This is a genomic window from Mangrovimicrobium sediminis (assembly GCF_004745945.1).
Classification (GTDB): Bacteria; Pseudomonadota; Gammaproteobacteria; order Pseudomonadales; family Halieaceae; genus Mangrovimicrobium; species Mangrovimicrobium sediminis.
In genome coordinates this window covers 459,220-513,577 of the sequence record NZ_SRLE01000006.1, presented here as the reverse complement: position 1 = coordinate 513,577, position 54,358 = coordinate 459,220, and the positions used below count along the sequence as shown (strand labels likewise).

Below are 54,358 nucleotides of genomic sequence, written 5' to 3'. Positions count from 1 at the left end.
GGGAAAGCTATGCCGCAGCGGGCGAGGAGCGCACCCCGGACAACATCCCGATGGCGCGCTGGATCACCATGCTCACCGCCGGCGGCCAGTTCGGCTTCGACCTGCGCAGCAGCCCGATCCTGGCCCGCGACATCCTGCAGGAAAACCTCTGGTCGCGGGCCGCCGGCGTGGTGGTCACCTCCGCGACGCTCACTGCGCTCAACTCCTTCGAGCGCTTCAAGCTGCACGCCGGCTCCCCGGAGGGCGGCAACTACAAGCAGGTGGCCAGCCCCTTCGATTACGCCAACGCGGTGTTCGCGGTGCCGAAGATGGACTGCGACCCGGGCGATGCCCGCGCCCACACCCAGGCCATCGTCGACCTGCTGCCGGGGCTGCTGGACCCGGCCGAGGGCAGCCTGGTGTTGTTCTCCTCGCGGCGGCAGATGCTTGAGGTGTTCGACGGCGTCGGCGACGCTTTCGCTGGCGGAGTGCTCATGCAGGGCGACTACAGCAAGCAGGAGATCCTGCGTCGCCACCGCGAGCGCATCGACGCCGGCGAGGGCAGCGTGATCTTCGGCCTGGCGAGTTTTGCCGAGGGCGTGGACCTGCCCGGCGACTACTGCCGCCACGTGGTCATCGCCAAGATTCCTTTCGCCGTGCCGGATAGCCCGCTGGAAGCCGCGCTCAGCGAGTGGGTGGAGGCCAGCGGGCGCAACCCGTTCATGGAGATCAGCGTGCCCGACGCGGCGCTGCGCCTGGTGCAGGCGGCCGGCCGCCTGTTGCGCAGCGAGGGCGATACCGGCCGCGTGACCTTGCTGGACCGGCGCATCCTCACGCGGCGCTACGGCCGCGCCATTCTCGATTCCCTGCCGCCGTTCCGCCGCGAACTGGGCTGAGGGGCAGCGCTACCCTTGCATTGTGCGGGAACGGCGTTTGGCCTCATCCCGCTCCGGACCTGCGGTGGTGATTAGCGTTTCGGTGTCCCGGACGCCTCGTGATGAACTTCCACCGTGGCGTGCACGATGTTCAGGCCCTGGGGAATCCTCGCCTTGTAGTCCGCCGGTGAGGCGGGATCGCGGCTGACGATGCTGAGTTCCGCCGCGTGGATGCCGTGGCCGATGCTCCAGCAGTGCAGGTCGGCGACCCGATCTTCCGAGTCCTTCTCGATAGCTGCGCGCAGTCGCTCCTCGATCTCCGGGCCGCGCTGGCGATCCAGCAGCACCGCGGAGCAGTCGCGGATCAGCGCGTAGGACCAGCGCGCGACCAGGACAGCGCCGACAATCCCCATCACCGGGTCCAGCCAGTTGGCACCCAGGTACTTGCCCGCCAGCAGGGCGGCGATGGCCAGCGCCGAGGTCAGTGCGTCGGCGAGGACGTGCAGGTAGGCGGCGCGTAGGTTGTGGTCGTGATGGTGGTGCTCACCGTGAGTGTGGTCGTGGTGTTCGTGAAGCTCCTCGTGCTCGTGCTCGTGCTCGTGATCGTGGTCTTGCTCGTGGTGAAGGTCGTGGCCATGTCCGTGGTGACCGTGACCGTGACCGTGACCGTGACCGTGACCGTGACCGTGACCGTGGTGGTCGTGCCCGTGCGGCGAGCCGACCAGGATCCAGGCACAGGCCGCGTTGACCACCAGTCCCAGCGCCGCCACCACCAGGGCATGGTCGAAGGCGATCTGCCGCGGGTGGAGCAGGCGCTCGATGCTTTCGCTCAGCATCAACAGGGAGAACCCCATCAACAGCACCGCACTGGTATAGCCCGCCAGGGAGTTGATCTTGCCCACGCCGAAGCTGAAGCGCCGGTCGCCGGCCAGGCGCCGGGAAAAGTAGTAAGCCAGCACGGCGATGCCGAGGGCGGCGGTGTGCGAGGCCATGTGCAGGCCGTCGGCGAGCAGGGCCATGGAACCGTAGGCGATACCAGTGACGATCTCCACCACCATCATGGCGGCGGTGATCACGACCACGATCAGCGTGCGCTGCTCGCCCTCGCGTTTCTGGTCCTGCTCGAAAATATGGCTGTGCTGCCATTGTTCGACACCGGCGTCGTGCATGTGTGGTTCCTGCCTGGATTGAAAAGGATAAATGATGCGGCAAGTCGCGCCCGAGTTACAGCGCGACGTCGCTATACCCACGTGCGCCGCAAACCTGTGTATGCTGTACCGCGCCGGACACTGGGTGCCGGCAAGTTCCGTGAGGGAGATACGTTTGATTTCACGCTTGCCCCGGTGGATCGAATACGGCGCATCGATACTCGCGCTGGTGGCCGGCTGCATCAATGCGATCGGCCTGCTCGGCTTCGAGCATCAGTCTGTCTCACACCTCTCCGGCACGGCGACCCTGCTGGGTGCGCACCTGGTGGGCCAGTCCCTGGGCAGTAGCTGGCACCTGGCGGGTATCCTCTTCGCCTTTTTCCTCGGCGCGGCGCTCTCCGGTTACCTGCTCCACGGCAGTACCCTGAAGCTTGGCCGGCACTACGATACCGCGCTGCTCGCGGAGGCCGTGCTGATTTTTGTCGCCTACACCACGCTGTCGCGGGGCGACTACGTCGGGCACTACGCCGCCTCGGCGGCCTGCGGTATCCAGAACGCGCTGGCTACTACCTACAGCGGGGCGATCATCCGTACCACCCACCTCACCGGAATCTTTACTGACCTCGGCATCATGCTCGGCGCGGTGCTGCGCCGCGACGCGTTCGACCGGCGCAAGGCCGTCCTCTACCTCCTCATCATCTCCGGGTTTATCGGCGGCGGTGCCCTCGGTGCCTGGCTGTTCAGCGAACTGCGCTTCGAGGCGCTGCTGTTTCCCGGTACGGTTTGCCTGTTGCTGGCCGGCGGCTACCGCATCTACCGCCGCCGAGCGGGTTAGGGACGGCTGGCTGGTTCGAGGAAGTGCTGCGCCTCCACCAGCGCGCGCAGGCAGAAGGCGGTGCTCACCGCCGCGCTCTGGTGAATCAGCGACTTTTCCACGCGGCGTGCGGGGCGGCCGATATCCATGCGAATCCAGGGCGAGGGATTGAAGCCGCCGTGCTGGGCCTGGAAATCCAGCAGGCGACGCACGGCGCGCTCGACGATGGACTTGTCCGCAAGCTGCAACAGGACCAGGGCCTGGATAGCCGCGGCGGTTTCCAGCGGGGTGCTCTGCCACAGGCCGAAGCCGCCGTCCTCGCGTACTGCCGCAGTGAGAAAGGCCAGTGCGCGCGAACGCGGCTGCCGGTGGGCGTCCAGTGTGCACAGCAGCTGTAGGCAGAGCAGGGTGCCGCAGATGTCGCCGAAGTACCAGGTCGCGGTGAAGGCGCCATCCGGCCGTTGCTGTCGCGCGACGAAGTCCGCGCCGCGGGTGATGGCGTCCGCGTAGTGGCCGGGGTCGGCCAGTTGCAGTCCGAGGTAGAAGCGCGCCACCACCTCGACATCGACACCGCGGCCGAAGTGCTTGCTGATGCCATAGCGCATGCGCTTGAGCGCGGAGCGCGCGTCGTCGGGGGCCAGCAGCCAGGTGCCGATCGCGCCCTCCGCGCTGGCGCTGTCCAGCGCCAGCCTGGCCGGTGCGTAGGTGAGTGGCAGGTAGTTCGGCGCCGCCAGCGAGAACAGGCACAGGGCGGCGGCCAGGCTGTCCAGGTCGGGCGGCAGTTCCGGCAGGGTCGGGAAGTAGCTCCAGCCGCCGCCGCGATCAGCGAGGCGGGCCCTGGCCACATGCTTTGCCTCGGCCGGCACCACGTTGCTGCGCAGGCGCTGTAGCGCCGGGATGTTCCTACCCGCCGGGGCATCCGCCGCGTGCAGGATTTCCAGTGCAATGACTGCGCGGGCTAAGACATCGCTGGCGTGTTCCTCGCCGTCGCCGCCGAAACCGAAGCGGCGCGGGAAGCGCATGCGGTGTTCAGTGGTGGGCCAACCCCTGCCGGCTTCGACCAGCAGCCAGTTGGCGGCGTCCTGTGCCGCCTGCCGCAGTTCCCCCGCGCTCACTGGAACCGCTGGTGGAGGCGGGGTGTCGGGCATTCCCGGTTCAGGCGGCGATGGTGAGGGCGTTGGTCAGCGCGTGCTGCCTGGCGCCGGTCTTGACGGTCCTGCAGGGGTTGCGAATTTCATCGAGCTTGGCCATCTGTTGCTTTTCTCCTTGACACTGAGGCGATCGGGACAAACTCGCGCGGGTAATCACTGGTCTGGACGCTTTGGCGTCCACTCGGCTTTGCATTTTTACCGATAGTCGGTAAACAGCAAGGAGTCCATGCTGCTCGTGTATTTTCTATTGGTGCCGTTTTATCGGTGCCTGGCGCTCACGGAGCCTGGAGTTCATGCGGTAGCCATGGCGGTTTTGTCGATATGTCTGCTTCCCCGGATGCAATGTGCCGCTCTGAGACTGTGTGAAAACGCCCGAGAGCGTCGAGGCTTTTCTGCATGAACGCATTAGAAGTTTTAGTCGCTGGACCGGCGAGTAGCAAGGCGAGGTCCGACAATATTTGCGGGCACAGGGCGCCGGCGGCAACGCGCAGATTTGTTCCCAGTTCCGTGGCTGCCACGTGGCGGTAGGACAGGGCGAGGGGCGGGAAGTCGACGCAGATGCCGGTCGTGCGTACGGCGCTGAAGCCTGGCTACAGGAAGCCGCTGATGCGTTTGCGTGCCGTTGCGCCGCAGCGAGCGATGAACATGCCTCACCAGTGTCGAGCGTAGACAAGTCTATCGGGCCCGGCGTTTGCGCAACACTGTAGCCGACATCTATGTGGCGCGGGTTGGAGGCTGCTCGTTGAAGGTGTGTATAGTGAGGCACTTGTTTTGCCGTTACAGCCGACCCGTTTATGCAAATTCTCACCGTCAGCGAAACCCCGGGGCTGATCCGAATCAACCCGGCGCTCGAGTCACGCCGTTTGAAACATGGTCCAGGGTTCGCTTCGCGACAGCTGGTCTCTGTTTTCGTGGGCAGGCACGTGGTCAGGCGGCTGGTGATTGTGTCGAGCGAGTCATGCTGAAAAAATGGTTTCTGTCAGTTTTCGTTATCCTGGCGATACTCGCGATTGGATTGTCAGCGCTCCTGGCATGGCCATTGCCCGAGGTGCCAAACCTCGCCAGGCAGGGCGATTTCCTGATCCGTAATGTTGCCGTGGTGGATGTCCAGTCAGGCGTGGTTCACAGGCGCCGGGATGTCATCGTTGTTGACGGGAAAATTATCTCGGATAATCCAGCCGGCACCTCTCGGGTCGATGCTTCGCTCGTCGTGATCGACGGCAGCGGCAAGTACCTGATCCCGGGCTTGTGGGATATGCACACCCACTCGCTGAAAGTTTCCCCGCAATACATGCACCCGCTGTTCATTGCCAACGGCGTGACCGGGGTGCGCGACATGTCAGGTTGTATGTCGGAGCCCGACAGCTTCTTTGCCTGCATCGACGACCGCGAATACTGGAACGAGTCGATCGGGAAAGAGCGGCGCGTCTCACCGCGCTACGTCCTGCAAAGTAGTTTCCAGATTAATGGGGGCAATGAGGTGCCCGCGGGATACCCGGCCTTCTTCAAGCTTGCCAGCGCAGAGGATGCCAGCCAACTCGCAGCGTTTTACCAGCGAATCGGTGCCGACTTCCTGAAAATCTACACAGAGCTTTCTCCGCAGGCATACCAGGCGCTGGCCGGCGCGGCACACGAGGCGGGTCTCGCCATGGCGGGCCACCGCCCGCTGCGCGTATCCTTGGAGGATGCGTTGTCCGCGGGGCAACGCAGTATCGAACACCCGCGGTTGTTCCTGCTGGAATGCTTTCGCGACGCGGACGCGTTTCGCGCCCTGGAGGACCCCCTGGCCGCGTACGACGCCGGTCTTCGCTGGCAACTGGTGGATGGGCAGGATCCGCAGCGTTGCCAGGCTTTGATGCAGGCCATGGCGGAGGCAGGTACGTGGTGGGTGCCCACCATGCAGGTACTGCGCATGGGTGCAATGGCCGGGAACCGGGAGTTCCGCGAGGACCAGCGCCTGAAGTACATTCCCGCCTTCTTCAGCAAGCTGGTGTGGGAGCCGGATGCCGAGCGCGCGGCGCGGCAGCCGGCGGATGCCGCAGGGCGTGAGTTGTACCCCGCGCTTTACCAGATGGCGCAGGAGCACGTCCGACAGGCGTACGAGTCGGGGGTGAAGGTGCTGGTCGGCACGGATTCCGGCGACACATACGTGTTCCCTGGGTTTGGCGTGCATGACGAGTTGGTCGAACTGGTCAGGGCAGGGATGCCGCCTGCCGCGGCATTGCGCGGCGCGACCCTCGATGCCGCCCTGTTTGCCGGCCTGGAGAACGAGTTCGGCTCGATCACCGTGGGCAAGGCCGGCGACATGCTGCTGCTAGACGCCAATCCGCTGGAGGACATCGCGCAGACACAGGCGATTTCAGGGGTGTTTTACAGCGGGCAGTATTTCGACCGGTCCGCACTGGATGAACTGCTGCGATTTGCCGAGGAACAGGCGGGCAGCTACCGGCTGGGGCTTCGGCTTGCCTGGGACGGACTGAACAGTCCGCTGTTGAGGGTGCAGCTCGCGGACTGATTTCGTGCCAGGCATCCCCGGGCACCATAGGAGACATGTTGGCGGGTTGTGGTGCTAGCGTCGAAACGGAGCGTTCCGTTATGACAATGGCGCGGGAAGCGGCGAGGCAGGATGCAGGAACCATGCAAAGTGTGGAGCGGGTGATGGGAATCGAACCCACGTTAGAAGCTTGGGAAGCTCCTGTTCTACCATTGAACTACACCCGCACGGTTGGCGAAGATTACTGGCAATCCCACAGGCGGTCAAAGGCGGCGCGGCGATTTTTTCAGTAAAATGGCGGTTTTTGCCAAGCGGGAACCCCATCCATGCGCAGCCAGGTCGCCGAATTGCTGTTCGACATCGAAGCCGCCCTGCGGCAACTCGAGATGTGGGACGAGACCCCGCCGCCGGCCGAGGCGCTGGCCTCCACCCAACCCTTTTGCCTCGATACCCTGAGCTTCGCCCAGTGGCTGCAGTTCGTATTCATACCGCGCATGAAGGAGTTGCTTGAAGCGGGGCTGCCACTGCCTACCAGCTGCGCCATCGCGCCCATGGCCGATGAGGCGTTTCGCGGTATGCAGTTGCCGCTGGGAGACCTGCTCGACGCGTTGGAGTCGATGGACCGAGTGCTGACCCAGGGCGGTGAGTAGCCTCACGGGGCCAGCGTCCAGACTCTGACCCCTTCTCCTCGCGAAGGCCCGGTCCGTTGAGACGTAGCGAACTGCACATATAAGGACGCAGCCCAGTCTTGCAACCCTCCCGGCCTGCGCTACGCTTATCCCGACCCTCCAAAAAGGATTTGGGATGATGCGCTTACATAATAAGTTGCTTGCTGCGGTCTCTCTTGGCTTCCTCGCCACCTCGACACTCCAGGCCACCGAGTTCCTGCCGGAAAAAGACAAGCTGGTGTTCAACCAGCAGGGCATTGTCGAGGGCATAGGCCAGAGCGATTTCTCCCCTTACGCCGGACGCGATTTCCCCACCCAGGTGTTCTGGGGTGACACCCACCTGCACACCGCAGTGTCGGTGGATGCCGGCACCATGAACACGGTGGGCCAGGAGGACGCCCTGCGCTTCGCGCGCGGCGAGGAGATCACCACCACCCACGGGCTGCGCGCGCGGCTCGGCCGGCCGCTGGATTTCGTGGTCGTCGCGGACCACGCCGAGATGTACGGGCTGATGCCGCAACTGCTATCCGGCGATCCGAAGATTCTCGCCACCGAGAAGGGCAAGCGCTGGTACGAGGCGCTGACCACCGGCGATGCGGACCAGAAGTTTGCCACCGCAATGGAGATTGTCGACAGCCTGTCGAAGAAGGACCCACCCATCGACAGCCCCGAGGCCACCCGCTCGGCATGGGATGCCTACACCCGGCTCGCGGACCAGTACAACGATCCCGGCCGCTTCACCGCGCTGATCGGCTACGAGTGGACGGCGATCGGCGGCTACAACCTGCACCGCAACGTGATCTTCCGCGGCGACGGCGCCGAGGCACGCAAGACCCTGCCTTTCTCCCAGTTCGACAGCCAGAACCCGGAGGACCTGTGGCGTGCACTGGATACGTTCTCCCGCGAAACCGGCGCGCAGGTACTCGCTATTCCGCACAACGGCAACCTGAGCAATGGTCGCCTGTTCAGCGTGCAGAACTTTGACGGCACGCCCTTGAGCAAGGACCTCGCGGCGATGCGGGCGCGCACGGAGCCACTGATGGAGGTCACCCAGATCAAGGGCGATGGAGAAGCCCACCCGTTCCTGTCGCCCGACGACGAGTTCGCGGATTTCGAGACCTGGGATGCCGCCAACCTCAACGGTACGGAGCTCAAGGAAAAGTCCATGCTGCAGTATGAGTACGCCCGGGAGGCCCTGAAGAACGGCCTGAAGCTGGAGCGCTCGCTGGGCGTGAATCCCTTCCGCTTCGGCATGATCGGCAGTACGGACTCGCACACCTCCATGGCCACGGCGGAGGAGGAGAACTTCTTCGGCAAACACTCCGGCGTCGAGCCCGAGCCAGGCCGCTGGAAGCATGTCGCGATCGAGGCGCAGCTGGACCCCAAGCTCAGCATCCTCGGCTGGCAGCAGGCCGCGGCGGGTTACGCTGGCGTGTGGGCCACGGAGAATACCCGCGAGGCGATCTTCGATGCCATGCGTCGCAAGGAAGTCTATGCCACCACCGGCTCGCGTATGACAGTGCGCTTCTTCGGCGGCTGGTCCTTCGAGGAGGGTGACTTCCACAACCGCACGCCGGCCTACACGGGTTACGCCAAGGGCGTGCCCATGGGGGGTGATCTGGGAGAGCCCGCCGCGAAGCAGCCCTCGTTCATGGTGGCCGCGATGAAAGACCCCTACAGCGGTAACCTCGATCGCATCCAGGTGGTCAAGGGCTGGCTGGACAAGGCTGGCAAAACCCACGAGAAAGTGTATGACGTTGCCTGGTCTGACGGCCGCAAGCCGGGCCGGGACGGCAAGCTGCCGGCGGTGGGCAACACCGTGGATGTCGCCAGCGCCACCTGGGAAAACAGCATCGGCGCCGCGGAGCTCATGGCGATCTGGAAGGACCCGGACTTCGACCGCACGGAGCCGGCCTTTTACTACGCCCGAGTCATCGAGATCCCGACGCCGCGCTGGACCGCCTACGAGGCCAAGCGCTTCGGCGTGAAAATGGACGCCGAGGTGCCGATGACCATCCAGGAGCGCGCGTACACCTCGCCCATCTGGTACAACCCCTGAGAGCGATCATCAGGCCCAGATGCTGTAGCTGTGCCTGGACGAGCTTGAGAGTGCAAACTGGCAGGTTGGCCCGGCTACCGACAGGACTGTCGCCCGAGTAGCTTGTGTCCCGAGCCAAAGGACACCCGGGGCCATCGGGCTCAATACGGCGGTGCACTTGTCTGCTGTACGTTCACCTCCATCGACACCAGCGGCACCGGGTCCCCGAACTGGGTAAAGATGGCCACATCGGCCGCATCACGCCCATAGGCGACGGCTACACGACCGCCATTCAAATTCTTCTGCGTTGGATCGAATGTGTACCAGCGCCCACCGACGAACGCCTCGAACCAGGCGTGCAGGTCCATCGGCGTGAGAGGCTCGAGGTACCCGACGACCATGCGCGCTGGAATCGAGAGCGCGCGGGTCAGTGCGATCGACAAATGGCTGAGATCACGGCAAACCGCATCTGCACAACCATTCACTTCGCGGGCACTGCGTAACAGCGTTCCACTTCCCGGTGTATAGCGAATGGTACGGGCCACATATTCGACAATCGCGTTAACCTGGTCCCAGCCCGGCAGGCAGCCCTCTGTCAGCTCGAAGGCCATTTGGTAGAAGCAATCGGACTCGCAGTAGCGGGAGGGCAGGAGAAAGGGCAGGACGTCCTCGGGCAGTGACTGTACCTCTACAAACGGTGCGCCGGGCGCCGCATCCACATAGGGCGGGCACTCGACGTCTGCACTGGCGAGAATCGAAAACGGGCCCGCCGGTGCGACCAGTCGCTGGCACAGGTTGCCGAAAGCATCGGTGAACTCCACCACGGGCACGCTGGGAGCCAGCGCGTAGTGCTCCCGGCCGACCCACTGCTGCCAACCGCTGCGCGGGCGCAGCATCAGAATGAAAGGCGTATCTACCTTGGCATCGAATTGAAGTCGCGTGGAAGCTCGCAACCACATTGCACATCTCCCTTAAGCTGTCGCGAAGGCGAAGCTGGTCCGTCGCCCATAGATCGTAGCGCTCACATGAGGCATTTGATGTTTAATTTGCTCATGGTTTGTTGCGAAGCGGTGACATAAATCTCAGCGAAGCTCGCCAGGTTCTGGAAAGCTCATAACCTCAAGCGTATTTCGACCCGAAACTGCCTAGTGTCAGTTATGCCTGTGCTTGCTGGCCCGCGGGTGTAGTCCGGCGGTTTCCGGAGATTGTTCGGGAAATGGCATCTCCGTACTCAAGCTGCAACAGCAGTTGAAGTCGATTCAAAAATGCCCCTCGACAGAACGTTACCAAAGAACCAGCGAGAGTCCAGCGAACTCTCTCCGGGTTGCACTGGACTTCCTTACATTCTGCCCGTAGATTCGCGTGTTATCTACGCACGAACAAGAATTCTGGAAGCGATCTTGAGCATCAACCGTATTTTGAAAAGTACCTTCCTCGCTCTGACGGTGGGTCTCGCCCAGCCGGCATTGGCTCGAGACGATATCTCCGCACAACTGGATGCCATCTTCGAGGCCATTCCACCCGGCGCCCCTGGCTGTAATGTCGGGGTTGTCGAGCGAGGCGTTCTGATCCACAAAAGGGGCTATGGACTCGCCAATCTCGAATTGGACGTTCCCCTTAGCGGGGACGAAGTGCACCGGATGGCGTCGGTCTCGAAGCAGTTCACCGCGATGGCTGTACTGCTGCTGGTGCAGGACGGCAAAATCGACCTCGATGCGGATATCCATCGTTACCTTCCAGAGTTGCCCGACTATGGTGCCAGGGTGACCGTCAACGCGATGCTGGGGCATTTCTCCGGGATGGGTGACTACGACCTGATAGGGAGTTCCTACGAGGGGCCGCGCTCGAGAAAGGCAGTGGACCTGAGCTCGGCGGCGGGCGGCGAATTCAGGCTTGGCAACGAAGACTACCTCACGATTTCCGAGTTCTACGATGTCGTCAAGACGGTGCCGTTGGCGCTAACTCCTGAGCGCAAGTTCCGCTACAGCAACCTCGCGTACTTCCTGCTTTCCATGCTGGTGGAGGAGGTCTCCGGCGAAAGTTTACGCGCGTTTGCCGAGCGCCGGATCTTCAAGCCACTGGGGATGAACTCGACCTTTTTTGCCGATCAGCCGACGGAAATCGTCAAGCACAGGGCCTACGGATACAAGCGCAACCGCGATGGAGTCTTCGTCAATGACATGACCAACCTGTTCTGGGTGGGTGACGGTGGCCTGCATACCAACCTCGAGGACATGCTCAAGTGGGACCGGAATTTCTATCAGCCGCAGGTGGGGCCAAAACCGGCTGAACTGATCGCCATGATGAACCGGCCCAATAGCGACCACCGCACGCGAAAATGGCGCTATGCCAACGGCCAGTTTGTCGGTGAGAGCCGCGGCCTGCTGGCTTACACCCACGACGGCGGATGGTTGGGTACGTCTACCTTTTATCGCCGGTATCCGGCGGTGGAAACGTCACTGATCGTACTGTGTAACGACGCGGGTGCTGATGGCAGGCTGATCGCGCGGGCGCTCGATGTCGTGATGCAGGACGCGCACTGAGTACGACTGCGTACAGTTCGGGTTCATTCCTGGCGTAAAAAAGCCCGCGATTTGCGGGCTTTTTTCTTCGGCGAGCAATGCGCGGTTACACGCGCTCGATCACCGTGGTAATGCCCTGGCCCATGCCGATACACATGGTGGACACGCCCCAGGTCAGGTCGCGGTCTTCCATCACGTTGAGCAGGGAGCCGGTGATGCGCACGCCGGAGCAGCCGAAGGGGTGGCCCAGGGCGATGGCGCCGCCGTGGACGTTCACCTTCTCGTCCATCTTGTCCAGCAGGTCCAGGTCCTTGAGCACGGTCAGCGCCTGGGCGGCGAAGGCCTCGTTGAGCTCGACCATCTCGATGTCGCCCATGGTCAGGCCCAGCTTCTTCAGCGCCTTCTTGGTGGACGGCACCGGCCCGTAGCCCATGATCGAGGGGTCGACGCCGGCTACCGCCATGGCGCGCACCGCGGCGATGGGCTTCAGGCCCAGGTCCTGGGCCTTCTGCGCGGACATGACCAGCATCGCCGAGGCGCCGTCGGACACCTGCGAGGACTGCCCCGCGGTGACGGTGCCGCCCTGCGGGTTGAACGCCGGCGGCAGCGCGGCCAGGCCTTCCAAGGTAGTCTCCGGGCGGATGGTTTCGTCGGCGGTGATCGAGGCCAGCGCACCGGCGGCGTCGTGTCCGTCGACGGGGATGATCTCGCGGTCGAACTTGCCCTCCTGGGTGGCCTTCCAGGCCAGTTGGTGGGAGCGCAGGCCGAACTCGTCCTGCGCCTCGCGGGTGATGCCGTGGAGGATGGCCAGGTACTCGGCGGTCATGCCCATCAGGCCGGCGGCCTTGGCCACGGAGCGGCCCATGCGCGGGTTGGGGTCGATGTTGGCGGTGTCCATCATCGGCAGGTGGCCCAGGTGCTCCACGCCGCCCACCAGGTAGACGTCGCCCATGCCGGCCATGATGCTGGCGGCGCCGGTGTGCAGCGCGCTCATGGAGGAGCCGCACAGGCGGTTCACGGTCTGTGCCGCGATGGTGTGCGGCAACTCGGCGCACAGCACGATCATGCGCGCCAGGTTCATGCCCTGTTCGCCGCGCTGGATCACGCTGCCCCAGATCAGGTCGTCGATGTCGGCCGGGTCCAGCGCCGCGTTACGCGCCAGCATGCCCTTGATCACCTCGGCGGAGAGGTCGTCCGCGCGCACGTTGCGGAAGCAACCGTTCTTGGAACGCCCCATGGCGGAACGGGCGTAGTCTACGATCACTGCGTCATTCGGATTTAAACTCACAGTCTTTCTCCTGTCTTCTCAGCCCGTTCTCAGTAGTAGGTCTCGCCGTTGGCGAGCATCTTGCGCATGGTCTCGGTCAGCTCGTAGGCCTTGCCGAGGTGGGCGTATTTCTCCGAGGCTTCGGCGATGGCCGCCATGCCGACGGTATCCATCCAGCGGAAGATGCCGCCGCGGAAGGGCGGGAAGCCGACACCGTAGAGCATGGCCAGGTCCGCCTCGGCGGCGGTCTCGACGATGCCCTCTTCCAGGCAGCGCGCCAGCTCGATGGCCATGGGCAGCATCATGCGGTCGATGATTTCCTGCTTGTCGAACTCGCGGCGCTCGCCGGCACTGTCGCCGAACAGGCCGTAGACCTCCTCGTTGAGGGTCTTCTGCGGCTTGCCTTTCTTGTCCGGCACGTACTCGTAGTAGCCCTTGCCGTTCTTCTGGCCGTAGCGCTTGTTCTCGAACATCACTTCGGTGGCGCTCTTGAAGCCGGGCTGCATGCGGTCCGGGAAACCGGCGGCCATCACCTCGGCGGCGTGCACGCCGGTGTCGATGCCCACCACGTCGAGCAGGTAGGCCGGGCCCATCGGCCAGCCCCAGCGCTCCATGACCTTGTCCACGGCGGTGAAGTCGGCGCCGTCGCGCAGCAGCATGTTGAAGCCGCCGAAGTAGGGGAACAGCACGCGGTTGACCAGGAATCCGGGGCAGTCCTTCACCACTACCGCCTTCTTGCCCATGGTGTTGGCGTAGGCCACGGTGCGCGCGACGGCGGCGTCCGAGGTCTTCTCGCCGCGGATCACTTCCACCAGCGGCATGGCGTGGACCGGGTTGAAGAAGTGCATGCCGCAGAAGTTCTCCGGGCGCTGCAGGTTCTCGGCCAGGCGGGTGATGGAGATGGTGGAGGTGTTGGAGGCGAGGATGGTGTCCTCGGTGATCTCTTTCTCCACCTCTGCCAGCACGATGCCCTTGACCTTCTCGTTCTCGACCACGGCCTCGACCACGATGTCCACCGCGTCAAAACCGGTGTAGGACAGGGTGGGGTCGATGCTGTTGAGCACGTCGCCCATCTTCTCCGGCGTCATGCGGCCGCGGGCCACGCGCTTGGACAGCAGCTTGTTGGCCTCGGACAGGCCGAGGTCCAGGCCTTCCTGGGCGATGTCTTTCATCTTGATCGGCACGCCCTTGTAGGCGCTCTGGTAGGCGATGCCGCCGCCCATGATGCCGGCGCCGAGCACCGCAGCCTGCTCGACTTTCTTGTCGGCTTTCTTCTCCCAGCCCTTGGCCTTCTTGCCCAGCAGCTGGTCGGCGAGGAACACGCCTACCAGGGCGGTGGCCACCGGGGTGGTGGCGAGGTCGGCGAAGCCGTCGGCTTCCACGTCCAGCGCCTCTTCCAGGCTCATGTTGCGGGCCGCCTCGATAACGTCGATCACCTTCATCGGGGCGGGGTAGTTCTTGCCCGCCTGCTGGCCGACCATGGCCTTGATGGTGAAGAAGGTCATCATCGCCTCGGTGTCGTTCAGCGGCAGCGGGCCGTGCTTGCGTGCGCGGCGCCCTTCGTAGTCCAGGCCGCCATCGATGGCGTGCTGCAGGGTGGCGAGGGTGATGTCGCGCAGGTCCTCGGGGGAGGCGACCGCGTCCACCGCGCCGGCCTTGAGTGCGGCGTCCGGGCGCTGGTCGGCGCCGGTGGCGATCCAGGTAACCGCTTCGTCCACGCCGATCAGGCGCGGCAGGCGGGTAGTGCCGCCCCAGCCCGGCAGGATGCCCAGCTTGGTTTCCGGCAGGCCGATGCGCGCCGCGGTGCTCATCACGCGGAAGTCGCAGGCCAGGCAGATCTCCAGGCCGCCGCCGACGGCGATGCCGTTGATCGCCACCGCCGAGGGGTAGGGCAGGGCGGCGATGCGGTTGAAGTTATCGTTCTGCGGTTTGGTGAAGGGCTTGATCTCGCCCTTGGAAGCCTTGAACAGCGGCGTGAATTCGGTGATGTCGGCGCCGACGAAGAACACCGACTTGCCCGAGGTGACCAGCAGGCCCTTGATGCCGCTTTCCGCCTCGAGGGCGTCGAGCCCCGCGGTGAGGCTGGAGACCACGGCCTGGTTGAACTTGTTGACGGAATCGCCCTGCAGGTCGAAATTCAGCTCCGCGATGTCGCCGTCGAGGCGTCGGATCGTGAGCTGCTCGCTCTGGTAGATCATGTCGCTGTCCTGTATCGGTTGAAGGTGAGCAGCCCCGCCCGGCGTGCGAGCGCGGTGGGACCGTTCAGGTTGGGCCCCCGGGGCGGGATGGAGCGAATCATTGTAGACGCGGACCGCAGGGGGCGAAATAAGTTTACACTGATTACATTGTGCTGGCGAGTACCCGCGGCGGGCGGGTATGTCCCGCCAGTGCGAGGGGATTTTGCTGCGCTGCCCCCCGGCAAAGCCAGGGGCGCGGCGGCTCAGGTATCGAACAGGATGCGCTGCAGCTTGGCGCGGTCCTTGTGCTCGAAGGTGCGGCCGTAGATCTCCAGCATGGTGAGTTCGTTGTAGGAAAGCTCGTCGCCGGTCACCGTCATCACCATCTCGAAGGAGGTGGTGCGGGCCTTTTCCAGCAGGAACGGCGATTGCGCGATGCCGAAGGTCTCGCTGCCTTTCTCTGCGCGCACCTCGAAGATAGTCGACTCGCCATCCTGGCGCAGCCCGCCGCCGGCCAGCAGGCTCATTGCCCGCGGGATGCTCAGCGAGTGGGTGAGCATTCCGGTCTTCGGCTCCCAGGTCCAGTGGCCGACCTGGTCGTGGAAGATCCTGCCATTGGCGCGCTTGCGCACCACCTGGTGATAGCGCACGGTGACCAGGTCCTGTTCCTTGGCGTTGTCCGCCGGGCCGGAGGGGGTGAAGATGATCTGGTCGTAGTAGGCTTCGGCGTCCTCGCCCACCGGTTCCGGGGCGATATCCAGGCCGCGGTCACCCCACCAGGTGCCCAGCAGTTGCGCGAGCGGGCCGTAGTCCACGCCGTCGATGACAGTGTTCATGGGTTACTCCGTAGAAAGCGGGTGCCGGGTTGACGCCCGCTTCAGAGTTTAGTGGACCACGCGCTCGGAGGGGAGGGGGTCGGCGGCCTCGGCGCCGGAATCGGGTTGGGTTCCGTCGCGTTCCTGTACGTAGTTGCGCAGCCGGGTGACCACGCTGGTCATGACATCGATGGTCTGGCTGATCTGGTCCAGGGCCATGAGGATGGTCTCGGTCTCGCTTGGCTTGTTGTTGTCAGACATCCGGATTCCCTCGAAAGTGACTTTATCTGGGCGCGCGGGCGCGCCTGTTGTAACGCCTTACCGATGTGTGATCGCCGTCAGTCCCAGTTCAGGGCGCCGCCGGTCTGGTACTCGATGACCCGCGTCTCGAAGAAGTTCTTCTCCTTGCGCAGGTCCATGATCTCGCTCATCCACGGGAACGGGTTCTGCGCCCCCTTGAACTGCTCCGGCAGCCCCAGCTGCGACAGCCGGCGGTTGGCGATGAAGTGCAGGTACTCCTCCATGATCGCCGCGTTCATGCCCAGCACGCCGCGCGGCATGGTGTCGCGGGCGTACTCGATCTCCAACTGGGTGCCCTCGAGGATCATCTGGATGACTTCCTTCTGGAAGTCCTCGCTCCACAGCTGCGGGTTTTCCAGCTTGATCTGGTTGATCACGTCGATGCCGAAGTTCAGGTGCATGGACTCGTCGCGCAGGATGTACTGGAACTGCTCGGCGACGCCGGTCATCTTGTTGCGTCGGCCCATGGAGAGAATCTGGGTGAAGCCGCAGTAGAAGAAGATGCCTTCGGTCACCGCGTAGAAACCGATCAGGTTGCGCAGCAGCTCGCGGTCGGTTTCCAGAGTGCCGGTCTTGAAGGTGGGGTCGGACAGGCTGTGGGTATGGCTCAGGCTCCAGGCGGCTTTCTTCGCCACCGAGGGCACCTCGCGGTACATGTTGAACACCTCGCCCTCGTCCATGCCCAGCGACTCGATGCAGTACTGGTAGGCGTGGGTGTGGATCGCCTCCTCGAAGGCCTGACGCAGCAGGTACTGGCGGCACTCAGGGTTGGTGATCAGGCGGTAGATGGCCAGCACCAGGTTGTTGGCCACCAGCGAATCCGCGGTGGAGAAGTAACCCAGGGAGCGCATGACGATGCGCCGCTCGTCGGCGGTCAGGCCGTCGGCGCTCTTCCAGGTGGCGACGTCCGCGGTCATGTTGATTTCCTGCGGCATCCAGTGGTTGGCGCAGCCGTCCAGGTATTTCTGCCAGGCCCAGTCGTACTTGAAGGGCACCAGCTGGTTGAGGTCGGCGCGGCAGTTGATCATCGCCTTTTCATCCACGGAGACCCGCGACGCGCCCATCTCCAGCTCTTCCAGGCCGGGGGCGACGTCCATGTTGTGGACTGCCTCGGCGGCGCGCTGCAGCAGGGCATCGCCCACCACCGCGACGCTGGGCGCTTCGGTCGGGGTTGCGCTCGGCTCAGCGGCGGGGTTCGCGGCAGCTGCGCTGGCTGCGATTGGCGCGCTGGCCGGTGCGGGTGCTGCGGCGGCTGCCGGTGCCGGGGACGATACTGGTGTCGGTGCAGGGCCCGGGGCAGGGGTGGCCGCGGGCTGCGCTGCAGCCGGTTGCGGCGCGACAGGAGCCACCGTTTCCGCCAGTTCGGCGGGGGCCGGCGGCGGTGGCGCGGCCTGCGCAGCGCTGTTGGTGTCTTCCTTGTGGTAGTCGTCCCAGCTCAACATCGGTGATTTTCCCCTGGCGTCGTTGCTCTTGTGCGTCTGTGTTGGTGTGTGTCGTCGCGCTGCCCTACTGGCAGGCCTCGCAGTCCGGGTCGTCCAGCGAGCAGGCGGCGGGTACCGGTGCCGGAGCCGGGGCCTCGCGGGAGACCGCGTTCAGGGCGCCGGTGTCGATGGTCGACTTCTCGGTGCCGGTGGCGGCCAGCGAGCGCAGGTAATAGGTGGTCTTCAGGCCGCAGTACCAGGCCATGCGGTAGGTGATGTCGAGCTTCTTGCCGCTGGCGTTGTTGATGTACAGGTTCAGCGACTGCGCCTGGTCGATCCACTTCTGGCGGCGGCTGGCGGCATCCACCAGCCAGCGCGGCTCCACTTCGAAAGCGGTGGCATAGATGGCTTTGAGGTCCGCGGGTACGCGGTCGACCGCCTGCACCGAGCCGTCGTAGTACTTGAGGTCGTTGACCATGACGCCGTCCCACAGGTCGCGCGCCTTGAGGTCGTTGACCAGGTACGGGTTGACCACGGTGAACTCGCCGGAGAGGTTCGATTTCACGTAGAGGTTCTGGTACGTGGGCTCGATGGACTGCGACACGCCGGTGATGTTGGCGATGGTCGCGGTGGGCGCGATGGCCATCACGTTGGAGTTGCGCATGCCGTCGTGCTGCACCTTGGCGCGCAGGGCGGACCAGTCCAGGGTCTGGCTGGTGTCCACCTGCAGGTACTGGGTGCCGCGCTCGGCCGCCAGCAGTTCCAGCGAGTCGATCGGGAACACACCCTGGCTCCACAGCGAGCCCGGGTAGCTGGAGTAGCTGCCGCGCTCCGCGGCGAGGTCGCTGGAGGCCTCGATGGCGAAGTAGCTGATCGCCTCCATCGAGCGGTCGGCGAATTCCACCGCGGGCTCCGAGGCGTAGGCGATGTGCTGCTTGTACAGCGCATCCTGGAAGCCCATGACCCCCAGGCCCACCGGGCGGTGGCGCAGGTTGGAGTTGCGCGCGGATTCCACCGAGTAGTAGTTGATGTCGATGACGTTATCCAGCATGCGCACGGCGGTGCGTACGGTGCGGCGCAGCTTGTCCAGGTCCAGGCCGCCCTCGTCGATGTGCTGGGGCAGGTTCACTGAACCCAGGTTGCACACGGCGATCTCGTCGGCGCTGGTATTGAGGGTGATTTCGGTGCAAAGGTTGGAGGAGTGCACCACGCCCACGTGCTGCTGCGGCGAGCGCAGGTTGCACGGGTCCTTGAACGCCATCCACGGGTGGCCGGTCTCGAACAGCATGCCGAGCATCTTGCGCCACAGGTTCTCGGCCTTCAGCGTCTTGTGCAGCTTGAGCTCGCCGCTGGCCGCCAGCGCCTCGTAGTGGGTGTAGCGCTCCTCGAAGGCGCGGCCGTACAGGTCGTGCAGGTCGGGCACGTCGCTGGGCGAGAACAGGGTCCAGTCGCCACCCTCGAACACGCGCTTCATGAACAGGTCGGGAATCCAGTTGGCGGTGTTCATGTCGTGGGTGCGGCGGCGGTCGTCGCCGGTGTTCTTGCGCAGGTCGAGGAATTCCTCGATGTCCAGGTGCCAGGTCTCCAGGTAGGCACAGACCGCGCCCTTGCGCTTGCCGCCCTGGTTCACTGCCACCGCGGTGTCGTTGACCACCTTGAGGAAGGGCACGATGCCCTGGCTCTTGCCGTTGGTGCCCTTGATATAGGAGCCCAGCGCGCGCACCGGGGTCCAGTCGTTGCCCAGGCCGCCGGCGAATTTCGACAGCATGGCGTTATCCTGGATGGCGCCGAAGATGCCGCGCAGGTCGTCCGGCACGGTGGTCAGGTAGCAGGAGGAGAGCTGCGGACGCAGGGTGCCGGCGTTGAACAGGGTCGGCGTCGAACACATGTAGTCGAAGGACGACAGCAACTGGTAGAACTCGATGGCGCGGGTGTTCTTCGCCGTCTCGCCGATCGCCAGGCCCATGGCCACGCGCATGAAGAAGATCTGCGGCAGTTCGAAGCGCACGCCGTCCGAGTGGATGAAGTAGCGGTCGTACAGGGTCTGCAGGCCGAGGTAGGTGAACTGCAGGTCGCGCTCCGGCAGCAGGGCGCGGCCCAGCAGGTCCAGGTCGTAGTCCGCCAGCTGCGGGTCGAGCAGTTCCAGTTCCACGCCGCGGGCGATATAGGCGGTGAGTGCGCGCGGGTACAGCGCACTCATGTCGCCCTGGGTGGCGGTGCTGGCCACACCGAGGAAGTCCAGTGCCTCGGCGCGCAGGGTGTCCGCCAGCAGGCGCGCGGCGACGTAGGAGTAGTTGGGCTCCTGCTCGATGAGCGTGCGCGCGGTGATCACCAGCGAGGTGGACAGCTCCGCGGCGCTCACTCCGTCGTACAGGTTCTTCAGCGCGGCGTCGAGGATGCGCGCCTCGCTGACATCCGCCAGCCCGGTGCAGGCTTCGCTGACGATGGTGTGCAGGCGGGCGAGGTCCAGCGGCAGGCGGCTGCCGTCCGGGTGCACCACGTTGATGTTGTTGGCCGCGGCCTGGGTCTCGTCGGACAGCGCGGCGCGGGCCGCGCGCTTGCGCGCCTGCTCCTCGCGGTAGATGACGTACTCGCGGGCGATCTTGTGTTCGCCGGCGCGCATCAGCGACAGCTCCACCTGGTCCTGGATGTCCTCGATGTGTACCGTGCCGCCCGAGGGCATGCGCCGCTCGAAGGTGGCGATCACCTGTTCGGTGAGCTTGGCGACGGTCTCGTGGATGCGGCTGGAGGCGGCGGCGGTGCCGCCCTCCACGGCGAGGAAGGCCTTGGTGATGGCCACGGAGATCTTGCTCGCCTCGAAGGACACCACGGTGCCGTTGCGCTTGATCACGCGCAGCTGGCCGGGCGCGGTGGCGGCGATGCTGCCGCTGGCCGGTGTGGTCTCGCGGTGAGTGCCGGCAACGCCGGTAGTGCTCTGCGTGCTGAAAGTGTCGGTTTGCATGCTCTCTCCGATGTCGTGCGACGTGCCCCGGCGGCTGCAGCGAGCCCCGGGACCTGGCGATGGGCGCTGTTATTGTTGTCGCGCCGCGCTGTGCCCTCCCTGCAGCGCGGCGCCTGCTGCCGACACCGGTTTCCCCTGGCTGTGCCTGTCCGGCCCCTGCGCGGTGTGGTCAGCGTCCTGTTCTTTCCGGCAGCCGAAGACCGTCCCGGCCGCGTGGCCAGGGCTGGATAGTCGGGTGATTTGCCGGATTTGCTTGCCTGCGACCCTATATATTGGGGTCTGTTGATAGGCGGGATACAAGATAATGCGCGTGGGCGCCCAATGCAAGGCACCACGCTGGGTTTATGCTGTGGATAAGATGTGCACGAGCGCGTGTGTCTGCGCCCACTAACCCTGCAGGCCAGATGGCGTAAAGCCTGGTGCCTCAGCGCGGTTCTTTACAATTATTTTACTATAAACAGGCGGGTGTTTTATAAGTGCTGGTTATTTGTTGGGGGTGTCCGGGCACCGCCGTCGCGGCGGCACCCGTGGGGCGGCCTGTCAGGCCTCTAGAAGGGCTTCCATCAGGGCTTTCTGTGCGTGCAGCCGGTTCTCCGCCTCGTCCCAGATCACCGAGTCCGGTGCGTCCATCAGCTCGGCGCTGATCTCCTCGCCGCGGTGCGCCGGCAGGCAGTGCATGTACAGGGCGCCGCTGTTGGCGTGGCTCATCAACTCGGCATCGACACAGTAGCCGGTGAAGGCGACGCGCCGGGCCCGCTCTTCCTCTTCCTGGCCCATGGAGGCCCACACATCGGTGGCTACCAGATCGGCGCCGGTCACCGCCTCGCGCGGGTCGCGCACCAGGTGCACGCGCTCGCTGTGCGCCTCGAGCAGTTCCGCCGCCGGCTCGTAGCCCTCGGGGCAGGCCAGGCGCAGCTCGAAATCGAACTGCCCGGCGGCGTTCATGTAGCTCTGCGCCATGTTGTTGCCGTCGCCGACCCAGGCCACCGTCTTGCCGGCGATGCTGCCGCGGTGCTCGACAAAGGTCTGCATGTCCGCCAGCAGCTGGCAGGGGTGATAGCCATCGCTCAGGGCGTTGATCACCGGGACCGTGGAGACCGCGGCAAAGCGCTCGACGATGTCGTGGCCGAAGGTGCGGATCATCACGATATCGACCATCGAGGAAATCACCCGGGCGGTGTCCTCCACCGGTTCGCCGCGCCCCAGCTGGGTGCTGTCCGGCGACAGGAACATGGCGTGACCGCCCAGCTGCGCCATGCCCGCCTCGAAGGAGACGCGGGTACGCGTGGAGGCCTTCTCGAAAATCATACCCAGCACGTAGCCCGGGTACTTGCGCTGGTCGACCCCGGCACGGCGTTCCGCCTTCATCTCGATGGCCCGTGCGATCAGGGCTTCCAGTTCGCTGGTGGAGAAATCGGTGAGGGTGAGAAAGTGCCGGGGAGTTGCCATGTTATCGCCTTGTCGGTATCGCTGTGTCGGGCGGTTTATAAATCCAGGATCAGGCCGGCCACGCCCTCGGCCAGTTCCCGCGCCTGTTCGTCGGTGATGATCAGCGGCGGCAACAGCCGGATGGTGTTGCCCGCGGTGACGTTGATCAGCAGGCCTTCGGCCAGTGCGCGCGCGACGATGTCCGGGCAGTCGCGGTCCAGCTGCACGCCGAGCATGAGGCCCTTGCCGCGAATCTCGACCACCCGTCCGGACTGCGCGGTCGCGGCGCCGAGGGTATCGCGAATCAGCTGCCCCTTGCGTTCGACCTGGGCCATGACGTCCTCGCCGACGATGCTGTCCACCACCGCCAGCGCGGTGGCGCAGACCAGCGGGTTGCCGCCGTAGGTGGAGCCGTGGTTGCCGGCGCCGAACACGCGCGCCGCCTCGCCGCGGGCCAGGCAGGCGCCGATCGGCACGCCGTTGCCCAGGCCCTTCGCCGTGGTGACCACGTCGGGGGTGAAGCCCATGCCCTGGTAGGCAAACCAGGTGCCGGTGCGGCCGTTGCCGGTCTGCACTTCGTCGAGCATCATCAGCCAGCCCTGCTGGTCGCACAGCTCGCGCACCTGGCGCAGGTAGTCCTCGTCCAGCGGCAGTACGCCGCCCTCGCCCTGGATCGGTTCGGCGAGGAAGGCGACGACGTCGGGATTGTGCTCGGCAATCGCCTGCAGTGCGGCGATGTCGTTGCGCGGCGCGCGCACGAAGCCGCCGACCAGCGGTTCGAAACCGGCCTGGATCTTGCGGTTGCCGGTGGCGCTCAGGGTGGCCAGGGTGCGGCCGTGGAACGCGCCCTCGAGCACGATGATGGCCGGCTTGTCGATGTTGCGGTTGTGGCCGTACAGGCGAGCCAGCTTGATCGCCGCCTCGTTGGCCTCGGCGCCGGAGTTGCCGAAGAAGCAGTTGTCCATGCCGCTCACCTGGGTGAGACGCTCGGCCAGTTGCTCCTGCGGGGCGACCCCGTAGAGGTTGGACGTGTGCACCAGGCGCGAGGCCTGCGACTGGATCGCCGCGGTGACCGCCGGGTGTGCGTGGCCGAGCCCGGTGACGGCGATACCGGACAAACCGTCCAGGTAGCGACGCCCCTCGGTATCGAACAGGTAGACGCCCTCGCCGTGGGTGAAGGTCACCGGCAGCCTGGCGTAGGTAGGCATCAGCGCCGACATTTTTTCCTCCAAATAAACGCAAAAAGGCAGCGCGTGCTGCCTTGGGACCGCACACTATAGCGGTGGTCCCGGTGATTGGCAATCACCTCATCCGCGCGTGGATATTTTGTCCGGCGAATGCGTTAAACTAATCGCTAATTCATCGTTTCACGGGCGTGATGTTTCGTGGATTCCCCTGTCGAAGGCCCTGTTTTCGGGGTCTGCTGGCGGGGTGGGTTGCGCCCGTCAGCTGTAGCACAGGACACATCATGGATATTATCGATACGATCAAAGACCAGATTGAAGGCAACCCCATCCTTCTTTACATGAAGGGTTCACCGAACCAGCCCCAGTGCGGTTTCTCTGCGCGCACGGTGCAGGCGCTGATGCAGTGCGGCGAGCGTTTCGCCTACGTGGATGTGCTGTCCAACCCGGACATCCGCGCCAACCTGCCGAAGTACGCCAACTGGCCGACCTTCCCCCAGCTGTGGGTAGGCGGCGAACTGGTCGGCGGCTGCGATATCGTGGTGGAGATGTTTGAGAACGGCGAGTTGCAGACTCTGGTGAAGGAAACCGCGGCGGCGAACGCCGCGGAGTGACCCCGTCCGGTCGGGCGCTTACGGCTTGACCGTGTGCATGGCGGTCTGCAGGTAGTTCTGCAGGCCGACTTTCTCGATGAGAGCCAGCTGGGTTTCCAGCCAGTCGATGTGCTCTTCCTCTGCCTCCATGATCGCGACGAATATGTCGCGTGACACGTAGTCGCCCACGCTTTCACAGTAGGCCACGGCTTCCTTGAGGTCGGCGTGGGCCACGTGCTCGAGCTTGAGGTCGCACTCGAGCATCTCGCGGGTGTCCTCGCCGATCATCAGCTTGCCCAGGTCCTGCAGGTTGGGCAGCCCCTCGAGGAACAGGATGCGCTCGATCAGCGTATCCGCGTGCTTCATCTCGTCGATGGACTCGTGGTACTCGTGGTCGGCCAGTTCCTTCAGGCCCCAGTCCTTGTACATGCGGGCGTGCAGGAAGTACTGGTTAATTGCTACCAGTTCGTTGCCGAGGATGCGGTTCAGGTGCTCGATGACTTTGGGATCGCCTTTCATGATTTACCTCCGACATGAAATCAAGCTCACAGGATGGCCCGACTGAAGCGGGATGTCAATCGTAAGCTATTGATTTTACAGGCTATTTGAAACTGATAATCAGAGCGATTCTCAGTTGTCGGAAAAGGTCAGGAGACGGCGTAGTAGAGGGATTCGTCCGCCGCGACCTGGGCTTCACTGGTTTCGCCCAGTGCGTCGCGCACGATCTGCCGTGCCAGCAAGCCGCACTTGCCGCACTGGCTGGCCACGCCGAGGGCCGCGCGAACCTCGCGCAGGGAGGAGGCCCCGTCGCTCACGGCAGTGCGGATCTGGGTGTCGGTGATGCCCTTGCAAAGACAAACGTACATAGTGCTCGCGGTGGTTATCGGTCTGTGGTCGCCTTGGAGTTGAGAAATTATTGAAAACGAGAATGATTGTCAACAACATTTTGTCGGCTTTGCGACAGGCGGTGGTGGCCGGGGGCTGGTCGGCGGCGCACTCGGCCTCCTGGTCGCCCTGATTGACCCCGGTTGCGCCACTCCGGGCGCTTTCGTCGCCATCGCAGGCCCTCGTGCCTGCGGCCCGCTGCGCCGCCGCCCGGGGAGGCTATTTGCCTGCCCGCGCGCGCCCGGTTACGATGCTTGGCCGTCGCGCGGGGCGCCCGTCCCGCGCGCTCTTCCCCCAACCCTTTAGTATGGAGTGTTTCAATGGGTGTTTTAGTTGGTAAGCCTGCACCAGATTTCGAGGTAGCCGCGGTACTCGGCAGCGGTGAAATCGTCGATTCCTACAAGCGTTCCGAAGCCATGGCCGGCAAGTATGGCCTGGTCTTTTTCTATCCCCTGGATTTCACCTTCGTCTGCCCCTCCGAGCTGATCGCGCTGGACCACCGCATGGACAAGTTCCGTGAGCTGGGCGTGGAAGTGGTGGCGGTGTCTATCGACTCGCAGTTCACCCACAACGCGTGGCGCAACACCGAAGTGAGCAAGGGTGGTATCGGCGCGGTGTCCTACACCATGGCTGCCGACGTCGCGCACGACATCTGCCGCGCCTACGACGTGGAAGCCGCCGGTGGCGTCGCCTTCCGCGGTGCGTTCCTGATCGACAAGGAAGGCATGGTGCGCTCGCAGCTGGTCAACGACCTGCCGCTGGGCCGCAACATCGACGAACTGATCCGCCTGGTCGAGGCCCTGCAGTTCCATGAGGAGCACGGCGAAGTGTGCCCCGCGGGCTGGAACAAGGGCGACAAGGGCATGTCCGCCTCGCCGGACGGCGTAGCCGCTTACCTGGCGGAGAACGCCGAGGGCCTGTAACCCCCCGGGTTGCGGACGCGAACGCGGGCTCCGGCCCGCGTTTTTTTTGCCCGGGTTTGCCCTGTGGCGCGGCGGGGCTTCGGGTATAATCGCGCTCTTTCTTTCAGGCGATGCCAGCGGAGCAGTGAAACAGATGGACGTCGAGCACTACATGGCCGGTCTCGGCCGGGCGGCGCGGGCCGCGTCGCGGGTGGTGGCTGCCTCCTCCACGCGCGTGCGCAACGACGCCCTGCTGGCCGCCCGCGATGCCCTGCACGGGGCGCGCGCCGAACTGGCCGCGGCCAATGCCGAGGACCTCGAGCGCGGCGCGGCGGCGGGCCTGGCCGCGGCGCTGATGGATCGCTTGGAACTCACCCCGGCGCGCATCGACACCATGCTGGAAGGTCTCACCCAGGTCGCGGGCCTGCCCGACCCGGTGGGCAGCATCAGCGAGATCAATACCCGTCCCAGCGGTATCCAGGTAGGGCGCATGCGCGTGCCCCTGGGGGTGATCGGCATCATTTACGAATCGCGCCCGAACGTGACGGTGGAGGCGGCGAGCCTGTGCCTGAAGTCCGGCAACGCCACCATCCTGCGCGGCGGCAGCGAGGCCCTGGCCTCGAATATGGCGATCGCGCGCTGCCTCACCGCGGGCCTGCGCAGCGCCGGGCTGCCGGAGGCGGCGGTGCAGGTGATCGAGACCCGCGACCGCGATGCCGTGGGCCAGCTGATCGCCATGCCGGAATACGTCGACGTCATCGTGCCGCGCGGCGGCAAGGGCCTGATCGAGCGCATCAGCCGCGATGCGCGCGTGCCCGTCATCAAGCACCTGGACGGCAACTGCCACGTCTACATCGACGAGGGCGCCGACGAGGACATGGCTCTGGCCATCGCGGTGAACGCCAAGACCCAGCGCTACGGCACCTGCAACACCATGGAAACGCTGCTGGTGCACGCGGCCATGGCGGAATCGCTGCTGCCGCGCCTGGGCGAGGCCTATGCCGCGGCCGGCGTCGAATTGCGCACCTGCGAGCGCGCCCGCCAGTGGCTGCCCGACAGCGTGGCGGCCACCGAGGAGGACTGGTACGAGGAGTACCTGGGCCCGGTGCTCGCCCTGCGCGTGGTCGACGACATCGACCAGGCCATGGACCACATCGACATTTACAGTTCGCAGCACACCGAGAGCATCGTCACCCGCGACCACGGCCGCGCCATGCGCTTCCTGCGCGAGGTGGATTCCAGCTCGGTGATGGTCAACGCCTCCACGCGTTTCGCCGACGGCTTCGAATACGGCCTGGGCGCGGAGATCGGCATCTCCACCGACAAGATCCACGCGCGCGGGCCGGTGGGCCTCGAGGGGCTGACCTCGCAGAAGTACATCGTCCTGGGCGAGGGGCAGGTCCGCACTTGAGCGATGCGCTGGCGCCGGTCGGGGTGTTCGGCGGCACCTTCGACCCGGTGCACTACGGTCACCTGCGCTCGGCGCTGGAACTGGTCGAGCACCTGGGGCTGGAGCACCTGCGCCTGATGCCCTGCGCGCAGCACCCGCATGCCAAGACGCCGATGAGCCCGGCCGCGCACCGCGCGGCGATGGTCGAACTGGCGGTGCGCGACGAGCCGCGCCTGCGCTGCGACACTCGCGAACTGCAGCGCTCCGGTACGTCCTATACGGTCCTCAGCCTCGAGGAACTGCGCGCCGAGCTGGGTGAGCGGCGTCCGCTGTGCCTGGTGATGGGCGGCGACGCCATTGCGCATATTCACAGCTGGCACCGCTGGGAGGCGTTTCTCGAGCTCGCCCATATCGTGGTGCTGGCGCGCCCCGGCTGGCATATACCCGGGGCGGGCGAAGTGGCAGACTGGCTGCGGGACCACCGCCTGGCGGATGCCGGCGGGCTGACCCGCGCGCCCGCGGGCGGCATACTGGTGGAGGCGCTGCGCCCGCTGGCGATCTCCTCCACGGAAATCCGCGCCATGCTGGCGCGCGGTGAATCGCCGCGCTACCTGCTGCCGGAACAGGTCCTGGACTATATTCAGGAACACAAACTCTACTCGTGAACAGGAAGTTATCATTTATGAAGGCACAGCAGCGCAATGCAGGCTGAGCAGTTGAAGGATCTGGTCGTCGAGGCCCTCGACGATCTCAAGGCAGTCAATACGGTGTCGCTGGACGTCACCGGTCTCACCGATGTCATGGATTACCTGGTCATCGCCAGTGGCACCTCCAACCGGCACGTCAAGTCGCTGGCGGATAACGTCTGCCTGGAAGCCAAGAAGCAGGGCCAGCGCGCCCTGGGCGTGGAGGGCGAGGACGCCGGCGACTGGGTGCTGGTGGACTTCGGCGATGTGGTGGTGCATGTAATGCTGCCAGCGACCCGCGACTTCTACGACCTGGAACGCCTCTGGACTGACCACCGGGACGCCGGCGCCGAATAATGCGCATCAGCGTCCTCGCGGTGGGCACGCGCATGCCCGCCTGGGTCTACCAGGGCGTCGAGGAGTACCACAAGCGCATGCCGCGGGAACTGGGCGTGGAGTGGAAGGAGCTGCCGCTGGCCGCGCGCAACAAGGGCAGCAAGCCAGAGCAACTGAAAGAGCGCGAGGGCGAGCAGCTGCTGCGCGCCGTCCCCGCCGGCGACCGGGTGATCGCGCTGGACGTGCGCGGCAAGTCGCTGTCCACGCCGCAGCTGGCGGACAAACTCAGCGAGTGGCAGATGTCCGGTGACAACTTCAGCCTGCTGATCGGCGGGCCAGATGGCCTCTCGCCGGCGTGCCTGCAGCGGGCCGACATGCGCTGGTCGCTGTCCGATCTCACCCTGCCGCACCCGCTGGTACGGGTGATCCTCGCGGAACAGCTCTACCGGGCTTGGACAATCACCGTCAATCACCCGTATCATCGCGACTAGACGCACGTCTCCCGTATAAGAATCCAGGCTTCGCGGTTACATGCCCCACCCCATCGCTCTGAAGGATCCTCACCGGGAGACCCGGATCTACCAGTCGCGCAGCTTCACCGCCATCGCCATTGTTCTTGTGCTGCTCGGCATCATCGTCGCGCGCTACTACAACCTGCAGATCACCGAGTACGAAACCTACCGCACCCAGTCGGACAGCAACCGCGTGCGCCTGGAGCCCCTGCCGCCGAAGCGCGGCCTGATCTACGACCGCAACGGCGTACTGCTCGCCGACAACCGCCCCAGCTTTACCCTGTCGATCATCCGCGAGCGGGTGCGCGACCTGGATGCCACCCTGGCGGAACTGGGCCAGATCATCGAACTCGACGACGGCGAGGTGGAGAAATTTCGCGAGCGCCTGCTGCGCCGCCGCCCCTACGAGGCGGTACCGCTGCATTTTCGCCTCAGCGCAGCGGAGCGCGCGCGCCTGGCGGTGGACCGCTACCGTATGCCGGGGGTGGTGGTGGAGGCCCAGTTGCTACGCCATTACCCGCACGGCGAGCTGTTCTCCCACGCCATCGGTTACGTCGGGCGCATCAACGAGCGCGAGGCGGAGGAGGTGGACGAGAGCAACTACCGCGGCACCTTCCACATCGGCAAGGTCGGCATCGAGAAGCACTACGAGGACCTGCTGCACGGCAAGGTCGGCTACCAGAACGTGGAGACCGACGCCCACGGCCGCGTGCTGCGCGTGCTGGAACGCTTCGACCCGACGCCGGGCGCGAACATCACGCTCAACCTGGATATCAATATCCAGCGCGCCGCGGTGGAAGCCCTGGGTGAGCGGCGCGGCGCGGTGGTGGCCATCGATCCGCGCAGCGGCGGGGTGCTGGCGCTGGTCTCCACCCCGGGCTTCGATACCAACCTGTTCGTCAACGGTATCAGCTCGAAGGATTACTCCGCGCTGCGCGATTCCCCCGATGTGCCGCTGTTCAACCGCGCCGTGCAGGGGCAGTACCCGCCGGGTTCGACGATCAAGCCGATGATGGGTATGGCCGGCCTGCAGTCCGGCCTGATTACCCCGGAGTACACGGTGCCCGACCCGGGTTGGTACAGCCTGCCGGGGGATTCCCACCGCTACCGCGACTGGATCCTGCGCATCCGCGGCACCGGCCACGCGCCGCGGGTCGACCTGAACATGGCGATTGCCGAGTCCTGCGACACCTATTTCTACGACCTCGGCCACCGACTCACCATCGACCGCATGCACGACTACCTGGCCCCTTTCGGCCTGGGGCAGCGCACTGACATCGACACCACCAACGAGCGCCCCGGCGTGCTACCCTCCAAGCGCTGGAAGCGCGAGTCGCTGAACCAGCCCTGGTACCCCGGTGAAACCGTAAGCGCCAGCATCGGCCAGGGCTACATGCTGGCCACGCCGCTGCAACTGGCGGAGGCCACCGCGGTGATCGCCAGCCGCGGCGTGCGGCACACGCCGCGCCTGCTCGGCGCAATCAACGGTGAGCCGGTGCCGGCGCCGCTGCTGGATCCACTGGTGGCGAAGCCGGAGTACTGGGACGCCATCTACGCCGGCATGCTCGAGGTGGTCAACGGCACCCGCGGTACGGCCAAGGCGCTGGCAAAGGGTATCCAGTACCAAATGGCCGGCAAGACCGGTACCGCCCAGGTCATCGGCATCGCCCAGGGGGCGGTGTACAAGGAGGACGAAGTGGACGAGCGCCACCGCCACCACGGCCTGTTCATCGCCTTTGCGCCGGTGGAGGCACCGACCATTGCCCTGGGCATCATCGTCGAGAACGGCGGGGGCAGCGGCGCGGCCTCGCCCATCGCGCGCAAGGTGATCGACACCTGGCTGCTGGGCCACTCCGACTTCGAGGACCCCGCCGATGGCTGACTACGTCCGCCAGATGCCCAACCAGGGCAGCGCCGACCTGGCGCGCCGGCCGAGCACTGCGTCGCGCCTGCACATCGACCTGCCGCTGCTGTTCCTGCTGCTGATCCTGACCGGCTACGGCCTGGTCGTCCTGTACTCCGCGTCCGGGCAGGACTTCGGTGCCGTGATACGCCAGGGCCGCTATTTCCTGGTCGCCTACGTGGTGATGTTCCTCGCCGCCCAGTTGAGCCTGCAGCGCTATGCGCGCTGGGCGCCCTGGTTCTATGTCGCCGGGGTGTGCACGCTGGTGGCGGTGATATTTTTCGGGGTGGGCGCCAAGGGGGCCCAGCGCTGGCTGCAGATCGGCGGTTTCCGCTTCCAGCCCTCGGAAATCATGAAACTGGTGGTGCCGATGGCGGTGGCCTGTTTCCTCGCCGAGCGCACCCTGCCGCCGCGCTTCCAGCACGTGATTGTCGCGCTGGTGATCCTGGGCCTGCCGGCGGCGCTGATCCTGCGCCAGCCGGACCTCGGCACGGCGCTGCTGATCGCCGCCAGCGGCCTGTTCGTGCTGTTCATGGCCGGCATCGGCTGGCGTTATATCTTCGGAGCCGCGCTGGCCGTGGTGGCCTCGGCCTGGCCGGCCTGGATGTTCATGCTGCAGGACTACCAGAAGCAGCGCATCCTGACCCTGCTCAACCCGGAGAGCGACAAGCTCGGCGCAGGCTGGAATATCATCCAGTCGAAGACCGCCATCGGCTCCGGCGGCTGGACCGGCAAGGGCTGGTTGTCCGGCACCCAGTCACAGCTCGACTTCCTGCCGGAGAGCCATACCGACTTCATCATCGCCGTGCTCGCCGAGGAGTTCGGCCTGCGCGGCGTATTGACCCTGATGTTCCTCTACAGCCTGGTGCTGTGGCGGGGCTTCGTGATCGGCATGTCCGCGCAGTCCAGCTTCGGCCGCATGATGGCCGGCAGCCTGACGCTGACCTTCTTCGTCTACGTGTTTGTTAATATGGGCATGGTTGCCGGCCTGTTGCCGGTGGTGGGTGTGCCGCTGCCGCTGGTCAGCGCCGGCGGCACCGCACTGGTCACGTTGATGGCCGGCTTCGGTGTGCTCATGGCGGTGAGCACCGAAAAACGCATGGTGGTGCGCTGATGCCTTCCCCCAACCCTCCTGGAGCGAGTGTTACCCGATGTTGAAATCCCTGCGCTTTATCCTTGTTTGCTGTTGCCTGTGGCCCACCCTGTCCTGTGCCCGGGATACCAATTACGCTGACAACCCCGCGGCGCTCGCGCTGGTTGACGAACTGGTGGCCGAGGAGGGTTTCGGGCGCGAGGAACTGCTTGCCCTGATGGCCGACGCCCGGCGCCAGGAGTCGGTGCTGGCGGCGATCGCCCGCCCCGCGGAGAAAGCCAAGCCCTGGTACGAGTACCGCGAGATCTTCCTCACCGAGCGGCGCGTGAATGAAGGCGTCGCCTTTTACCGCGAGCACCGCGAAGTGCTCGAGCGCGCCGCGCGCGAAACCGGTGTGCCGGCGGAGATCATCCTCGCCATCATCGGCGTAGAGACGCACTACGGCCGCATCGCCGGCAGCTACCGGGTGCTGGACGCGCTGTCCACGCTGGCTTTCGATTACCCGCGGCGCTCGGAGTTTTTCACCTCGGAGCTGAAGAACTTCCTCATCCTCGCCCGCGAGCAGGGCATGGACCCGCGCGCGCTGAAGGGCTCCTACGCCGGCGCCATGGGCTACGGGCAGTTCATGCCGAGCAGCTTCCGCGCCTACGCCGTGGACTTCGACGGCGACGGCAAGGCCGACATCTGGAACAACCCCGCCGACGCGGTGGGCAGCGTGGCCAACTATTTTGTCGAGCACGGTTGGACCCCGGGCGCGACGGTGGTGGTGCCGGCACGCCTCGAGGGCGAACTCCCGACCGAAATGATGAGCGAAGGGCGCAGCCTGAAGCCGCGCTACGAGGTCGCGGATTTCATCGCCGCGGGCCTGAAGCCGGAGCTCGACATCGAGCCGAAGCAGGAGGCCATCGGTATCCAGTTCGAGCTGGAGGAGGGCTATGAGTACTGGTTGGGCCTGCACAATTTTTACGTGATCACGCGCTACAACCACAGCGCCAAGTACGCCATGAGCGTGTACCAGCTGAGCCAGCGGCTGGCCGCTGCGGTGGCGCCGTGAGCGTGTTGCGCCTGTCCGCGACGCTCGCCACGGGCCTGCTCGCCGGCCTGTTGCTGAGCGCCTGCGCCAGCCACAAGCCCGCCCCCGGCAGCGCCGGCGACGCCTACCAGGCGCGGCGCTACAGCCATGCCAGCGACGCCGCTCCCCTGCGCGTGCTGACGCCGGAGGAGGTCGCCGACGCGGTGCCGCGTGCTGACCCCATTCTCGCCGCCGGCAATCACAGCCCGTATACCGTCTCCGGTAAAACCTACCGCATCCTCGACAATCACGCCGGTTATCGCGAGCGCGGCATCGCCTCCTGGTACGGCGCCAAATTCGACGGCCACGAGACCTCCAACGGCGAGATTTTCGACGTCTACGCCCCCTCCGCGGCGCACCGCACCCTGCCTATCCCGGTCTACGCGCGGGTCACCAACCTCGACAACGGGCGCAGTGTCATCGTGCGGGTGAATGATCGCGGGCCCTTCCACAGCGAGCGGCTGATCGACCTGTCCTACGCCGCGGCGGTAAAACTCGGCTTCGACCAGCGCGGTACGGCGCCAGTCGAGGTCGAAGTGGTGTCGATCGCCGGCGTCGACGACCGCCGCGACGCCCCCGGCGGCCACTACCGCTACCTGCAGCTCGGCGCCTTCGGCTCGGCGGATTCCGCGCAGCGCCTGCGCAGCCAGGTGCAGGCCTTCGTCCAGGTACCGGTGGAGATCAGCGAGGTGGACGTCAACGGCGACATTCTCTACCGCGTGCGCCTCGGCCCCGTCGCCGACGGCGAACAGCTGGCCCTGTTGCAGCAGCAGCTGCGCGATGGCGGCTACCCCGCCGGGCAACCGCTGCCCTGAGACTCTCGCCTGAACCGCGGCGCCGAACCACGGCTCTGAACCACGGTTCTGAACTACGGCGCCGAACCACGCCGAGGGGGCGGTTTCCTTCCGCTCCCGCGGCGCATGCGGTACCATGCCCGCCACATCCGCACATCGCCACGGTACCCGTTTCCGCCATGCGCCGACTCCTCTCCCTGCTGGTTTTCACGCTGTTTTCACTCCAGGCGACCGCCGCGCCGACTCCTGCCCCGCCGCAGGTCGCGGCCCGCGCCTACATCCTCATGGATGCGGACAGCGGCGCGGTGCTCGCCGAGTCCAACGCGGACGAACGCCTGCCCCCGGCCAGCCTGACCAAGATGATGACCAGTTACGTGCTTGCCAATGAGATCAAGGCCGGGCGGGTGAAGAAATCCGATATGGTGGTGGTGAGCGAGAACGCCTGGTCGCAAAACCCCATTTTTGAAGGCTCCTCGCTGATGTGGATCGAGCCGGGCAAGGACGTCTCCGTCGAGGACCTCGAGCGCGGTATCATTATCTCCTCCGGCAACGACGCCTGCGTCGCCGTGGCCGAGCACATCGCCGGCAGCGAGAAAGTGTTCGTCGACATGATGAACGCCGAGGCCGAGCAACTGGGCATGTACGACTCCCACTACATGAATTCCCACGGCCTGCCCGACCCGGAGCATTACACCACCGCCCGCGACCTGGCCCTGCTGGCGCGCGCCACCGTGCAGAACCATCCTGAACAGTACCCGATCTACGCCGAGCGCGAGTTCACCTACAACGACATCACCCAGTACAACCGCAACACCCTGCTCGGCCAGGACTCCACCGTGGACGGCCTGAAGACCGGGCACACCAAGGAGGCCGGCTATTGCCTGGTGGCCTCCGCCAAGCGCCGCGGCATGCGCCTGATCTCCGTGGTGCTGGGCACCGACTCCACTCGCGCCCGGGCCAGCGAGTCGCGCAGCCTGCTCAACTACGGCTTCCGCTTCTTCGAGACCACCACCGTGGAAAGTGCCGGGCGCGAACTCGACAGCCCGCGCATCTGGAAAGGCCAGCTCGACAACGTGCCCGTCGGCCTCGCCGAGGACATCGTACTGACCGTGCCGCGCGGCGCCACCGACTCGGTACAGACCAGCATTACCCTGCCCGATGAACTGGTCGCCCCGGTCAGCGCCGGCGACGTGCTGGGCACCATCGAAGTCACCCTCGACGACGAGCGACTGTACAAGGGCGATGTCGTCGCCCTCACCGACGTCGAGCCCGCCGGCCTGTTCGCGCGCCTGTGGGATATGGTGCTGATGTGGATCCACAGCCTGTTCAGCGTGTGAACGACGCGCCCGCGATGACCGACGCCGAACCGCCCAAGATCGAATTCCCCTGTGACTACCCGGTCAAGGTGCTCGGGCGCGCCGGCGACGACTTCCAGACCGTGATACTCGAGGTCTTCGAGCGCCACGCCCCCGGTTTCGACGCCGAGAGCATCAGCGTGCGCGCCAGCAGCAAGGGCACTTTCACCGCCATCACCGTGGTGATCGTCGCCACCGGTCCCGACCAGCTCGAGGCACTGCACCAGGACCTGCTGGCCACCGGCCGCGTCCAGATGGTCATCTAGTGGCTCCCGGCGCCCCCGAAACCGGACCCGCAGTGCCCGCCCCACAGCCCGACATCGTCACCCGCGACCTCGGCCTCGCCGACTACCCGCCGGTACTCGAGGCCATGCGCGCGTTCACCGACACCCGCGACGCCGACACCCCGGATGAACTCTGGCTGCTGCAACACCCGCGCGTATTCACCCAGGGCCAGGCCGGCAAGGCCGAGCACGTCCTCGCCCCCGGCGACATCCCGGTCATCCAGGTGGACCGCGGCGGCCAGGTGACCTACCACGGCCCGGGCCAGTGGGTGATCTACCTGCTCGTCGACCTCAAGCGCCGCGGCCTCGGCATCCGCGCCCTGGTCGACATCATCGAGCGCAGCATCGTCGCCCTGCTCACCGAGTACGGCATCGACGCCGCCGCGCGCCCGGATGCCCCGGGCGTCTACGTCGCCGGCGACAAGATCGCCTCCCTCGGCCTGCGCGTCCGCCGCGGCTGCACCTACCACGGCCTCTCCCTCAACGTGGACATGGACCTCGAACCCTTTCAGCGCATCAACCCCTGCGGCTACGAGGGCCTGCAGGTCACCTCGATGGCAAAACTGCTCCCCGACACCCCGCTCGACATGAACACCATCGGCCAGCGCCTGCTCGCGTTACTCGCCGAACACCTGGACGCATAGCCGCCCGGACCCCGGCCCATCGCGCTGGCGGCGCAGTCGTAGCCATCAGCGACGCGCTTCCGACATTCCAGCAGATAAACCGATCCGATCAGCAACAAGCCCTGGCCCCCCGTCAGGAACCACCTGATCTCTCAGCAACCCCGAAAGCAGGCACGGCAGCAGCAAGGCCCCATGCCGGGGCGTCCGAGGCCATGGATGGCCGAGGCCGAGCCTGTACATGGATGTACGCTTTTTGGCGGTCCCGGCATGGGGCCTTGCTGTTGCCGGGCCGGTGGGACAGTGAAACTCCGGGTTCCGTAGCGGAGGATCGTGGTTCCCAGCTAGGCCGGGCTCGTGAACCGCGTAAGCCCACCGGAAAATCGCAAAAGCGCCATCCATGGCAGCTCGGCCTCGGCCATCCATGGCCTCGGACGTTTTCCAGTGGGCTTACGCGATTCACGATCCCTCTAACGGTGGGCTGCCGCAGCTTCGTTTCGGTGTGCTGTTCGGTTCCAAGCGGCGTCGCACGGGACACTGGAGATTCAGCGGGGCCCGCGGCGTTTTCTCGCGAAACAGCGAGGCGGCCTGACCGGCCGTAGTCGGCTCAGCGTTTGACCGGGCGCTTCTGGAGTTTGCGCTGCAGGGTGCGGCGGTGCATGCCGAGGGCGCGGGCGGTGGCGGAGATGTTGCCGTCGTTGTCGTGGAGGACGCGCTGGATGTGTTCCCACTCGAGGCGGTCGACCGAGATCGGGTCGGCGGGAATGTCGACGCTGCCCGGGGTTGGTTGTTCGCCGAAGGCGGCGAGCACCTCGTCGAGGCTGGAGGGTTTGCACAGGTAGTTGGTGGCGCCGGCCTTGGTGGCTTCCACCGCGGTGGCGATGCTCGAGTAGCCGGTGAGTACGACGAGGCGGGCGCTGGGGCAGGCGGCGAGCAGGCGCGGGAGGATGAGCAGGCCTGAGGCGTCAGGCATGTTGAGGTCGAGCAGGATGTGGGTAGGTTGCCAGCGCGCGCAGGTGTCCTCGGCGAGCAGGGCGTCGTTGCAGCACTCGACTTCGAAGCCGCGGCGCGCCAGGCCGCGGGCGAGGACGCGGGTGAAGGTCGGGTCGTCGTCGACCAGCAGGATGCGCTGTGCGTCAGTCATCGGAGGCCTTTGGCAGCAGCGGCAGGTAGAGGGTGGCGATGGTGCCCCGCGGGCTGGCGTTGCGCAGCTCGATGCGCCCGCCGACGCGCTCGACGCTGGCGTGGCTGAGCAGCAGGCCGATGCCGAGCCCGGCGCGGCTGGGATGAATAATCGGCTTGCCCAGCGATTCCAGCAGTTTCGGATCGATGCCGCGGCCCTGGTCGCGCACCTGGATGCGCAGCTCGCGCGGGTTCCAGTCGTAGCGTATCTCGACCTGGTCGGTGCCGGAATCCGCGGCGTTGTTGAGCAGGTTTTCCAGAGCCTGGGCGATGGTGGTGTCGACGCCGATGCGCGGGGCGAGGCCCTCGGTGTCGCACTGCAGTCGGTGATCGACGCCCGGCCGGCGCACGGCCCAGCGCCGCACGGTGTCCTCGACGAATTCGCGCGCTTCGAGTTCGCTGACGCCGTCGGCGTCGTCGGTCTCGGCGGTGCGGGTGAGGGTGGCCAGGGTGGCGCGGCACTGGGCCAGTTGTTCTCGCAGGGTGACGCAGTCCTCGCGCAGGTCGCCGATCAGGGCTGGGTCCGCGAGCATTTCGTCGACCAGCACGGTCATGGTGCCCAGCGGCGTGCCGAGTTCGTGGGCGGTGCCCGCGGCGAGGCTGGCGACGGCGAGGATCTGGTCGTGGCGCAGGCGCTGTTCGCGGTGCGCGGTGGCGCGCTCCTGCTGCAGGCGCAACTGGGCGGCCATACGCACCACGAAGTAGGTGATGAGGGCGGCGCTGAACAGGAAGTTGAACCACATGCCGAGCACGTGGGCGCTGCCGGCGTCGCCGTGTCCGGCCATGGCGTGGGGCGAGAACAGCGGGAACGGGCGGTAGTGGTAGAGCAGCACGCTGTAGGCGAGCAAGGCGGTGCCGGCCACCAGCCAGGTGTGGCGCCAGGGCAGTACCGCGGCGGCGACCACCAAGGGCACGATGTAGTAGGAGATAAACGGGTTGGAGGCGCCGCCGGTGAAATACATGAGCGCCGTCCAGCCGGCCACATCGAGCAGCAACTGGGTGAGGAACTCGGCGTCGGACACCGGCCAGCGACGCCCCAGGCGCCAGAAGCTGGCGACGGTGAGCAGGCCGAGCCCAACCAGCGAGGCGGCCAGGCCGAACAGGTTCTCGGTGGTGCGATTGAGCGCGACCACGTAGGCGAGCACGCCGACCTGTCCCAGCAGCGCCACGCAGCGGATCATCAGCAGGCTGCGCAGGTTGTCCAGGGAGGGGGAGTAGGTGCTTGTTGGGGTGCGGGCGATCACTGGCGCATTATACGCAGCTCGCGGGCGGTTCGGGTGAGAAGCTCGCGGAAGCTTGCTCAATGTCAATCGAGTGTCGCCGGGCGCGGCATAGAATGAGTCCGAGTGTTACCAGACAAGGGAGTAGACAGCGTGAAATCTCGCAGATCCTATCGTGCATTTTTCGCCGGCCTGGCGGTACTGGCCGGGGTGGCCGCACCGGCGTTCGCCGAAGAACCGGTGCAGCCCATCGAACCGCCGAAAGAGATCAACCTGGCCCAGGCAGAGTTGGGCAAGAAACTGTATTTCGACCCGCGCCTGTCGCGTTCCGGGTTCATCTCCTGCAACTCCTGCCACAACCTGAGCATGGGCGGCACGGACAACCTGAAGACCTCGATCGGCCATAAATGGCAGCGCGGCCCGATCAACGCGCCCACGGTGCTCAATTCCAGCCTGAACGTGGCCCAGTTCTGGGACGGGCGCGCCGCGGACCTGCAGGAGCAGGCCGGCGGACCGATCGCCAACCCCAAGGAAATGGGCTTCAGCCATACCCTGGCGGTGGACCTGCTCGCCTCCATCCCCGGCTACGTCACCGAGTTTCGCCTGGTGTTCGGCACCGGGGAGATCGACATCGAGCGTGTGACCCACGCCATCGCCGAGTTCGAGAAAACCCTGGTGACGCCCAATGCGCCCTTTGACCGCTGGCTGCTGGGCGAGGCCGACGCCATTTCGCCGCAGGCGCTCGAGGGCTACCAGTTGTTCAAGAACAGCGGCTGTGTCGCCTGTCACTACGGCCCGGGCTTGGGCGGTAGCTCGTTCCAGAAAATGGGCCTGGTGGCGCCGTACCCGACGCACAACGAGGCGATTGGCCTGGCGGCGGTGACCGGCAACGAGGCGGACCGCTTCAAGTTCAAGGTGCCGACGCTGCGCAATATCGAGCTGACCTACCCCTACTTCCACGACGGCGAGGCGCAGACCATGACCGAGGCGGTGGACGTGATGGGGCGCATCCAACTCGGCCGCACCTTCAGCGACGCGGAGAACGCCAGCATCGTCGCCTTCCTGCGCACCCTGACCGGCGACCAGCCGCGCTTCGAGCTGCCGCAGTTGCCGCCCTCGTCGGACACGACGCCGCCGCCCATTCCCTTCGACTGAGCGGTTCGACCAGGTCCGGCCGTCAAGTCCCGGCGCCCGCGGTGCTGTGCACTCCCCGCGGGCGGCCTTCCGGGGCGTTGGGCGAGGGCGTATAATCCGCGCTTTTTGACGGTAGCCACGTCCCATGTCCGATCTCGGCAAAGCCATCGCCGCGCGCCGCACCTTCGCCATCATCTCGCACCCCGACGCGGGTAAGACGACGATCACCGAAAAGCTGTTGCTGCTGGGGAACGCGATCCAGGTGGCGGGCAGCGTCAAGGGCAAGCGCGGACCCCACGCCACTTCCGACTGGATGAGCATGGAACAGGAGCGCGGTATTTCCGTGACCTCCTCGGTGATGCAGTTCCCCTACCACGGGCGCACCGTCAACCTGCTGGACACCCCCGGTCACGAGGACTTCTCCGAGGACACCTACCGCACCCTCACCGCGGTGGACTCGGCGCTGATGGTGATCGACGGCGCCAAGGGTGTGGAGGATCGCACCATCAAGCTGATGAACGTGTGCCGCCTGCGCGACACGCCGATTATCAGCTTCGTCAACAAGATGGACCGCGACATCCGCGACCCGGTAGACCTGCTCGACGAGATCGAGTCGGTGCTGGATATCCAGGGTGCGCCGATCAACTGGCCGATCGGCATGGGCGGCTACTTCAAGGGCGTCTACAACCTGTATACCGACGTCATCCACTGCTACACGCCGGGGCGCGGCGGCGAACTGCCCGAGGACAAGCGTATCGAGGGCCTCGACAGCGACGCCGCCCGCGAACTGCTCGGCGGCGACTACGACGATTTCCTCGAGGAGATCGAACTGGTGCGCGGCGCCAGCCACGCCTTCGACCTCGAGGCCTTCCTCGCCGGCAAGCTCAGCCCGGTGTTCTTCGGCACCGCCCTGGGCAACTTCGGCGTGCGCGAGATGCTCGACGATTTCGTGCAGTGGGCGCCGCCGCCGCAGCCGCGCGACACCACCTCGCGCAGCGTCAGCGCCGCCGACCCCGCGTTCACCGGTTTCGTGTTCAAGATCCAGGCGAACATGGATCCGCGCCACCGCGACCGCATCGCCTTCCTGCGCATCTGCTCCGGTACCTACAGCAAGGGCATGAAGATGCGCCACGTGCGCCTGGGCAAGGACGTCAAGATCGCCGACGCGGTGACCTTCAAGGCCGGCGAGCGGGTACTGGTGGAGGAGGCCGCGGCGGGCGACATCATCGGCCTGCACAACCACGGCACCATCCAGATCGGCGATACCTTCACCGGTGGCGAGGACCTGCAGTTCACCGGCATCCCGCACTTCGCGCCGGAACTGTTCCGGCGCATCCGCCTCACCGACCCGATGAAATCCAAGCAGTTGCAGAAGGGCCTGCAGCAGCTCTCCGAGGAGGGTTCGACCCAGGTGTTCTCGCCGCTCAACTCCACCGACCTGATCGTCGGCGCGGTGGGCCAGCTGCAGTTCGACGTCGTCGCCTACCGCCTGAAGGACGAGTACAAGGTGGACGCCATCTACGAGCCGGTGAACGTGTACACCGCACGCTGGGTGCACTGCGACGACGCGCGCAAGCTGGCGGATTTTCGCAAGAAGGCCGCCGAGCACCTGTCGGTGGACGGCGGCGACTACCTCACCTACCTGGCGCCGACCCGGGTAAACCTGTCACTGATGGAAGAGCGCTGGCCGGATATCGAGTTCCGCGCCACCCGCGAGCACTGAGCCCGGTCAATAGCCGCGGTTGACGTCCGAGAGCTGCTCGTTGAGCGTCAGGTAGTCCCATAGCACGCCGAGCAGGAACAGGCCGCCGGTGCACAGGTAGATGACGCCGGTGATCCACTTGCCCATGTACATGCGGTGCACGCCGGCCCAGCCGAGGAATGTCAGCAGGATCCACGCCAGGTCATAGTCCACCGGGCCGCTCTTGAAGCGACTGTCGGCGGAACGCGACATTCCGGGAATCAGTAACAGGTCGATGATCCAGCCGATGAAGAACAGGCCGAGGGTGAAAAACCAGATGACGCCGGTAATCTGCCGCCCGTAATAGAAGCGATGGGAGCCCATGAACCCGAAGATCCACAGTAGATATCCCATGAGTACCGAGTGGGTTTTTTCGCCGCCTGCCATACTGTTGTCCTGTGCTTTGCCTGCCCGGTATAGTCTGGCCTGAACAGACCGGCGTCAAGCCACGACACAGCCGGCTGCGACCCTGACCTAAATCATGGCTCGCCGGCCGCAGCTTGCTACGCTGTAATTGAAGTGTCACCAACCGCAAGATAAAGAAGGTAAATATAATGTCAGTAGAACATCACGACCTGCACCATGAATTCCCGGAACTGAACGACCGCATTCATGAGCTGAAGACCTCGGATGCCCATTTCCGCAAGCTGTTCGAGGAGTACCACGAACTGACCCGGGACATCGAGAAGATGGAGGACGAGGTCACCCCGGTGGCCACTCGCACCGAGGAGGAGGCCAAGGTACGCCGGGTGCACCTGAAAGACGAACTGTACCGGATGCTGACCGCCTGATGAGTACCCAGGCTGCCTACGAGGAACTGCGCGAGGCGCTGGTCGCTCGCCGCGATGCGATGCACTCGCGGCTGGCCAGCATCAAGCGCGACGTCACCCGCGAGCACTCCGGCGATTCCGCCGAGCAGGCCCAGGAGCGTGAGAACGACGAGGTCGTGGATGCCATAGGCAACGAGACCCGCCAGTCGCTGCACGCGATCCAGGTCGCCCTGGACAAGATCGAGGCGGGCACCTATGGCGAGTGCGAGACCTGTGGCGAGGACATCGGGGTGGGGCGCCTGCGCGCGCTGCCGGAGGCCACCCGCTGCGTGAACTGCGCTGACTGAACCGGTTGGCCGGCGGCGTACCGCGCCGGCCGCATTCTTCCTTCTTTACGTTGCTATTCTGGTGCCCCTGCCGGCGCGCCGTGCTGTGACTATTTCCCACTGGTATTGCGCTGCGATTCAGGTATAGTTGCCGCCCACTCGCCACCCCGCCGTCGTGATTGAGGGCGAACAAGGGTGGTGTAAAGGATCCCGAAAAATATTCTGGCGATCGCCTTGACAGTACCTAGGGCGATCATTAGAATTCGCGTTCCTTTTTTCGGGGGGTCCCTGTGCGGGCCTCTGGTTTTTTCATACTTGGAGTTAGGTCAGGTGCAGAACCAACGTATCCGTATCCGCCTCAAGGCGTTCGACCATCGACTGATCGATTCATCGACCCAGGAAATCGTCGAAACCGCGCGCCGCACCGGTGCGCAAGTCAAGGGGCCGATCCCCCTTCCCACCCGGAAGGAAAAATACACCGTGCTGATTTCCCCGCACGTTAACAAGGACGCACGTGACCAGTACGAAATTCGTACCCACAAGCGTCTGTTGGACATCGTGGAGCCGACTGAAAAAACCGTCGACGCCCTGATGAAACTGGACCTGGCAGCAGGTGTAGAAGTACAGATCAGTCTTGGTTAACGAAATTTCGTAACAAGACCTGCCCGGTCGCTTACCGCGTACCGGGTGTGTAACAGCCCCGGCGGCGTGATGAGTCGACGGGGAAGGCCATAGAGGGTTTTTAGCCCCGTACACTGTGAGGTTGGCAAAATGACTATTGGCTTAGTCGGCCGTAAGTCCGGTATGACCCGTGTGTTTACCGAAGACGGCGCATCCATTCCAGTAACCGTAGTGGAGATCTCTCCAAACCGCGTTACTCAAATCAAAGAGCTCGAGACCGATGGGTACCGGGCAATTCAGGTCACTGCGGGAAGCCGCAAGACCTCAAAAGTGAGTAAAGCAGAAGCCGGGCACTTCGCGAAAGCGGGTGTCGAGGCTGGCAACGGTCTGTGGGAATTCCGTCTGGAAGGCGACGAGGCATTCGAGGTTGGCGCTGAGCTGACCGTCGAGCGTTTCGAAGCGGGCCAGATGGTCGACGTGGCCGGCAAATCCAAGGGCAAGGGCTTCCAGGGCGCGGTCAAGCGCTGGAACTTCCGCACCCAGGACGCCACCCACGGTAACTCCCTGTCCCACCGCGCACCGGGTTCCATTGGCCAGTGCCAGACCCCGGGCCGTGTGTTCAAGGGCAAGAAGATGGCCGGTCACATGGGTGCCGAACAGGTTACTACCCAGGGGCTGGAAGTCGTGCGTGTTGACGCCGAGCGCAACCTGCTGCTCATCAAGGGCGCCGTTCCCGGTGCTCCCGGTGGCCACGTTATCGTGCGCCCCAGCGTCAAGGCATAAAGTTAGGGGGTTTCGAACGTGGAATTGAATGTTGTGAAGCCGGGTAACGTCGACGGGGGCAAAGTCTCCGTCTCTGATGTCGCCTTCGCCAAGGACTACAACGAAGATCTGGTTCACCAGGTTGTTACCGCCTATCTGGCCGGCGCCCGTCAGGGCACCCGCGCCCAGAAGACCCGCTCCGAGGTCGCTGGTGGTGGCAAGAAGCCGTGGCGCCAGAAAGGTACCGGTCGCGCCCGTGCGGGCACCATCCGCTCGCCCATCTGGCGTACCGGTGGTGTGACCTTCGCGGCCAAGCCGCAGGATCACGAGCAGAAAGTGAACCGCAAGATGTACCGCGCCGCACTGCGCACCATCATGTCTGAGCTGGCCCGCCAGGATCGCCTGGTGGTGGTCGAGAGCCTGGACCTGGAGCAGCCGAAGACCAAGCTGCTGGTCAAGCAGCTCGGCGAGTACGGTGTGGACAACGCGCTGATCGTCGCCACCGAGGTCAACGAGAACCTCTACCTGGCGGCGCGCAACCTGCACAAGGTCGACGTGCGCGACGTCAACGGCGTGGACCCGGTCAGCCTGATCTCTCACGAGAAGGTGATGGTCACGGTTGACGCTGTGAAGAAGATTGAGGAGATGCTGGCATGAACCCCGAGCGCGTATTCCAGGTGCTGGTGAGCCCGCACGTTTCCGAGAAGGCGGCCGTGGTCGCCGACGCCAACAACCAGTTCGTCTTCAAGGTCGCGGTGGATGCCACCAAGACCGAGATCAAGAAGTCGGTCGAGCAGCTGTTCAAGGTCAAGGTGGACAGCGTGCGCACCCTGAAGGTCAAGGGCAAGGTCAAGCGCAACCGTTTCGGTTACAGCACCAAGCCGACCTGGAAGAAGGCATATGTACGTCTGGAGCAAGGTCAGGATATCGACTTTGCCGCGGTCGAGTAAGGAGTCGCAGCAATGGCAGTTCTGAAGAGCAAACCTACTTCACCCGGCCGACGTCACGTCGTGCGCGTGGTCGACGCGAACCTGCACAAGGGCGCGCCGTACTCACCGCTGGTTGAGAAGCAAAGCCGCAACGGTGGCCGCAACAACAAAGGTCGGATCACCACCCGGCACATTGGCGGCGGTCACAAGCAGCACTACCGCGTTGTCGACTTCAAGCGCAACAAGGACAGCATTCCGGCCAAGGTAGAGCGCCTGGAATACGACCCGAACCGCTCCGCGCACATCGCGCTGCTGCTGTTCGCCGATGGTGAGCGCCGCTACATCATCGCGCCCAAGGGCGTGCAGGCTGGCGACGTCGTACAGTCCGGCTCCGCAGCACCGATCAAGGTCGGTAACTGCCTGCCGCTGCGCAACATCCCGGTGGGTAGCGTTGTGCACTGCATCGAGCTCAAGCCCGGCAAGGGCGCCCAGCTGGCCCGTTCGGCCGGCGCCGGCGTACAGCTGGTGGCCCGCGAAGGCCAGTACGCAACCCTGCGCCTGCGCTCCGGCGAGATGCGCAAGGTGCTGGTCGACTGCCGCGCCACTATCGGCGAGGTATCGAACTCCGAGCACAGCCTGCGCAAGCTCGGCAAGGCCGGCGCGGCGCGCTGGCGTGGTGTTCGCCCCACCGTTCGCGGTGTGGCCATGAACCCGGTCGACCACCCGCATGGTGGTGGTGAAGGCCGTACCTCCGGCGGCCGTCACCCGGTCAGCCCCTGGGGTACCCCGACCAAGGGTTACAAGACCCGCAGCAACAAGCGCACCGACAAGCTTATCGTGCGCCGCCGCGGCAAGAAGTAATTGCGATCGTAAGTATCGAGAGTAGAGGAAACAGATTGTGCCGCGTTCACTGAAGAAAGGTCCTTTTATCGACCTGCACCTGATGAAGAAGGTAGAAGCCGCTGTCGAAGCCAACGATCGTCGTCCCATCAAGACCTGGTCGCGCCGCTCCATGGTTTCACCGGATATGGTTGGCCTGACGATTGCCGTGCACAACGGTCGCCAGCACGTGCCCGTCCTGATCAACGAAGACATGGTCGGTCACAAGCTCGGCGAGTTCGCGGTCACGCGCACCTTCAAGGGCCACATCGTAGACAAGAAGGCGAAGCGCTAAGGCGCCGCGGAAAGAGGTTGAGGAAATGGAAGTTGCAGCAAGACTGAAAGGCGCGCGTATCTCTGCGCAGAAAGCCCGCCTGGTCGCTGACCAGGTCCGCGGCAAGCCTGTGGAAGAAGCGCTGAACCTGCTGGAATTCAGCAACAAGAAAGCGGCGCAGATCGTCAAGAAGGTTCTCGACTCTGCGATCGCCAACGCCGAGAACAACGAAGGTGCCGACGTGGACGAGCTGAAAGTGTCCACCATCTTCGTCGATGAGGGCATGACCATGAAGCGCCTGCGTCCCCGCGCCAAGGGTCGCGCAGACCGTATTTTCAAGCGTAGCTGTCACATCACCGTGAAAGTGGCAGACGCCGAAGGCTAAGAGAGCAGGAGACGACCAACATGGGTCAGAAAGTACATCCCGTCGGAATTCGCCTGGGCATTGTCAAGGATCACAATTCCATCTGGTACGCCGACAGCAAGAACTACTCCAAGCAGCTCATTACTGACCTGGAAGTTCGCAAGTACATCGAGAAGGCGCTGGAAAACGCGTCGGTGAGCCGTGTTGTGATCGAGCGCCCGGCGCAGACCGCACGTATCACCATCCACACCGCCCGCCCCGGCATCGTGATCGGCAAGAAAGGCGAGGACGTGGACGCGCTGCGCAAGGTTCTGACCGAGAAGATGGGCGTCCCCGTGCACATCAACATCGAGGAAATCCGCAAGCCGGACCTGGATGCCAAGCTGGTGGCGCAGAACGTCGCCCAGCAGCTGGAGCGTCGCGTGATGTTCCGCCGCGCCATGAAGCGCGTGGTACAGAACGCCATGCGCCAGGGTGCCGAAGGCATCAAGATCCAGGTCAGCGGCCGCCTGGGTGGCGCGGAAATCGCGCGCACCGAATGGTACCGCGAAGGCCGTGTGCCGCTGCACACCCTGCGCGCCGACATCGACTACGCCACCTACGAGGCGTCGACGACCTACGGCATCATCGGTGTGAAGGTATGGATTTTCAAAGGCGAAGTCATCGGTGGCGAAGACACCTCCGACAGCGCCCGGAAAACTGCAACTAATTAAGGGTTACGCAGATGCTTCAACCTAAGCGTACAAAATTCCGCAAGACTCACAAGGGTCGCAACCGTGGCCTGGCCCATCGCGGCAGCAAGGTGAGCTTTGGCGAATTCGGACTGAAGGCGACTGGTCGCGGCCGTATCACCGCGCGCCAGATCGAGGCGGCACGTCGCGCCATGACCCGTCACATCAAGCGTGGCGGCAAAATCTGGATCCGTGTGTTCCCGGACAAGCCGATTACCACCAAGCCGCTGGAAGTTCGCCAGGGTAAGGGTAAGGGTAACGTCGAGTACTGGGTGGCGCAGATCCAGCCTGGCAAGGTGCTGTATGAAGTGCAGGGCGTCTCCGAAGAGCTGGCCCGCGAAGCATTCGAGCTGGCCGCCGCGAAGATCCCGGTAGCCACAACTTTTGTAAAACGGTCGGTGATGTGATGAAAGCTAGCGATTTGCGTGAGAAGTCCGTAGAGGACCTGAACAAGCAGCTGCTCACCCTGCGTGAGGAGCAGTTCAAGCTGCGCATGCAGAAGTCCACTGGTCAGCTCGGGCAGACTCACCTGCTGCGAGACAACCAGCGCGACATCGCACGCGTGAAGACTGTACTCACTGAGAAGGCAGGTAACTGAACATGTCAGCTGCAGAAAACCGTACCCGTACGGCAACCGGCCGGGTTGTCAGCAACAAGATGGACAAGACGATCACCGTACTGATCGAGCGCCGGGTGAAGCACCCCGTGTACGGCAAGTACATCACTCGTTCCTCCAAGATCCATGCGCACGACGAAGACAACCAGTGCGGCATCGGCGACACCGTGACCGTCGCTGAAACCCGTCCGCTTTCCAAGAGCAAGACCTGGAAGCTGGTGGAAGTCGTAGAGAGCGCCACGCAGATTTAAGTAGCGAGATTTTGCGGCTGCCAGCCGCAGTTTGGAGTAGAAGATGATTCAGACACAGTCGTATTTGGAAGTCGCCGATAACAGCGGCGCCCGTCGCGTGATGTGCATCAAGGTGCTGGGTGGCTCCAAGCGTCGCTACGCGCGCGTGGGTGACCTGATCAAGGTGACCGTCAAGGAAGCGATTCCGCGCGGCAAGGTCAAGAAAGGCCAGGTGATGACCGCGGTCGTCGTACGCACCAAGAAGGGCGTGCGCCGTGCCGATGGCTCCCTGATCAAGTTCGACGATAACGCCGCCGTGCTGCTGAACAACCAGCAGGCGCCTATCGGCACCCGTATCTTCGGGCCGGTAACCCGCGAACTGCGCGGCGAGAAGTTCATGAAGATCATTTCTCTGGCCCCGGAAGTTATCTGACCAGGCCGAGGAGAGGAAAAGGAAAATGTTGAAGATCAAGCGCGATGACGAAGTGATTGTCCTGGCCGGTAAGGACAAGGGCAAGCGCGGCAAGGTCCGCAAGGTACTGGACGACAACCGCGTGATTGTCGCCGGCATCAATATGGTGAAGAAGCACACCAAGCCCAACCCGCAGGCTGGCGTGGCTGGCGGTATCGTCGAGAAGGAAGCCCCTATCCAGGTTTCCAACGTCGCGATTTTCAACCCCGGCACCGGCAAGGCGGACCGCGTGGGCTTCAAGCTCGAAGGCGAGAGCAAGGTACGTATTTACAAGTCCAGCGGCGAGGCGATCGGCTGAAGCGCCGACTGATCGAGGCTAACAGGTAATAGACATGGCAACGTTGAAAGACAAGTACAAGAGCGAGATCGCTGCCCAGCTCAAAGAAGAGCTGGGTCTGGCCAATGTGATGGAAGTTCCGCGCATCACCAAGATCACCCTGAACATGGGTGTGGGTGAGGCCATCGGCGACAAGAAAGTCCTCGAGGCCGCCATGGCCGACATGGAAATGATCGCCGGCCAGAAGCCCGTGATCACCAAGGCGCGCAAGTCCATCGCAGGCTTCAAGGTCCGCGAAGGCTGGCCGATCGGCTGCAAGGTGACCCTGCGTTCCGACCGCATGTACGAATTCCTGGAGCGCCTGATCAGCATCGCGATCCCGCGTATCCGTGACTTCCGCGGCATCAGCCCGAAGTCTTTCGACGGCCGCGGCAACTTCGCCATGGGCGTGACCGAGCAGATCATCTTCCCCGAAATCGATTACGACAAGGTGGATTCCCTGCGCGGCCTGGACATCACCATCACCACCACCGCTCGTACGGATGATGAAGGCCGCGCCCTGCTGCGCGCTTTCAACTTCCCCCTGAAAGGTTAAGAGGCTTTATTCATGGCTAAAAAATCTATGATTGCGCGTGAGAAGAAGCGTGCTCGTATGGTGGCCAAGTTCGCAGGCAAGCGCGCTGCGCTGAAGGCTATCCTGGCCGACGTCAACGCTTCCGACGACGAGAAGTGGGACGCCCAGATCGCCCTGCAGAAGCTGCCCCGCGACGCCAGCCCCATTCGCCAGCAGCGTCGCTGCCAGGTCACCGGCCGTCCTCACGCGGTATATCGTAAGTTTGGCCTGTGCCGTAACAAGCTGCGCGAAGCGGCAATGCGCGGTGATGTCCCCGGTCTGGTCAAGGCCAGCTGGTAACGGAGAACCATTGAAATGAGTATGCAAGATCCGCTGTCAGATATGCTGACCCGTATTCGCAACGCCCAGATGGCCGGCAAGAAGTCGGTCGAGATGCCCGGCTCCAAGCTGAAGGCAGCCGTTGCCAAGGTTCTGCAGGACGAAGGTTACATCGCCGGCTTCAACGCCAGCAACGATACCGGCAAGCCCCGCCTGTCGGTAGACCTGAAGTATTTCCAGGGCAAGCCGGTGATCGCAGAGATCGACCGCGTGAGCCGTCCCGGCCTGCGCAGCTATGCGGCCAAGGACGAACTGCCCTCCGTGCGCGGTGGCCTCGGTGTGGCTATCGTCTCCACCTCCAAGGGTGTGATGACCGATCGCGCCGCGCGCGCGGCCGGTGTCGGCGGCGAAGTGCTGTGCACCGTTTTCTAAACTGACTGAATTGAAGAGCAACCGAAATGTCTAGAGTCGCAAACAATCCGGTAGCACTGCCGGGCGGTGTGGAGGTCAAGCTGGACGGGCGTGACCTCACCGTCAAGGGCAGCAAGGGAAGCCTGGCGCTCTCGCTGGTAGACGGCATCGACGTCAACCAGGAAGAGGGTGCGCTGCAGGTGGCCTATGCCAGCGACCAGGCCAAGGCGATGGCGGGCACCACCCGCGCGCTGCTGGCCAACATGGTCAAGGGCGTGAGCGAAGGCTGGGAGAAGAAGCTGGTGCTCAACGGCGTCGGTTACCGCGCAAGCACTTCCGGCAACAAGGTCAACCTGACGGTAGGCCTGTCGCACCCGGTGGAGTACCAACTCCCCGAGGGTGTGAGCGCCGAGACCCCCACCCAGACCGAGATCGTGGTCAAGGGTGTGGACAAGCAGGTGGTGGGACAGGTGGCGGCCGAAATCCGCAGCTACCGTCCGCCGGAGCCTTACAAGGGTAAGGGCATTCGCTACGCCGACGAAAACGTGCGGCGTAAAGAAGCCAAGAAGAAGTAGGTAAGTTGAGATGAGTGCAAAGAATGATTCAAGGCTGCGTCGCGCACGTCGCGCGCGCAACCGCATGCGTGACCAGGGCGTCAACCGCCTGAGCGTCCACCGTACTCCGCGCCACATCTACGCCCAGGTCTTCTCGCCCCTGGGTGACAAGGTGCTGGCCAGCGCTTCGACCCTCGACGGCCAGCTGCGCCAGGGCGCGACCGGCAACATCGCGGCTGCGGCCGAGGTGGGCAAACTGGTCGCCGAGCGCGCCAAGGCTGCCGGTGTCGAGCGTGTGGCGTTCGACCGTGCAGGTTACAAATACCACGGACGCGTCAAGGCACTGGCCGACGCTGCCCGTGAAAGTGGACTGGAATTCTAGGGTACTGATATGGCGTTCAACGACAAGAAGCAGCAGCCGATGGAAGGCGACCTGCAGGAGAAGCTGGTCCAGGTCAACCGCGTGGCCAAAGTGGTCAAGGGTGGCCGGATCTTCAGCTTCACCGCGCTGACCGTGGTTGGCGATGGCAACGGTCGTGTCGGCTTCGGCCGCGGCAAGGCCCGCGAAGTGCCTGTCGCCATCCAGAAAGCGATGGAAGCGGCACGCCGCAACATGATTCAGGTCGACCTGAAGAACGGCACCATCCAGTACCCGGTGAAGGCCGCCCACGGCGCCTCCAAGGTCTACATGCAGCCGGCTTCCGAAGGTACCGGTGTCATCGCCGGTGGCGCGATGCGTGCCGTGCTGGAAATCGCTGGCGTACACAACGTACTGGCCAAGTGCTACGGCTCCACCAATCCGGTGAACGTGGTGCGTGCGACCTTCAACGGCCTGCGCGACATGTGCTCGCCGGAAGACGTGGCGGCCAAGCGCGGCAAGTCCGTCGAAGAAATTTTGAACTGATTATCGGGTTGATTCGTCATGGCTAAAGCAACCATCAAGGTGACCCAGGTCAAGAGCATCCACGGCCGCCTGAAGAAGCACCAGGCCTGCGTGGCTGGCCTGGGCCTGCGCCGTATCGGTCATACCGTCGAGGTGGAGGATACTCCCTCGGTGCGCGGCATGATCAACAAAGTTAACTACCTGGTAAAGGTCGAGGACTGAACCATGTCTGATGTAATGCGACTGAATACCCTGAGCCCCGCGCCGGGTTCCAGGAAGAACAGCAAGCGGGTCGGTCGCGGTATCGGCTCCGGCCTGGGCAAGACCGCGGGCCGTGGCCACAAGGGCCAGAAGTCCCGTTCCGGTGGCCGTGTGCGTCCCGGTTTCGAGGGCGGCCAGATGCCGCTGCAGAAGCGTCTGCCCAAGTACGGCTTCACCTCGCGCATCGCGCGCACTACCGCGCAGATCCGTCTGGGCGAGCTGAACGCGATCGACGGCGACGTGGCTGACCTGGCGGCGCTGAAGGCTGCTGACCTGGTGAAAGAAGATGTGACTCGCGCACGGGTTTTCCTGTCCGGTGAACTGAACAAGGCAATTACGGTGAAGGGCCTGGCGGTTACCAAGGGTGCCCGCGAGGCGATCGAGAAAGCCGGCGGAAAGATCGAGGACTAAATGGCTCAAGGTCAGCTGCCCCAGGTAAACAAGGCGGGCATGGGCGAGCTATTTGCTCGCCTGCGTTTTCTCCTGATGGCGATCGTCATCTACCGGATCGGGACACATATCCCGGTGCCGGGGATCGATCCCAATCAGCTGGCGGCGCTGTTCAACCAGAACCAGGGCACGATCCTGGGTCTGGCCAATATGTTCTCCGGCGGCGCGCTGGAGCGGATGAGCATCCTGGCGCTGGGCATCATGCCCTATATCTCGGCGTCCATCATCATCCAGCTGATGTCGGCGGTGACGCCCCAGCTGGAGGCGCTGAAGAAGGAAGGTGAGTCTGGCCGGCGCAAGATCAGCCAGTACACGCGCTACCTGACGGTAGTGCTGGCGGTGATCCAGGCCACCGGTATGACGGTGGGCATGGCCAACCAGGGTATGGCCTACAGCGTGACCCCGCTGTTCTACGTGATCGCGATTACCTCGCTGGTCACCGGGGCGGTGTTCATGATGTGGCTCGGTGAGCAGATCACCGAGCGCGGTGTGGGCAACGGCATCTCGATGCTGATTTTTGCCGGTATCGTCGCGGGTTTGCCCTCGGCTATCGGCCAGTCGCTGGAGCAGGCGCGGCAGGGTGAATTGAACATCCTGTTCCTGCTGGCGATTCTCGCGCTGGCGATCTTCATGATCTTCGCCATCGTGTTTATCGAGCGTGGCCAGCGCCGGATTACGGTGAACTACGCGAAGCGGCAGCAGGGCCGCAGGATGTACCAGGCGCAGAGCTCGCACCTGCCCCTGAAAGTGAACATGGCGGGTGTTATCCCGGCCATTTTCGCCAGCAGCATCCTGCTGTTCCCGGCGTCGATCGCCCAGTGGTTCGGTCAGTCGAGCTCGGTGGACTGGCTGCAGGACCTGGCCGTGATGATCGGCCCGGGCCAGCCGCTGAACATTTTGTTGTTCACGGTGTTTATTGTGTTTTTCTGCTTCTTCTATACGGCGTTGATGTTCAACCCGTCGGAAGTGGCTGACAACCTGAAGCGGTCCGGCGCCTTCGTGCCCGGTATCCGCCCGGGACAGCAGACCGCCAACTACATCGACGGCGTGCTGACCCGGCTGACAGTGTTCGGTGCGGCGTATATCGCCATCGTTTGCCTGATTCCCCAGTTCCTGGTGGTTACGGCTAACGTGCCCTTCTACCTGGGCGGCACCTCGCTGCTGATCGTGGTTGTCGTGGTGATGGATTTCATGGCCCAGGTGCAGAGCCACCTGATGTCACACCAGTACGAATCGGTGATGAAAAAGGCCAACCTGAAGAATTATGGGAGTGCCGGCCGCGTCCGCTGAGGCGGCCCGGTCGTAACGGAGTAAGGAACGATGAAGGTACGTGCATCAGTCAAGAAGATCTGCCGCAACTGCAAAGTGGTTCGCCGCAATGGTGTGGTGCGGGTGATCTGCAACACCGATCCGCGTCACAAGCAGCGCCAGGGCTGAGCCCGGGCATCGCTGCCTCGTGCTTGATTTTTAGTAACGATATCGCTAGAATGCTGCGCCTTTCGCGCCGCCCCCACGGTTTTAATCATAAAATCGTGACAAATCAGGGGCTTGCGAATTCCCGCGAACTCGGGCGAAACGATTGATTGGAGAGAGTTGAATGGCTCGTATTGCCGGCGTCAACATACCTGATAACAAGCATGCTGTTATCTCGCTGACCTATATCTACGGTATTGGTCGCACCCAGGCCCGCGGCCTGTGCGCAGCTACGGGTATTGCTGAAAACACCAAGATCGGTGACCTGTCCGAGGAGCAGATGGATTCGCTGCGCGGCAAGGTCCAGGAAATGACCGTCGAGGGCGACCTGCGCCGGGAAATTTCCATGAACATCAAGCGACTGATGGACCTGGGCTGCAACCGCGGCCTGCGTCACCGCCGTGGACTGCCGGTCCGTGGCCAGCGCACCAAGACCAATGCGCGCACCCGCAAGGGCCCGCGCAAACCGATTCGCAAGTAAGGGGAATGCCGGGCAACAAGTCCCGGCCCACCGATCCCGCGAATCCTTTTTAGTGTAGCTGCACCGAAGTGCAGTGATGATATTAAACAGGAAGCATAATGGCCAAGCCCAATGCCAAGAGCACTCGTAAAAAAGTGACCAAGACGGTCGTGGACGGCATCGCGCACGTTCACGCCTCGTTCAACAACACCATCGTGACCATCACCGACCGCCAGGGCAACACCCTGAGCTGGGCGACCTCTGGTGGTTCCGGTTTCCGCGGTTCGCGCAAAAGCACCCCCTTCGCCGCCCAGGTGGCAGCGGAGCGCGCCGGTGAAGCGGCCAAGGAATACGGCCTGAAGAACCTGGATGTCCAGGTCAAGGGTCCCGGGCCCGGCCGTGAGTCCGCCGTACGCGCGCTCAACGCCTGCGGCTTCAAGATCAGCAATATCACCGACGTGACGCCCGTGCCGCATAACGGCTGTCGTCCGCCGAAGAAACGTCGCGTGTAAGGCTTACAGGAAGGTATAGACATGGCTCGATATATTGGTCCCAAGTGCAAGCTCTCCCGTCGTGAGGGAACCGACCTGTTCCTGAAGAGCGGCGTGCGTGCACTGGAAAGCAAGTGCAAGGCAGAAAATGCTCCCGGTCAGCACGGCGCCCGTCGCGGCCGCCTGTCCGACTACGGCGTACAGCTGCGCGAGAAGCAGAAAGTACGTCGTATCTACGGCATTCTGGAAAAGCAGTTCCGTAACTACTACAAGCAAGCGGCCCGCCT

General features: G+C 64.4%; 65 protein-coding genes and 1 tRNA gene (2 of these 66 running past the window's edge). 49 read left to right on the top strand and 17 right to left on the bottom strand.

Going from position 1 to position 54,358, the window contains the following annotated elements:
• Positions 1-875 carry the final stretch of an ATP-dependent DNA helicase DinG gene (dinG, locus tag E4634_RS09095; RefSeq protein WP_135443038.1) on the top strand. The gene continues 1,255 nt to the left of window position 1, outside the view, so the window shows 875 of its 2,130 coding nt (coding positions 1,256-2,130); its start codon lies off the left edge, out of view; the stop codon is at positions 873-875.
• A 71-nt stretch (positions 876-946) separates the two neighbouring features.
• On the opposite strand, the gene E4634_RS09090 is transcribed toward dinG, so the two are convergent.
• Entirely contained in the window at positions 947-2,023 is a 1,077-nt protein-coding gene (locus E4634_RS09090) for a cation diffusion facilitator family transporter (RefSeq protein WP_135443036.1), read from the bottom strand.
• Positions 2,024-2,177: 154 nt separating this feature from the next.
• Here E4634_RS09090 and E4634_RS09085 point away from each other — a divergent pair, with 154 nt between their 5' ends.
• Positions 2,178-2,837 carry a YoaK family protein gene (locus E4634_RS09085; protein ID WP_135443034.1) on the top strand — a complete coding sequence of 220 codons (660 nt, stop codon included), beginning with the start codon at positions 2,178-2,180 and terminating at the stop codon, positions 2,835-2,837.
• On the opposite strand, the gene E4634_RS09080 is transcribed toward E4634_RS09085, so the two are convergent.
• Entirely contained in the window at positions 2,834-3,931 is a 1,098-nt protein-coding gene (locus tag E4634_RS09080) for a prenyltransferase/squalene oxidase repeat-containing protein (RefSeq protein WP_167854834.1), read from the bottom strand. The two genes, E4634_RS09085 and E4634_RS09080, sit on opposite strands and share 4 nt — an antisense overlap.
• A 994-nt stretch (positions 3,932-4,925) precedes the next feature.
• Between E4634_RS09080 and E4634_RS09075 the strand changes: the two genes are divergently transcribed.
• A complete protein-coding gene (locus E4634_RS09075; RefSeq protein WP_135443031.1) occupies positions 4,926-6,482 on the top strand; it encodes an amidohydrolase family protein in 1,557 nt (518 codons plus the stop codon).
• 132 nt (positions 6,483-6,614) lie between these two features.
• Here the strand turns inward: E4634_RS09075 and E4634_RS09070 are convergent.
• Positions 6,615-6,688, bottom strand: a tRNA-Gly gene (locus E4634_RS09070).
• A 99-nt stretch (positions 6,689-6,787) separates the two neighbouring features.
• On the opposite strand from E4634_RS09070, the gene E4634_RS09065 reads away from it, so the two are divergent.
• Both E4634_RS09065 and E4634_RS09060 read left to right on the top strand, forming a co-directional pair.
• Positions 6,788-7,111 carry a YqcC family protein gene (locus E4634_RS09065; protein ID WP_135443029.1) on the top strand — a complete coding sequence of 108 codons (324 nt, stop codon included), beginning with the start codon at positions 6,788-6,790 and terminating at the stop codon, positions 7,109-7,111.
• Positions 7,112-7,268: 157 nt separating this feature from the next.
• The gene (locus E4634_RS09060) at positions 7,269-9,188 is read left to right on the top strand and encodes a DUF3604 domain-containing protein (protein WP_135443027.1); all 1,920 of its coding nucleotides are present in this window, start codon (positions 7,269-7,271) and stop codon (positions 9,186-9,188) included.
• 140 nt (positions 9,189-9,328) lie between these two features.
• Here E4634_RS09060 and E4634_RS09055 read toward each other — a convergent pair whose 3' ends face one another.
• Positions 9,329-10,126, bottom strand: coding sequence for a transglutaminase domain-containing protein (locus E4634_RS09055; RefSeq protein ID WP_135443025.1), 798 nt, complete (start codon positions 10,124-10,126; stop codon positions 9,329-9,331).
• A gap of 441 nt (positions 10,127-10,567) precedes the next feature.
• On the opposite strand from E4634_RS09055, the gene E4634_RS09050 reads away from it, so the two are divergent.
• Positions 10,568-11,710 carry a serine hydrolase domain-containing protein gene (locus E4634_RS09050; RefSeq protein ID WP_240725128.1) on the top strand — a complete coding sequence of 381 codons (1,143 nt, stop codon included), beginning with the start codon at positions 10,568-10,570 and terminating at the stop codon, positions 11,708-11,710.
• Positions 11,711-11,795: 85 nt separating this feature from the next.
• Here the strand turns inward: E4634_RS09050 and fadA are convergent, their stop codons facing one another.
• From fadA to E4634_RS09010, 8 genes are all read right to left on the bottom strand, one after another.
• Entirely contained in the window at positions 11,796-12,977 is a 1,182-nt protein-coding gene (gene fadA / locus E4634_RS09045; protein ID WP_135443021.1) for an acetyl-CoA C-acyltransferase FadA, read from the bottom strand.
• Between the two features lie 29 nt (positions 12,978-13,006).
• Entirely contained in the window at positions 13,007-15,154 is a 2,148-nt protein-coding gene (gene fadB / locus E4634_RS09040; RefSeq protein WP_135443019.1) for a fatty acid oxidation complex subunit alpha FadB, read from the bottom strand.
• Positions 15,155-15,396: 242 nt separating this feature from the next.
• Complete coding sequence (locus E4634_RS09035) at positions 15,397-15,969, bottom strand: heme-binding beta-barrel domain-containing protein (RefSeq protein ID WP_135443017.1); 573 nt, start codon at positions 15,967-15,969, stop codon at positions 15,397-15,399.
• Positions 15,970-16,017: 48 nt separating this feature from the next.
• On the bottom strand, positions 16,018-16,209 hold the full coding sequence (locus E4634_RS09030; RefSeq protein WP_135443015.1) for a hypothetical protein: 192 nt from the start codon (positions 16,207-16,209) through the stop codon (positions 16,018-16,020).
• A 77-nt stretch (positions 16,210-16,286) separates the two neighbouring features.
• A complete protein-coding gene (locus E4634_RS09025; protein WP_135443013.1) occupies positions 16,287-17,690 on the bottom strand; it encodes a ribonucleotide-diphosphate reductase subunit beta in 1,404 nt (467 codons plus the stop codon).
• 64 nt (positions 17,691-17,754) lie between these two features.
• Positions 17,755-20,631, bottom strand: coding sequence for a ribonucleoside-diphosphate reductase subunit alpha (locus E4634_RS09020; protein ID WP_135443011.1), 2,877 nt, complete (start codon positions 20,629-20,631; stop codon positions 17,755-17,757).
• A 540-nt stretch (positions 20,632-21,171) separates the two neighbouring features.
• Positions 21,172-22,080 (bottom strand): ornithine carbamoyltransferase, encoded by a 909-nt coding sequence (gene argF, locus E4634_RS09015; protein WP_135443009.1) that lies wholly within the window; start codon positions 22,078-22,080, stop codon positions 21,172-21,174.
• Positions 22,081-22,115: 35 nt separating this feature from the next.
• Positions 22,116-23,279 (bottom strand): aspartate aminotransferase family protein, encoded by a 1,164-nt coding sequence (locus E4634_RS09010; RefSeq protein ID WP_135443007.1) that lies wholly within the window; start codon positions 23,277-23,279, stop codon positions 22,116-22,118.
• Positions 23,280-23,527: 248 nt separating this feature from the next.
• On the opposite strand from E4634_RS09010, the gene grxD reads away from it, so the two are divergent.
• On the top strand, positions 23,528-23,857 hold the full coding sequence (grxD, locus tag E4634_RS09005; protein WP_135443005.1) for a Grx4 family monothiol glutaredoxin: 330 nt from the start codon (positions 23,528-23,530) through the stop codon (positions 23,855-23,857).
• An 18-nt stretch (positions 23,858-23,875) separates the two neighbouring features.
• On the opposite strand, the gene bfr is transcribed toward grxD, so the two are convergent.
• Both bfr and E4634_RS08995 read right to left on the bottom strand, forming a co-directional pair.
• The gene (gene bfr / locus E4634_RS09000) at positions 23,876-24,355 is read right to left on the bottom strand and encodes a bacterioferritin (protein ID WP_135443003.1); all 480 of its coding nucleotides are present in this window, start codon (positions 24,353-24,355) and stop codon (positions 23,876-23,878) included.
• Positions 24,356-24,483: 128 nt separating this feature from the next.
• Positions 24,484-24,702, bottom strand: a complete 219-nt coding sequence (locus tag E4634_RS08995) for a bacterioferritin-associated ferredoxin (RefSeq protein ID WP_135443001.1) — start codon at positions 24,700-24,702, stop codon at positions 24,484-24,486.
• Between the two features lie 339 nt (positions 24,703-25,041).
• Here E4634_RS08995 and E4634_RS08990 point away from each other — a divergent pair, with 339 nt between their 5' ends.
• The 12 genes from E4634_RS08990 to lipB all read left to right on the top strand — a co-directional run bounded on the left by E4634_RS08990 (position 25,042) and on the right by lipB (position 35,692).
• Positions 25,042-25,644 (top strand): peroxiredoxin, encoded by a 603-nt coding sequence (locus E4634_RS08990; RefSeq protein WP_135442999.1) that lies wholly within the window; start codon positions 25,042-25,044, stop codon positions 25,642-25,644.
• A gap of 133 nt (positions 25,645-25,777) precedes the next feature.
• A complete protein-coding gene (locus E4634_RS08985; RefSeq protein WP_135443264.1) occupies positions 25,778-27,034 on the top strand; it encodes a glutamate-5-semialdehyde dehydrogenase in 1,257 nt (418 codons plus the stop codon).
• Complete coding sequence (gene nadD, locus E4634_RS08980) at positions 27,031-27,678, top strand: nicotinate-nucleotide adenylyltransferase (protein WP_135442997.1); 648 nt, start codon at positions 27,031-27,033, stop codon at positions 27,676-27,678. The genes E4634_RS08985 and nadD overlap by 4 nt, the downstream gene beginning before the upstream one ends.
• A gap of 36 nt (positions 27,679-27,714) precedes the next feature.
• Positions 27,715-28,056 carry a ribosome silencing factor gene (gene rsfS / locus E4634_RS08975; RefSeq protein ID WP_135442995.1) on the top strand — a complete coding sequence of 114 codons (342 nt, stop codon included), beginning with the start codon at positions 27,715-27,717 and terminating at the stop codon, positions 28,054-28,056.
• On the top strand, positions 28,056-28,526 hold the full coding sequence (rlmH, locus tag E4634_RS08970; protein WP_135442993.1) for a 23S rRNA (pseudouridine(1915)-N(3))-methyltransferase RlmH: 471 nt from the start codon (positions 28,056-28,058) through the stop codon (positions 28,524-28,526). The genes rsfS and rlmH overlap by 1 nt, the downstream gene beginning before the upstream one ends.
• A 40-nt stretch (positions 28,527-28,566) precedes the next feature.
• On the top strand, positions 28,567-30,429 hold the full coding sequence (gene mrdA, locus E4634_RS08965; protein WP_135442991.1) for a penicillin-binding protein 2: 1,863 nt from the start codon (positions 28,567-28,569) through the stop codon (positions 30,427-30,429).
• Entirely contained in the window at positions 30,422-31,564 is a 1,143-nt protein-coding gene (rodA, locus tag E4634_RS08960; protein WP_135442989.1) for a rod shape-determining protein RodA, read from the top strand. The genes mrdA and rodA overlap by 8 nt, the downstream gene beginning before the upstream one ends.
• Before the next feature lie 37 nt (positions 31,565-31,601).
• Positions 31,602-32,597: a lytic murein transglycosylase B gene (gene mltB, locus E4634_RS08955; RefSeq protein WP_135442988.1), complete on the top strand. Its 996-nt coding sequence runs from the start codon at positions 31,602-31,604 to the stop codon at positions 32,595-32,597.
• Positions 32,594-33,430, top strand: a complete 837-nt coding sequence (locus tag E4634_RS08950) for a septal ring lytic transglycosylase RlpA family protein (RefSeq protein WP_167854833.1) — start codon at positions 32,594-32,596, stop codon at positions 33,428-33,430. The genes mltB and E4634_RS08950 overlap by 4 nt, the downstream gene beginning before the upstream one ends.
• 158 nt (positions 33,431-33,588) lie before the next feature.
• Complete coding sequence (locus E4634_RS08945) at positions 33,589-34,746, top strand: D-alanyl-D-alanine carboxypeptidase family protein (RefSeq protein WP_135442986.1); 1,158 nt, start codon at positions 33,589-33,591, stop codon at positions 34,744-34,746.
• 14 nt (positions 34,747-34,760) lie between these two features.
• Positions 34,761-35,030: a YbeD family protein gene (locus E4634_RS08940; protein WP_135443260.1), complete on the top strand. Its 270-nt coding sequence runs from the start codon at positions 34,761-34,763 to the stop codon at positions 35,028-35,030.
• 104 nt (positions 35,031-35,134) lie between these two features.
• Positions 35,135-35,692 carry a lipoyl(octanoyl) transferase LipB gene (lipB, locus tag E4634_RS08935; protein ID WP_240725139.1) on the top strand — a complete coding sequence of 186 codons (558 nt, stop codon included), beginning with the start codon at positions 35,135-35,137 and terminating at the stop codon, positions 35,690-35,692.
• A gap of 583 nt (positions 35,693-36,275) precedes the next feature.
• On the opposite strand, the gene E4634_RS08930 is transcribed toward lipB, so the two are convergent.
• The gene (locus tag E4634_RS08930; RefSeq protein ID WP_135442982.1) at positions 36,276-36,812 is read right to left on the bottom strand and encodes a response regulator transcription factor; all 537 of its coding nucleotides are present in this window, start codon (positions 36,810-36,812) and stop codon (positions 36,276-36,278) included.
• On the bottom strand, positions 36,805-38,094 hold the full coding sequence (locus E4634_RS08925; protein WP_135442980.1) for an ATP-binding protein: 1,290 nt from the start codon (positions 38,092-38,094) through the stop codon (positions 36,805-36,807). The genes E4634_RS08930 and E4634_RS08925 overlap by 8 nt, the downstream gene beginning before the upstream one ends.
• Before the next feature lie 129 nt (positions 38,095-38,223).
• Between E4634_RS08925 and E4634_RS08920 the strand changes: the two genes are divergently transcribed.
• Both E4634_RS08920 and E4634_RS08915 read left to right on the top strand, forming a co-directional pair.
• Positions 38,224-39,225, top strand: a complete 1,002-nt coding sequence (locus tag E4634_RS08920) for a cytochrome-c peroxidase (RefSeq protein ID WP_135442978.1) — start codon at positions 38,224-38,226, stop codon at positions 39,223-39,225.
• 124 nt (positions 39,226-39,349) lie between these two features.
• Positions 39,350-40,927: a peptide chain release factor 3 gene (locus E4634_RS08915; RefSeq protein WP_135442976.1), complete on the top strand. Its 1,578-nt coding sequence runs from the start codon at positions 39,350-39,352 to the stop codon at positions 40,925-40,927.
• Between the two features lie 6 nt (positions 40,928-40,933).
• Here E4634_RS08915 and E4634_RS08910 read toward each other — a convergent pair whose 3' ends face one another.
• Positions 40,934-41,332 (bottom strand): TM2 domain-containing protein, encoded by a 399-nt coding sequence (locus E4634_RS08910; protein ID WP_346763335.1) that lies wholly within the window; start codon positions 41,330-41,332, stop codon positions 40,934-40,936.
• A 167-nt stretch (positions 41,333-41,499) separates the two neighbouring features.
• Here E4634_RS08910 and E4634_RS08905 point away from each other — a divergent pair, with 167 nt between their 5' ends.
• The 28 genes from E4634_RS08905 to rpsD all read left to right on the top strand — a co-directional run.
• Entirely contained in the window at positions 41,500-41,736 is a 237-nt protein-coding gene (locus tag E4634_RS08905; RefSeq protein ID WP_135442974.1) for an HP1242/YdcH family protein, read from the top strand.
• Entirely contained in the window at positions 41,736-42,062 is a 327-nt protein-coding gene (locus tag E4634_RS08900) for a TraR/DksA family transcriptional regulator (RefSeq protein WP_135442973.1), read from the top strand. Before E4634_RS08905 ends, E4634_RS08900 begins: the two co-directional genes overlap by 1 nt.
• Positions 42,063-42,371: 309 nt before the next feature.
• Positions 42,372-42,683 (top strand): 30S ribosomal protein S10, encoded by a 312-nt coding sequence (gene rpsJ, locus E4634_RS08895; RefSeq protein ID WP_135442971.1) that lies wholly within the window; start codon positions 42,372-42,374, stop codon positions 42,681-42,683.
• A gap of 129 nt (positions 42,684-42,812) precedes the next feature.
• A complete protein-coding gene (gene rplC / locus E4634_RS08890; protein WP_135442969.1) occupies positions 42,813-43,445 on the top strand; it encodes a 50S ribosomal protein L3 in 633 nt (210 codons plus the stop codon).
• An 18-nt stretch (positions 43,446-43,463) separates the two neighbouring features.
• Positions 43,464-44,081, top strand: coding sequence for a 50S ribosomal protein L4 (gene rplD, locus E4634_RS08885; RefSeq protein ID WP_135442967.1), 618 nt, complete (start codon positions 43,464-43,466; stop codon positions 44,079-44,081).
• Positions 44,078-44,374: a 50S ribosomal protein L23 gene (gene rplW / locus E4634_RS08880; protein ID WP_135442964.1), complete on the top strand. Its 297-nt coding sequence runs from the start codon at positions 44,078-44,080 to the stop codon at positions 44,372-44,374. Before rplD ends, rplW begins: the two co-directional genes overlap by 4 nt.
• Positions 44,375-44,386: 12 nt before the next feature.
• Positions 44,387-45,214 carry a 50S ribosomal protein L2 gene (gene rplB, locus E4634_RS08875; RefSeq protein ID WP_135442961.1) on the top strand — a complete coding sequence of 276 codons (828 nt, stop codon included), beginning with the start codon at positions 44,387-44,389 and terminating at the stop codon, positions 45,212-45,214.
• A gap of 37 nt (positions 45,215-45,251) precedes the next feature.
• Complete coding sequence (rpsS, locus tag E4634_RS08870) at positions 45,252-45,527, top strand: 30S ribosomal protein S19 (protein ID WP_135442959.1); 276 nt, start codon at positions 45,252-45,254, stop codon at positions 45,525-45,527.
• 25 nt (positions 45,528-45,552) lie between these two features.
• On the top strand, positions 45,553-45,891 hold the full coding sequence (gene rplV, locus E4634_RS08865; RefSeq protein ID WP_135442957.1) for a 50S ribosomal protein L22: 339 nt from the start codon (positions 45,553-45,555) through the stop codon (positions 45,889-45,891).
• Positions 45,892-45,911: 20 nt separating this feature from the next.
• Entirely contained in the window at positions 45,912-46,583 is a 672-nt protein-coding gene (gene rpsC, locus E4634_RS08860; RefSeq protein ID WP_135442955.1) for a 30S ribosomal protein S3, read from the top strand.
• 11 nt (positions 46,584-46,594) lie between these two features.
• The gene (gene rplP, locus E4634_RS08855; RefSeq protein WP_135442953.1) at positions 46,595-47,008 is read left to right on the top strand and encodes a 50S ribosomal protein L16; all 414 of its coding nucleotides are present in this window, start codon (positions 46,595-46,597) and stop codon (positions 47,006-47,008) included.
• Complete coding sequence (gene rpmC, locus E4634_RS08850; protein ID WP_135442951.1) at positions 47,008-47,199, top strand: 50S ribosomal protein L29; 192 nt, start codon at positions 47,008-47,010, stop codon at positions 47,197-47,199. The genes rplP and rpmC overlap by 1 nt, the downstream gene beginning before the upstream one ends.
• Before the next feature lie 2 nt (positions 47,200-47,201).
• Complete coding sequence (rpsQ, locus tag E4634_RS08845) at positions 47,202-47,468, top strand: 30S ribosomal protein S17 (protein WP_135442949.1); 267 nt, start codon at positions 47,202-47,204, stop codon at positions 47,466-47,468.
• A 43-nt stretch (positions 47,469-47,511) separates the two neighbouring features.
• Entirely contained in the window at positions 47,512-47,880 is a 369-nt protein-coding gene (gene rplN / locus E4634_RS08840; RefSeq protein ID WP_135442947.1) for a 50S ribosomal protein L14, read from the top strand.
• Positions 47,881-47,905: 25 nt separating this feature from the next.
• The gene (gene rplX / locus E4634_RS08835) at positions 47,906-48,217 is read left to right on the top strand and encodes a 50S ribosomal protein L24 (RefSeq protein ID WP_135442945.1); all 312 of its coding nucleotides are present in this window, start codon (positions 47,906-47,908) and stop codon (positions 48,215-48,217) included.
• A gap of 34 nt (positions 48,218-48,251) precedes the next feature.
• Positions 48,252-48,791, top strand: coding sequence for a 50S ribosomal protein L5 (rplE, locus tag E4634_RS08830; RefSeq protein WP_135442943.1), 540 nt, complete (start codon positions 48,252-48,254; stop codon positions 48,789-48,791).
• A 12-nt stretch (positions 48,792-48,803) separates the two neighbouring features.
• On the top strand, positions 48,804-49,109 hold the full coding sequence (gene rpsN / locus E4634_RS08825) for a 30S ribosomal protein S14 (protein ID WP_135442941.1): 306 nt from the start codon (positions 48,804-48,806) through the stop codon (positions 49,107-49,109).
• 15 nt (positions 49,110-49,124) lie between these two features.
• Positions 49,125-49,520 (top strand): 30S ribosomal protein S8, encoded by a 396-nt coding sequence (gene rpsH / locus E4634_RS08820; RefSeq protein ID WP_135442939.1) that lies wholly within the window; start codon positions 49,125-49,127, stop codon positions 49,518-49,520.
• A gap of 26 nt (positions 49,521-49,546) precedes the next feature.
• Entirely contained in the window at positions 49,547-50,074 is a 528-nt protein-coding gene (gene rplF / locus E4634_RS08815; protein ID WP_135442937.1) for a 50S ribosomal protein L6, read from the top strand.
• A 10-nt stretch (positions 50,075-50,084) separates the two neighbouring features.
• Positions 50,085-50,435 (top strand): 50S ribosomal protein L18, encoded by a 351-nt coding sequence (gene rplR, locus E4634_RS08810; RefSeq protein ID WP_135442935.1) that lies wholly within the window; start codon positions 50,085-50,087, stop codon positions 50,433-50,435.
• 9 nt (positions 50,436-50,444) lie between these two features.
• A complete protein-coding gene (gene rpsE, locus E4634_RS08805) occupies positions 50,445-50,957 on the top strand; it encodes a 30S ribosomal protein S5 (RefSeq protein ID WP_135442933.1) in 513 nt (170 codons plus the stop codon).
• 18 nt (positions 50,958-50,975) lie between these two features.
• On the top strand, positions 50,976-51,158 hold the full coding sequence (rpmD, locus tag E4634_RS08800; RefSeq protein WP_135442931.1) for a 50S ribosomal protein L30: 183 nt from the start codon (positions 50,976-50,978) through the stop codon (positions 51,156-51,158).
• A gap of 15 nt (positions 51,159-51,173) precedes the next feature.
• Positions 51,174-51,608: a 50S ribosomal protein L15 gene (rplO, locus tag E4634_RS08795; protein WP_135443256.1), complete on the top strand. Its 435-nt coding sequence runs from the start codon at positions 51,174-51,176 to the stop codon at positions 51,606-51,608.
• Positions 51,609-52,937 carry a preprotein translocase subunit SecY gene (gene secY, locus E4634_RS08790; RefSeq protein ID WP_135442929.1) on the top strand — a complete coding sequence of 443 codons (1,329 nt, stop codon included), beginning with the start codon at positions 51,609-51,611 and terminating at the stop codon, positions 52,935-52,937.
• 30 nt (positions 52,938-52,967) lie between these two features.
• Positions 52,968-53,084, top strand: a complete 117-nt coding sequence (gene rpmJ / locus E4634_RS08785) for a 50S ribosomal protein L36 (protein WP_066055334.1) — start codon at positions 52,968-52,970, stop codon at positions 53,082-53,084.
• Between the two features lie 160 nt (positions 53,085-53,244).
• On the top strand, positions 53,245-53,601 hold the full coding sequence (gene rpsM, locus E4634_RS08780; RefSeq protein WP_135442927.1) for a 30S ribosomal protein S13: 357 nt from the start codon (positions 53,245-53,247) through the stop codon (positions 53,599-53,601).
• 98 nt (positions 53,602-53,699) lie between these two features.
• Complete coding sequence (gene rpsK, locus E4634_RS08775; RefSeq protein ID WP_135442925.1) at positions 53,700-54,092, top strand: 30S ribosomal protein S11; 393 nt, start codon at positions 53,700-53,702, stop codon at positions 54,090-54,092.
• A gap of 21 nt (positions 54,093-54,113) precedes the next feature.
• Positions 54,114-54,358, top strand: partial view of a 30S ribosomal protein S4 gene (rpsD, locus tag E4634_RS08770; RefSeq protein ID WP_135442923.1) — the beginning only. The gene runs 376 nt beyond the window's last position; 245 of the gene's 621 nt are visible here — the first part of the coding sequence; it begins with the start codon at positions 54,114-54,116; its stop codon lies beyond the right edge, outside the window.

Excerpts from the sequence above, each read along its gene's own strand:
- E4634_RS09090 (WP_135443036.1), bottom strand. The coding sequence starts at position 2,023 with ATGCACGACGCCGGTGTCGAACAATGGCAGCACAGCCATATTTTCGAG.
- E4634_RS09075 (WP_135443031.1), top strand. The coding sequence starts at position 4,926 with ATGCTGAAAAAATGGTTTCTGTCAGTTTTCGTTATCCTGGCGATACTC.
- E4634_RS09065 (WP_135443029.1), top strand. The coding sequence starts at position 6,788 with ATGCGCAGCCAGGTCGCCGAATTGCTGTTCGACATCGAAGCCGCCCTG.
- E4634_RS09060 (WP_135443027.1), top strand. The coding sequence starts at position 7,269 with ATGCGCTTACATAATAAGTTGCTTGCTGCGGTCTCTCTTGGCTTCCTC.
- E4634_RS09055 (WP_135443025.1), bottom strand. The coding sequence starts at position 10,126 with ATGTGGTTGCGAGCTTCCACGCGACTTCAATTCGATGCCAAGGTAGAT.
- fadB (WP_135443019.1), bottom strand. The coding sequence starts at position 15,154 with ATGATCTACCAGAGCGAGCAGCTCACGATCCGACGCCTCGACGGCGAC.
- E4634_RS09035 (WP_135443017.1), bottom strand. The coding sequence starts at position 15,969 with ATGAACACTGTCATCGACGGCGTGGACTACGGCCCGCTCGCGCAACTG.
- E4634_RS09030 (WP_135443015.1), bottom strand. The coding sequence starts at position 16,209 with ATGTCTGACAACAACAAGCCAAGCGAGACCGAGACCATCCTCATGGCC.
- E4634_RS09025 (WP_135443013.1), bottom strand. The coding sequence starts at position 17,690 with ATGTTGAGCTGGGACGACTACCACAAGGAAGACACCAACAGCGCTGCG.
- E4634_RS09020 (WP_135443011.1), bottom strand. The coding sequence starts at position 20,631 with ATGCAAACCGACACTTTCAGCACGCAGAGCACTACCGGCGTTGCCGGC.
- argF (WP_135443009.1), bottom strand. The coding sequence starts at position 22,080 with ATGGCAACTCCCCGGCACTTTCTCACCCTCACCGATTTCTCCACCAGC.
- E4634_RS09010 (WP_135443007.1), bottom strand. The coding sequence starts at position 23,279 with ATGTCGGCGCTGATGCCTACCTACGCCAGGCTGCCGGTGACCTTCACC.
- grxD (WP_135443005.1), top strand. The coding sequence starts at position 23,528 with ATGGATATTATCGATACGATCAAAGACCAGATTGAAGGCAACCCCATC.
- bfr (WP_135443003.1), bottom strand. The coding sequence starts at position 24,355 with ATGAAAGGCGATCCCAAAGTCATCGAGCACCTGAACCGCATCCTCGGC.
- E4634_RS08995 (WP_135443001.1), bottom strand. The coding sequence starts at position 24,702 with ATGTACGTTTGTCTTTGCAAGGGCATCACCGACACCCAGATCCGCACT.
- E4634_RS08990 (WP_135442999.1), top strand. The coding sequence starts at position 25,042 with ATGGGTGTTTTAGTTGGTAAGCCTGCACCAGATTTCGAGGTAGCCGCG.
- E4634_RS08985 (WP_135443264.1), top strand. The coding sequence starts at position 25,778 with ATGGACGTCGAGCACTACATGGCCGGTCTCGGCCGGGCGGCGCGGGCC.
- rsfS (WP_135442995.1), top strand. The coding sequence starts at position 27,715 with ATGCAGGCTGAGCAGTTGAAGGATCTGGTCGTCGAGGCCCTCGACGAT.
- rlmH (WP_135442993.1), top strand. The coding sequence starts at position 28,056 with ATGCGCATCAGCGTCCTCGCGGTGGGCACGCGCATGCCCGCCTGGGTC.
- mrdA (WP_135442991.1), top strand. The coding sequence starts at position 28,567 with ATGCCCCACCCCATCGCTCTGAAGGATCCTCACCGGGAGACCCGGATC.
- rodA (WP_135442989.1), top strand. The coding sequence starts at position 30,422 with ATGGCTGACTACGTCCGCCAGATGCCCAACCAGGGCAGCGCCGACCTG.
- mltB (WP_135442988.1), top strand. The coding sequence starts at position 31,602 with ATGTTGAAATCCCTGCGCTTTATCCTTGTTTGCTGTTGCCTGTGGCCC.
- E4634_RS08945 (WP_135442986.1), top strand. The coding sequence starts at position 33,589 with ATGCGCCGACTCCTCTCCCTGCTGGTTTTCACGCTGTTTTCACTCCAG.
- E4634_RS08940 (WP_135443260.1), top strand. The coding sequence starts at position 34,761 with ATGACCGACGCCGAACCGCCCAAGATCGAATTCCCCTGTGACTACCCG.
- lipB (WP_240725139.1), top strand. The coding sequence starts at position 35,135 with ATGCGCGCGTTCACCGACACCCGCGACGCCGACACCCCGGATGAACTC.
- E4634_RS08930 (WP_135442982.1), bottom strand. The coding sequence starts at position 36,812 with ATGACTGACGCACAGCGCATCCTGCTGGTCGACGACGACCCGACCTTC.
- E4634_RS08915 (WP_135442976.1), top strand. The coding sequence starts at position 39,350 with ATGTCCGATCTCGGCAAAGCCATCGCCGCGCGCCGCACCTTCGCCATC.
- E4634_RS08910 (WP_346763335.1), bottom strand. The coding sequence starts at position 41,332 with ATGGCAGGCGGCGAAAAAACCCACTCGGTACTCATGGGATATCTACTG.
- E4634_RS08905 (WP_135442974.1), top strand. The coding sequence starts at position 41,500 with ATGTCAGTAGAACATCACGACCTGCACCATGAATTCCCGGAACTGAAC.
- E4634_RS08900 (WP_135442973.1), top strand. The coding sequence starts at position 41,736 with ATGAGTACCCAGGCTGCCTACGAGGAACTGCGCGAGGCGCTGGTCGCT.
- rplC (WP_135442969.1), top strand. The coding sequence starts at position 42,813 with ATGACTATTGGCTTAGTCGGCCGTAAGTCCGGTATGACCCGTGTGTTT.
- rplW (WP_135442964.1), top strand. The coding sequence starts at position 44,078 with ATGAACCCCGAGCGCGTATTCCAGGTGCTGGTGAGCCCGCACGTTTCC.
- rplB (WP_135442961.1), top strand. The coding sequence starts at position 44,387 with ATGGCAGTTCTGAAGAGCAAACCTACTTCACCCGGCCGACGTCACGTC.
- rplV (WP_135442957.1), top strand. The coding sequence starts at position 45,553 with ATGGAAGTTGCAGCAAGACTGAAAGGCGCGCGTATCTCTGCGCAGAAA.
- rpsC (WP_135442955.1), top strand. The coding sequence starts at position 45,912 with ATGGGTCAGAAAGTACATCCCGTCGGAATTCGCCTGGGCATTGTCAAG.
- rplP (WP_135442953.1), top strand. The coding sequence starts at position 46,595 with ATGCTTCAACCTAAGCGTACAAAATTCCGCAAGACTCACAAGGGTCGC.
- rpmC (WP_135442951.1), top strand. The coding sequence starts at position 47,008 with ATGAAAGCTAGCGATTTGCGTGAGAAGTCCGTAGAGGACCTGAACAAG.
- rpsQ (WP_135442949.1), top strand. The coding sequence starts at position 47,202 with ATGTCAGCTGCAGAAAACCGTACCCGTACGGCAACCGGCCGGGTTGTC.
- rplN (WP_135442947.1), top strand. The coding sequence starts at position 47,512 with ATGATTCAGACACAGTCGTATTTGGAAGTCGCCGATAACAGCGGCGCC.
- rplX (WP_135442945.1), top strand. The coding sequence starts at position 47,906 with ATGTTGAAGATCAAGCGCGATGACGAAGTGATTGTCCTGGCCGGTAAG.
- rplE (WP_135442943.1), top strand. The coding sequence starts at position 48,252 with ATGGCAACGTTGAAAGACAAGTACAAGAGCGAGATCGCTGCCCAGCTC.
- rpsN (WP_135442941.1), top strand. The coding sequence starts at position 48,804 with ATGGCTAAAAAATCTATGATTGCGCGTGAGAAGAAGCGTGCTCGTATG.
- rpsH (WP_135442939.1), top strand. The coding sequence starts at position 49,125 with ATGAGTATGCAAGATCCGCTGTCAGATATGCTGACCCGTATTCGCAAC.
- rplF (WP_135442937.1), top strand. The coding sequence starts at position 49,547 with ATGTCTAGAGTCGCAAACAATCCGGTAGCACTGCCGGGCGGTGTGGAG.
- rplR (WP_135442935.1), top strand. The coding sequence starts at position 50,085 with ATGAGTGCAAAGAATGATTCAAGGCTGCGTCGCGCACGTCGCGCGCGC.
- rpsE (WP_135442933.1), top strand. The coding sequence starts at position 50,445 with ATGGCGTTCAACGACAAGAAGCAGCAGCCGATGGAAGGCGACCTGCAG.
- rpmD (WP_135442931.1), top strand. The coding sequence starts at position 50,976 with ATGGCTAAAGCAACCATCAAGGTGACCCAGGTCAAGAGCATCCACGGC.
- rplO (WP_135443256.1), top strand. The coding sequence starts at position 51,174 with ATGCGACTGAATACCCTGAGCCCCGCGCCGGGTTCCAGGAAGAACAGC.
- secY (WP_135442929.1), top strand. The coding sequence starts at position 51,609 with ATGGCTCAAGGTCAGCTGCCCCAGGTAAACAAGGCGGGCATGGGCGAG.
- rpmJ (WP_066055334.1), top strand. The coding sequence starts at position 52,968 with ATGAAGGTACGTGCATCAGTCAAGAAGATCTGCCGCAACTGCAAAGTG.
- rpsM (WP_135442927.1), top strand. The coding sequence starts at position 53,245 with ATGGCTCGTATTGCCGGCGTCAACATACCTGATAACAAGCATGCTGTT.
- rpsK (WP_135442925.1), top strand. The coding sequence starts at position 53,700 with ATGGCCAAGCCCAATGCCAAGAGCACTCGTAAAAAAGTGACCAAGACG.